This is a genomic window from Aminobacter sp. SR38 (genome assembly GCF_014843375.1).
GTDB classification, from domain to species: Bacteria; Pseudomonadota; Alphaproteobacteria; order Rhizobiales; family Rhizobiaceae; genus Aminobacter; species Aminobacter ciceronei.
On record NZ_CP062112.1, the window covers coordinates 1,075,282 to 1,128,121 of the forward strand.

The window sequence follows — 52,840 nt, forward strand, 5'->3', positions numbered from 1 at the left end:
CTTGCGGCGATCTCCATGATGCGGCCGAGATAGAGCACGATGACGCGGTCGCAGATATATTCGACCACGGCGAGGTCGTGCGAGATGAACAGCATTGTCAGGCCGAGCCGCTGCTGCAGGTCGCGCAGCAGGTTGATCACCTGCGCCTGGATCGACACGTCGAGCGCCGAGACCGGTTCGTCGGCGACGATGAATTCGGGCGCCAGCGTCAGCGCCCGGGCAATGCCGATGCGCTGGCGCTGGCCGCCCGAGAATTCGTGGGCATAGCGATGGATGGCGTCTGCCGGCAGCTCGACCTGTTCGAGCGCCTTCTTCGCCCGCTCCAGCCGCTCCGCCCTGGTGCCGATGCCCTGGATTTTCAGGCCCTCGGTCAGGATCTCGCCGATGGTCATGCGCGGCGACAAGGAGGCATAAGGATCCTGGAAGATGTACTGCATGCGCGGCCGCCGGCGTCGCATCTCGCCATTGGACAGCCTGGTGATGTCGGTGCCGTCGAAGCGCACCTCGCCCGCCGTCGGCTCGATCAGCCGGAGCACCGAGCGGCCGATGGTGGTCTTGCCGCTGCCGGATTCGCCGACCAGCCCGACAACCTCGCCCCGGGCGACGTCGAAGGAGATGTCTTCGAGGATCTTCAGGGTCGCGCCGCGCGTCTGGTAATGCTTGGCGAGGCCGCGGACCGAAAGAAGCGGGGTCATCGGGCGATCTCCTGCCAGCGGATGCAGCGGCTGCCATGGCCGGCAGCGACGCTTTCGAGTGCGGGAATGTTCTGGCGGCATGCCTCGATGGCAAAACCGCAGCGTGGCGCAAAGGCACAGCCTGCGGGCATGTCGGCGAGGCTTGGCACCATGCCGGGAATGGCGTTCAGCTTCTCGCCGGCGCGTTTCATGGCGGTGGCGGCGCCCAGCCGCGGCATCGAGTTCAGCAGGCCGAGCGTATAGGGGTGGCGCGGGTTGCGGAACACCTCGGCCACCGGGCCGCATTCGACGATGCGGCCGGCATACATGACAGCCACCCGGTCGGCGATCTCGGCGACGACGCCGAGATTGTGGGTGACGAACAGAACGCCCATGCCGCGCTCGCGCTGCAGGCCCTGCAGCAGCTCGAGGATCTGCGCCTGGATGGTGACGTCGAGCGCCGTCGTCGGCTCGTCGGCAATCAGCAATGTCGGATCGCAGGCCAGCGCCATGGCGATGGTGGCGCGCTGGCGCATGCCGCCCGACAGCTCATGCGGATATTGCCCGGCCCGGCGGCGGGCATCGGGAATGCCGACCTTGTCGAGCAGGGCGACGGCCACCTCCAGCGCTGTGCTGCGGCCGGTGCCGCGATGCACCCTGAGCGATTCCGAGATCTGGTCGCCGATGCTGTAGACCGGGTTGAGGCTGGTCATCGGCTCCTGGAACACCATGCCGATGTCGTTGCCGCGGATCCGCCGCATCTCTTCTTCGCCGAGCCTGGCCAGGTCGCGGACCGTGCCGTCCTTGCCGCGGAACAGCATCTCGCCGGCGTCGATCGCGCCGATGCCGCGGGCCAAAAGCCGCATCACCGACAGGCTGGTGACCGATTTGCCCGAACCCGATTCCCCGACAAGCGCCACCGTTTCGCCGGCATGCACGACAAGGTCGATGCCGTTGACGGCGGCGATCTCGCGGCCGCGCACCCGGAAGACGGTTCTGAGGCCCTTGATCTCGAGGATGGGTTCGGTGCGCATCGGAAGCCTCAGTTGAGCAGGCCGACCGAGCGCAGGATCTCGTCGATCCTGCCGGTCTCGGCGTCGTTGAGCGCGGCGCGCGGACGCGCCATGGCATTGGTCGAAATGATACCAAGGCTGCGCATCGCGGTCTTGAAGCCGCCGACGCCGGTGGCGCCACCGCTGACGCGGCCGGCGGCGACCCAGACGATCTCGAACAGGCGGCAGAGGCGTTCCTGCTCCTTGCGCGCGGCCTCCCAGTCGCCCTTCCGGGCGTGGTTCCAGAGCCTGACATAACCGGCCGGATCGACATTGGCGAGGCCGGGCACGACGCCATGCGCGCCCATCTGCAAGGCATTGTCGACGACGATCTCGGAGCCGGTCATCAAAAACACGTCCTTGGTGTCGGCAAGGTCGCTCAGCGCATAGCGGAAATTGCCGTCGTCACCGGAGGAATCCTTGAGGCCGACGATGGTGCCTTCCCTGGCCAGCGTCACCACCGTCTGGCGGGCGAGCTTGCTGTGGACGCAGACCGGAATGTCATAGGCAATCAGCGGAATGTCGACGGCGTCGCGGATCATGCGGAAGTGGTCGAGCGTCTCGGCCTGGCTGGTGATGGTGTAGAAAGGTGCGGTGACGACGACGGCGTCGGCGCCGACATCCCGGGCGGTCTGCGCGTGGCGAATGACGCGGTCGGTGGTCGGGTCGATGACACCGGCAATGACCGGCACCCGGCCATTGGCGACCTTGACCGTGTGTTCGAGGATCTTGCGGCGCTCGGCATCGTCATAAAACACCACCTCGCTGGTCGATCCCAGCGGAAACAGGCCGTGGCAGCCATTGTCGATGAGATAGTCGAGGACACGTGTGTAGGACGCGTAGTCGACGCTGAAATCATCGTTGAGGGGGGTGACGACGGGCGGAACGACACCGAAGAATTTGGACATTTTTCTGCTTCTCTTCCAGAGGGTTAGTTGAGGTCGGCGCGGGGGTCGAAGGCGTCTCTCAGGCCGTCGCCGATGAAGTTGATGGCAAGCACGACAAGGACAAGCGCTGCGCCGGGGAACAGCCATTGCCAGGGGAATTGTTCGAGCACCGCCGTCGAGCGCGCGGCATTCAGCATGTTGCCCCAACTGGCCGCCGGCGGCGGCACGCCGAGGCCGAGGAAGGACAGGCCGGCTTCGAGCAGGATGGCGTTGGCGACCTGCAGCGTGGCGTAGACGACGAGGATGTCGATCGAGTTGGGCAGGCCGTGGCGGAACAAGAGATGGCCGAGGCCCGCCCCCATGCCACGCGAGGCCATGACGAATTCGCGTTCGCGCAGTTCGAGCAGCCGGGCGCGGATCATGCGCGACAGCACCGGCCAGGACAGAAGGGCGATGACGACGACAGTCGACCAGATGCCCGAGCCGACGATGGAGGCGAGCACGAGCAGGAAGATGACCGGCGGCAGCGTCATGGCAAGGTCGACGGAGCGCATGGCCAGTGCATCGGCCCAGCGGCCGCCAAAGGCTGAGATCGCGCCGACGAGGAAGCCGATACCAGTCGACAGCACCACCGAGGAGACCGCCACCAGAAGCGAGATGCGGCCGCCCTCCAGCGTGCGGGCCAGCACGTCGCGGCCGACGCCGTCGCTGCCGAACCAGTGTTTCAAGGACGGGGCGCCGTTCATCGCCAGAAGGTCGATGTCGTTGGGCTTGTAGGGCAGCCACAAAGGATAGGTGAGCACGGCAACGAGCATCGGCAGAAGCAGCGCCGCGCCGAACAGGGCTGCCCGGTTCTGGGTGAAGCGGTTATAGGCACGGGCCATGGGGCCGGTCGAGGACAGGGTCAGAACGCTCATGTCAGGCCACCTGGATGCGCGGGTCGATGACCGCATAGGCAAGGTCGGTCAGAATGTTGACAACGATGACGCAGGCGCCGATGACCAGCGTGGCGCCCATGATGACGGGATAGTCGCGGGTTTCGACCGCGCTGATCAGAAGCAGGCCCATGCCAGGCCAGTTGAACACGCTCTCGATGAAGATGGCGCCGCCGACGGCGAGGCCGATCGTCGAGCCGATCAGCGTGACGACGGGCAGAAGCGCGTTGCGCAAGGCATGTTTGGTCACCACCCAGAACTCCTTGACGCCCTTGGCGCGGGCCGTCCTGACATAGTCCTGGTTCAGCACTTCGAGCATCGAGGCGCGCATGTAGCGCATGATCAGCGCGGCATGGCCGATGGACAGAACGCAGGCCGGCAGGATCAGGTGGTGCAACAGGTCGGCGATCGAGAAATCGCTGGCCGGCGTCAACATGCCGCCGGACGGCGCCCATTTCAGCCTGACCGAAAACAGGTACAGGCCAAGGAAGGCGGTCAGGAAGGCGGGGCTCGAAATGCCGAGCAGCGCCAGCACCGACAAGGAATAGTCGGGCAAAGAGTTGCGGCGCACGGCACTGACGATGCCCGAGGCGATGCCGACAACGATGGCGATCGCCAAGCCGGCGCCCATCAGAAGCAGCGTCGGGCCGATGCGCGAGACGATCAGGCCTGACACCGTCTCGTTGAAACGCTGCAGCGAGTGGCCGAGATTGCCCTGCACGGCCTGCGACAGCCAGGCGAGATATTGCACCGGCAGCGGCCGGTCGAGGCCGAGCTGCGCACGAAGCGCGTCCATCGCCTCCTTCGACATGGCGACGTTGGGGTCGATATAGGCGTCGATCGGATCGCCCGGCGTCAGCTGCAGCAGCACGAAGATCAGCACTGTCAGTGCGAGCAGCATGCCGAGCCCGATCAACAGGCGATTGAGGCAATAGCGGAGCATTGGGGCTCTCTGTCTAGGGATAGCCAGGCCAGCGGCGACAAGCATCCAGCAAGAAACGGGCATCCAGCAAGAAACCGGCATCCAGCAAGAAACGGGCTCCAGCAAGAAACGGGCTCCAGCAAGAAGCTGGCGTCCAGGGGGAACAAGCGTCCGGGAGCAAAAAGCGTCCGGAAAAAATGGGGGGACGGCCACTGGGATGGCCGCCCCCCGAGGGAGGGAGTTGGCCTATTCGGCGATCGACCACTTTTCCGGGTGGGCCTGGTAGGGACCACCGGCAGGCGCCGGGGTCCAGACGAAGTCCTTCAGCTTGCTCGACGCCACGCCGTAGCGGTTGGCGACCCACATCGTGCCCCAGGGCAGGTTGGCGTTGGTCGCCTTGCAGACGTCCTGGTAGCGGGCGTCGCGCTTGGCGGCATCCGTCTCGGCAAGTGCTGCATCGAGCGCGTTGGTCACCTCGGGCATGCGGATGCGCATCAGATTGGCGCCGGCCGGCGGGATCTGCTTTTCGTTGAGGCCGATATTGATGTTGGAGGCATCAGGGCCGTTCTGCAGGCCGGCATAGATCAGCGGGAAGTCGCCGGCATTGCCCGACTGCTGGTAGACGACCGAATTGTAGGTCGGCGTGTCGACGGCGCGCGGCACGATGTTGATGCCGACCTGGGCCAGCATCGCCTGCATGGCGGCCAGCACGTTGGTGGCGAGCGGCGAGGTGTAATAGGTCAGGATGGTGATCGGCTTGTCGCCGTTGATCTTGTCCCAGCCGGCTTCCGCCAGCAGCTGCTTGGCCTTCTCGGGGTCATAGGCGTATTGGTCGATGCCCTGGGGCACCAGCCGGTCGGCGACATAGACGCAGTTGGCCGGCTTGGCGGCGCCGCCATAGAGGCTCTGGATGATGGCGTCGCGGTTGATGGCATGCATGAAGGCCTGGCGGACCTTGAGGTCCTTCCACAAAGGCACTTCCTGGTTGAAGCCGACATAGTTGACGACATAGGAATCGCCCTCGATGACGGTGAAGGCGTTGTCGCCCTTGAAGGTCGAGACGTCATTGGAATCGACATAGGTGAACTGGATCTCGCCGGCGCGGAGCGCTGCGATGGCCGCTGCCGGATTGGCGAAATAGCGGTTGATCAGTTTTTCCGCCGCCGGCTTGCCGCCGTGAAAATCGGGGTTGGCGGCGAGCTCGACATACTGGTCGGCGACATATTTGGTGAATTTGAACGGTCCGGTGCCGACGGGCGATGTCGACCACCAGGCATTCTTGGCGATCTGTTCCACAGGGATGGCGGCGAGCGCATGCTCGGGCAGCATCATCAGCTTGGTCAGCGTGTCGAGCATGCTCGGCGTGGCGGTGCTCAGCTTGACGATCACGGTGCGGTCGTCGGGGGTCTCGACGGTTTCAATCGCGCCGAGGCGGGCGGCAAACACCGAGCCTGCCTTGTCGTTCTTGGCGAGCTCGATGGTGAACTTCACGTCTTTTGCGGTAAACGGCTTGCCGTCGTGCCACTTGGTGTCGGCGAGCTTGAAGGTGTAGGCCTTCTGGTCGGCGCTGACCTCGTAGCTGTCGGCGAGCGCGCCGATGATTTTGGCGAGCTTGTCGTCATAGATCACCAGCGGCTCGAAATAGGTGACCAGCCAGGTGAAGCCGCCGGTGGCGGCCAGCGGGTTGAAATTGCCCTGGAAGCCGCCGGGGCCGACATCGAAGCCGCCCGAGATCGTTGCCCCCTGGGCATTGGCCGGCGCGGCCGTGGTGGCGGCACCTGCAAAGAGCGCCGCCGACAAGGCAAGCGCCGAGATCATCGTCCTGTAGTTCATGTACTCCTCCCGTTTGATTGATGTGTCTTGTTGTCGGCGATCACTTTGGTGATGCCGGCATAATGGTTGGCGAGCCGGTCCTTGGCGGCGGCGAGATCGCCTGCCTCGACCGCGTCGACGATTGCCGCGTGGTCGCGCCAGGTCTGGACAGGGTCGGCATTGTCGAGGTTGACGAAGTCGGAGGCCTTGTAGAAGGCGAGCCAGAACACCTCGATCAGGCGCGACAGCACCTCGTTGTCCTGGCAGCGGAACAACAGATAGTGGAAGTGCCGATCCTCGTCGGGAAAGCTCTCGCCGCGTTCGGCCAGCGCCTTCATCTTGTCGAGCGTCTGGCGCAGCTCGGCGATGTCGTCCTTGCCGATCAGCTCCAGCGTCCTGTCGATGAGGCCGACCTCGAGCGTGCGCCGGATGGTGATGACCTCCTCGATCTGCTTCAGCGCATCGCCCAGGCCATAAGCGAGGTTTTCGAGCAGCGGCTCGAAGGAGAACGCCTTGACGAAGACGCCGATGCCGCGCCTGGACTCGACCACGCCGAGCGACTCCAGCGCCTTGATGCCCTCGCGCACCGAGTTGCGGCTGACGCCGAGCTGGGTGGCAAGCTCGCCTTCCGGCGGCAGCGGCGCTCCGGCGGCAAGGCCGTTGTCGTCGATATAGGCGCGCAGGCTTTCCTGCACGGACACATGCAGAAGCGGCGCGCGCTTCAGTGGCTTGATCGTTTTCAGGCTCATCTCGGTCTCCGGTTGCCTGTGGGCGTTCCGAAAAACAGCACCCGGTGAGTTGATTACCCACTTGTAGGATATCTGTCAACAGGATATTGGAATGCCCACTTGTTGCTCATTTCCACCTGAGGGATAGCGCAGATGCCTGGACGACCGAAGCGCATTCACTGCTGCCTGCCGGCCACAGGCGCGCCGTCCACAGTTCACCCGATCAGCCGCTGTCTCACCGCTCGACCGCGACCGCCGGAAGCCGACTGCCGGACCCCCGACCAGCCGGCGACGCTGCGCCGCTTCAGCCGAAGCCGCAGGCCAAGACAGCGCCCTGCCCGCCGGCGCACCGCCGCGCCATGCCCGCACCACCAAGGAGAGCAGTGCCCACATGCCCGGAAATTCGCCCTTGCCCCGCAGATCGCCCCTGCCCCGCAAATCCCTGTTGAGAGCCCTCATGACCGCCACCGCAATGTCCCTCGCCTCGCCCCTTTCCACGGCCATGGCCGCCGATGCCTGGCCGGACCTGCCCATCGGCATCAAGAGCGGCATCGCTGCGCGTGTCGGCGACACGCTTTATGTCGGGCTCGGCTCGGCGGGCAGCGACTTCTACGCGCTCGATCTCGCTGATCCCGCTGCCGGCTGGGTCAAGCGCGCCGCCTTTTCAGGCCCCGCCACCAATGGCGCGGCGGCGGCGGTGTCGGGCGGCCAAATCTTCGTCTTCTCCGGCAACGGCAAGGAAAGCGCCGAGGCAAAATCCGCCATCATCTTCGACACGGTCCATGCCTATGACCCTGATACCGACGGCTGGGCCAGGATCGACACCACAACGCCTGTCGGCCTGTCGGGCGCCAAGGCGCTTGCGCTGCAGGACGGCCGCATCGCCCTTGTCGGCGGCTACAACAAGGAGCTGTTCGACGATTACCTCGCCAAGGTCACAGCCACCGACAAGGAGAAGAACCCGGACGGCTTCAGGAAGCTGGTCGACGCCTATATGGGCATGGCTCCCGCCGACTATCGCTGGAATGCCGAGCTGCTGTCCTACGATCCCCGGGCCAACAGCTGGAGCAGTCTCGGCGACAGCCCGTTCCTGCCCAATTGCGACGCGGCGGTGGCCGCGCTTGGCGACGATGCCTTCACCCTCATCAGCGGCGAGATCAAGCCGGGCCTGCGCACGCCAGAGGTCAAAAAGGTCAGCATCTCAGGTTCCTCCGCCGCCTGGCAGAAGCTGGCCGACCTGCCCAGCCCTGAAGCAAACGACCGCCAGGAAGGTGTTGCCGGGGCCTTTGCCGGCGACGTCGGTGGTGCCGTCCTCGTTGCCGGCGGCGCCAATTTCGTCGGCGCCCAGGCCAATGCCGCCGATGGCAAGTGGTTCGCCCATGACGGGCTGAAGAAGGGCTGGCGCGACGAGGTCTACGTCTATGACAAGGCCGCCGACGGCCAGACTTCTGGCAACAAGGCATCTGACGGCAAGATCTGGCGGGAGGTCGGAAAACTGCCGACCGGGCTCGCTTACGGCGCCTCGTTCCCTGTATCCGGAGGCCTGCTCATCGTCGGCGGCGAGGACGGCGAGGCCACACCGCGCCGCGAGGTCTTCCTCATGAAATGGGACGGCAAGGCGCTGTCGATCGAACACTGAACAAGGCAGGCCCGTCGTCGCCCTCACCCGAAGCCCCGGCGGGAGAGGCGACGGCGGCCGGTCAGCCGGCGCGGCATGGGACCGCCTGCCTGCGGCCGCCCCGGAAACCGCCGCTCGCGATCACCGGATCGACCCGACATCAGGCAAACGCGGCCGGCGTGTTTTGGTCGTTGCCGCGCCGTCATGCGCCCGTCCGGAAGCATCTCGTCACAGCGGCGCTAGTCCCTGGATCCGACCATGTGCAATGGCTGTGCTTCGCCCGCCAACACAGCGGACAGCTCTGTCGCCTCCAGCGGTGGTGACAGCAGAAAGCCCTGGAATTCATGGCAGCGCATGGCGATCAGGCGGTCCTTCTGCGCCTCCGTTTCGACCCCCTCGGCGGTAACGCGGATGTCGAGCGCCAGCGCCAGGTCGACAAGGGCCTTGGCGATTGCCGCGGCACCGGCGTCGCTGCCGATCGTCTGGATGAAGGAGCGGTCGATCTTCAGCTTGTCGATGCGATGATGCCTGAGATAGCTGATCGCCGAATATCCGGTGCCGAAATCGTCGAGGGCGACAAGTATGCCTGTCGCGCGCAACTCTGCCAGCACGGCGCGTGTCGTGTCGTTGTTGGCCAGAAGCACGCTTTCGGTGATCTCGAGCTGCAGGCGCGACGGCGTCAGCCCGCATTCTTCGAGCAGCCGCGCCAGGCGTTCGGGAAACGCTTTGTCGCGCAGCTGCAGCGGCGAGACATTGACCGCCACCCAGGGCAAGGTGCTGGTGGCGGCAAAACATGCGGCTTGCCGCAGCACATAGTCGCCAAGCAGCCCGATCATGCCGCGCTCTTCGGCAATCGCCACAAGATTGCCCGGCGGCAGTGCTGCGTGGATCGGGTGCGTCCAGCGCAGCAGCGCCTCGGCGCCGAGGATGGTCTGGCAGTCGCCGGCATAGATCGGCTGGTAGGTCAGCCTGATCTGGTCACCTGAGGTCAGCGCCTCGCGCAACTCGCTTTCGATGCGGCGCTTGCGCAGCAGGATCTCGTCCATGTCGCCGGCAAACACCTGGTAGCGGCCGCGGCCATTCTTCTTGGCCTCGTAAAGGGCAATGTCGGCCTTGCGCAACAGGTCGTCGGGATCGGCCCCGACATCGGGGGCAAGGGCTATGCCGATGCTGGTGCTGACAAAGACCTGGTCGTCGGCCAGCTGGAACGGGATGGAAAACTGCGCCAGCACGATGTCGCAGAAGTCTTCGGCATTGCGCGCGTCCTTGACGCCGCTCAGGATGATGGCAAATTCGTCGCCGCCCAGCCGTGCCACTGTATCGATCTCGCGCACCGACTGCACCAGCCGCACCGCGGTCTGGCGCACAAGCTCGTCGCCGGCGGGATGGCCGAGCGTGTCGTTGATATGCTTGAACCGGTCGAGATCGACATAGAGCAGCGCCACCCGCCCTTTCTCCCTGTCGGCATTGACCAAAGCGCGCCGCAGCCGGTCCTCGAACAGCGCGCGGTTGGGCAGCCCCGTCAACGTATCGTGGAAGGCGAGATAACGCGCCTTGTCCTGGCTGATCTGCAGCTGGCCGGAGGCGCGGCGCAGCCGGCGCAACAGATAGATCAGGATCGCCGCCGAAATCGCCATGGCGCCAAACAGCGCCGGCGCGGCTTCGCGGACAAGACCGGTGCCCGGGCGCGCCTGCTGCCATCCGACATAACCCAGGATCACGCCATGGCTGCCGATCAGCGGCACTGTCGCGTCGGTGATTGTCTGGGTCAGGCGGGGCAGGACATGGAGGTTTTTCAGCTGGTATCGCCCGGCAATCCTGTCTGTCAGGGCATCGTCGATGAACTGCACGGCGACGTGGACGAATTCGCTGCCGGGCGACTGGGCGACCCGATCCGAACTGGGGACCAGCGGCATGACGCTGAGCATCGCCGGCCTGTCGCCGATGGTGACGAGGTCTTCGGCGGCAGCTTTACCGGCTGTGTCGCTTGATCCGGCGGCCAGCACTTGCCGCACGCGGCCGACGACGGGCAGGATCGCATTGCGGTCCTCGGAAAAGACGTCCGACGCCACTGTCTGGCCATCGCGCATGGCATGAACCGGCTGGTCGTGATCGTCGAGCACATAGACGCGGTCATGCCCGTAATAGGAATGCATCCAGGCGCCGAGGTTCTCGGCCATCCATTGCTGGTCGCCTGATTTGGCGTAAGTGACGGCATCGTCCCAGACGGCTATGCTTTCCTGTTCGCGTCTGAGTGCCTCGGCTTCTTCCTTCAGGCCGTTGACGAGGAAGGTGCGCTCAGTGTCGAGGGCCGCGCGATCGACCTGCAGGGTGGCAAGCAATCCGAAGCCTGTCGCCAGGCCCAGGCCCAGAACGGCAAGCGCCAACACCGTCAGCGTCACTTGAAAGGTCAGCGGTCGGGGGTGGCTCTGTACGACCATGGCGTCCGCAGGCTATTGATCCGCCTGCCTATATCAGCACCGGCTTAACATAACGTTAGGTCGCCGATCTGAGCGCCAAAGCCCCCCTGTTCGGTCGCGGAGGCACGCGCAGCCTGGCACGGAGCTGCGCTCCTGCTCCGCCCTGGGATGACGAAGCGGACAGGCCGCTCGCGGCAACCGGCCCTAAGCCCGCGACGACGCCCCCGCCCTTCGTCATCCTAGGGCAGGAGCGAAGCTCCGTCGCGGCGACCCTGGGATCCATGCCGTGAAGGTGAGGAATGCGGAGAGGGCAGAAGAAAGATCACCTGTTTGCTCCGCTTGAACACAGTTGCCATGCCGTGAGGAGCGTGATGCGGGTGGAAGAAAGAGCAGGCCTGAACCGCCTGTGCGCTGCCGCAAGGTCACGGCATGGATCCCAGGGTCTCCGCGTCGCTGCGCTCCTGCTCCGCCCTGGGATGACGAAGCGGAGAGGCCGCTCGCGGCAACCGGCCCTAAGCCCGCGACGACGCCCCCGCCCTTCGTCATCCTAGGGCGGAGCAGGAGCGAAGCTCCGTCGCGGAGACCCTGGGATCCATGCCGTGAAGGTGAGGAATACGGAGAGGGCAGAAGAAAGATCACCTGTTTGCTCGCCTGAACACAGTTGCCATGCCGTGACCTCGCGGCAGCGTACAGACGGCTCAGAACGCCTGCTCATTCTTCCACGTGCCCCACATTCCTCACCCTCACGGCATCAATCCTCGGGTCGAGCCTCTGGGATGACGAAGTGAAAGGCTGTTCTCGGCGACGAAGCGGATAGCACGCGCTCGGCAATCATCACCAAGTCTGTGACCCACCCCTTCGACATCCTAAGATTCCGCTTGTTCTTTGAATCGCAAAACCTCTCCATCTCCTTGTTTTGACGCAATTCCTGCGAAAGGCGCTGCGTCCTGCCGCTAGCCGAGCAGGTTGTCGGCGACGCGGGCAAAGACACGCGCCCCGATCGGGATCAAATCGTCGGGAAAGTCGTAGTCGGGATTGTGCAGCGACGGGTGGGTGGTGCCGGCGCCGAGGAAAAACATCGCCGAACTGGCCGAGCGGCCAAACAGCCCGAAATCTTCCGATGCCCGCATCGGCAGCGCCTCTTCGCTGTGGCTTATGCCCTCCTCGTCCAGCGCCTGCCTGAGATGTTCGACCGCGTCCTCGGCATTGACGCTGGCGACGAAGATCTCGTGGTAGCTGACGGCGTGGTCGAGGCCATGCGCCGCTGCCGTCGTCGCCACAAGCTGTTCGGCAGCCTGGCACAGGCTCGCCATGGCGTCGTCCTGCCGGGTCCGCAGGCACGCCCAGACCTCGGCATATCCCGGCGCGATGCCGAACACCGCCTCGCCCATCGTCGCATGCGTGACGGTGACCATGCGAAAGCCGTCGTCGGCAAATGTCTCGCTGCCCAGGCCGGGAAATGCCGTGATCAGCTCCGCCACGGCGAGACGCGGCGAGGTGCCGGTCTCGGGCATCGAGGAATGCGCGGTCTTGCCCGTCAGCCGCACCCGCATGCCGCGCGAGGCGCAATTGACGGTGCCGGCCTTGAGCCTGACGTCGCCGAGCGGCACGCCGGGCAGGTTGTGCAGCGAAAAGGCAAAGTCGGGCGCGATCTCCTGATAACGCGGGTCAGTGACGACGGCGGCCGCCCCGTCGCCGGTTTCTTCGGCCGGCTGGAACATCAGCACGACACGGCCGCGTGCCGGGCGTTGCCGCCCGAAGCGCCGGCCGAGCCCGGCAACGATCGCCATATGCCCGTCATGGCCGCACATATGCGACTTGCCAGGCACACGCGAGGCATGCGCCACCTCAGACAGCTCCTCGATCGGCAGCGCATCGAGCTCGCAGCGAAACAGCACCGTCGGCCCCGGTGCTGCACCGTCATAGACCAAAGCGACGCCATGTCCGCCGATCCCGGTCAGCACCTTGTCGGGCCCGCTGTCGCTGAGGAACGCCACCACCGCTGCTGCGGTGTTTTTTTCCTCGTTGGAGATCTCGGGCTGCTGATGCAACAACCTGCGCCAGGCCGTCAGTTCCACCACATCGTGATTGCTCAGGGTCAATTCGAACTTCTCCCGCTGATATGCTGGTCGTGACGGCCGGCCATGATGGCCGCTCGAACGGCTCCGGAGGCTGCGACCGCCCTGCTCCCCGCCACGACCATAACCGCTTCGGTTCGATCCTGCATGGTGGCGCAGCGGTTGCAACGCCTGTGCCAGCGCGAGGATGGCCGCGCTTGGCTCAAGCCGATTGGTGAGATGGGCCTTGTCGGCTTGAGCCAAGCGGCACGTTCCGAACGACGGCCCACATCGCGTATCGGCAAATCATGACGCCGGCCTGAACAAGCGAAAGGAAGGCTGCGGACAACGGACGAACACTCTGCTTGCCTGCGTCCCCGTGTGGTCGCAACGCGCCGCCCGCTATCCGCCTGCAGCTAGCTCCATCGGTCACCTGTCAGGCGTCAAGGATGTGGCGTAGCATCCGACCTGGTCACCCGAGGGATTGGGGGGCAAGATGGGCGTTGACGGGTTTCGACCGGCGGGTGTCGTTGCGGTTCCAGTTGCGGCCGCGAACGCCCTGGGCCGGTCACTGGCGATACTCGCAGGCATGATGCTGCCTCCGCCGGCACATGCCACCCATGTGGACACCGCGATCGTGTTCGCAGTCGATGTTTCGGCATCCATCGATCCGACCACGGCCGCCCTGCAGCGCGACGGCCATGCCGCAGCGATCTCCTCGCCCGAGGTTCTCGCGACCATTGCCCGCAGCCGTAGCGGCTGCATCGCCATCACCTATGTCGAATGGTCGAGCCAGGGACAAATGCGCCTGGTGGTGCCGTGGACAAGCGTCTGCGGCGGCGCGGACGCGCAAGCTGTCGCATCCGGCATCCGCAACGAGGGCGACAAGGGTTATGGATGTCATACCTACTGTGCGACATCCATTTCGTTCGCCATCGATCTGGGCGTTCTGCTGCTTGAGAGCTACCCTGGGCATGCTGCCCGCAAGATCATCGACATCTCGGCCAACGGCACCAACAATGATGGCGTGCCGGTTGAAGAAAGCCGGCTGCGGGCGATCGCCAATGGCTGCACGATCAACGCAATCGCTCTGCCGGAAGTGATACGCGGCATTCCGCGCGATCTCACCCGGTATTTCGCCGACAGCGTGATTGGCGGTCCAAACGCCTTCGTCATGCCGCTGTCCAGCCCGCGCGACTATGCGCTGGCGCTCAGGTGGAAGATGGTGAGAGAAATAAGCCAGTCGCCCAGCTCGCCCGGCAACACAATGCTCGCCCACCGCTAGTTGCCCGGAGCAATACCAGGACCAGCGCTATTCCAGGACCGGCGCAATTCCAAGGACCCGCGCAATTCCAGGACCAGAGCAATTCCACGAAAAGCGCGTCGCGGTTTTCCCCAGTTATTGCGCAAAAACAAGAAGATGGAGAGTTTCCGCGATACGAGGAAGAGCGCTCCAGCAGCACAGCCAGGGTCGGCCCAGCCATTGCCCGGCCGATCCCTTGCTTCGCATCACGGTCCGTAGCTGGCGCCTGTCACGGCCGACATGGCCGGCTGCGTCGACCGACCTTTTGGTGACGTCGAACCTGGCTCACGCCGCTCCGCAGAGGCGGGCCAGGCATTCCAGACGGCTTGGTCAGGCAGGCGGATCCTGCGTGGGCACGGCAGGTGTGTCTGGCTTGGCGTTTTCGCGCAGCGTCCTGGCCAGGGCCTTGCCTTTGTCGAACTCGGCGCGACGGCGCGCAATCTCCTCGGCGGAGATACGGTCGACATTCTGGTAGTCGAGCTTCCAGTCGGGGCTTGCACCCCACACCAGCGGCGATTGCACGGTCGTACGGGCAGCGGGCGCGCGCTCGAGCACGTCAAGGGCAAGCTGCAGCGTTGCGGCTTGAGAAGCCGGATCATTGGGCCGCCCCGCGGCATTGCCAAGCGGAAAATCCGAAAACACAAACCGCGGCACGCCGACGAACTCGACGATATCCTTGGCGCAGCCCATCACGACGGTGGCGATGCCGCTGGTTTCCAGCGCGCGGGCGGCAAGGCTGACGCTCTGGTGGCAAACGGGGCAATTGGCGACCAGGATGGCCGCGTCGACGGCATCGCTGCGGCAGCGCGTTACGATTTCCGCACAGTCGACTTCAAGTGTCGTGCGATGGCTGCGATTGGTTGGAAGCCCGTGAAAACGCGGCGCCACTGGCCCGGTACGGCAGCGCTCCGCCGCGCGACGCATTTCCGGCAGCGGAAAGTAGGTGCCGGAATCCTCCGCCGTGGTGTGCTTCCGGTCAATGGCGACGTGCGAAATGCGCAGATCGTGGTCCTGGGAGCTATCGCCGGAATAGACGGTGTAGAACTTCGCCGCAGCGTTGTAGGCTGCGCCGGGTCCCTGGTCTCCCTTGCCGGGCTGATAGGGCGCTGCCGTCGTGACGATGGTCAGGCGACAGTGCTTCAGCGGCTTTTGCAGCGGCTGAAACGGCACGGTGGCGTAATGTGCCCACCTGTATGGCTCGCCATAGCCAAGCGCCAGATAATAATCGCGGATTCGTTGCATGTAAGGGATCGGCGCATCATCGGCAGACGCAAAACCGAACCTGTCGTCATGCGCGCTCGTCATCGCTGCAAGATCGCTCCGTCAAACGACTATGCCCTATTGATATCAGGAGCGGACGTTGGCGCTAATGAAATCTGCAAGCCGCACCCCAATCGCGCCGGTCCGGTCGTTCGGGCGCGGCCGCCGAACGGCCTGCAATGGGCCGGGTCCCGCCGAGGCTGCCATGGTGCCCCAAGCCGCGTTGCCGATTGTCCGGGATGGCAAGGCAGCCGGTCGCACCCGCCCCCGGCTGGCGCGCGCCCCGCATCGCCGCACCATCTGCATCCCCCACATCGCGGCGTTGTCGGCGCGCTCGGCCGCGCCCCGCGGCCGGCCCACCGGGCCGCCCGCAGCGTCGCGATTTCAGCCACGAAACCCGGCACCTCAGGCCGGCCGGCGCACCGCCGGCGTGCCCCCGTCAAGGAACCATCCGCCCGAAAGCCGGTTGACCAACATGTCATGTCGACTTTTCAGGAGGTTCCAATGGACCGTCGATCGTTCTTGACCGGCATGCTCGCCGTGGCCGGCGTCGCCGCCGCAACCAGCTTCGCCCAGCCGATCCAGGCCTTGCCGCTGCGCTCCACGCCGCGCGGCGGTATCCTTGACGAGCTCGATGCTCAGCCCGAGCTCGAGGAAAACCGTGAGCAAGCGACACCCGTCAACCACCGCCGCTGGCACCGCCGGCCGCGCCGCCGCCGCGTCTGGCGCCGCTTCTGCCGCCGCCACTGGTACCGCGGCCGCCGCGTGACGCGCTGCTACAGGCGGCGTGTCTGGGTCTGGTATCGCCACTGGTAGCTGACGGCGTCGGGCCCGCCCCTGTCCAGGGGGCGGGCCGCGCCTTGCAACCATCCTGAATGGAAAGATCGCGACCGGCGAGCCGAGCGCCGGTCGCTGAGGCCGGCGGCGCGCTGAGCGACGGCAACAGCCGGCGCGCGCGGCCGACCGGATCCGGCGCGCCTTTCCGGACCGGCCGGACGGCGGCTGCGCCGCCTGCGGAACGGTCACGTTCCAGCCATCCGACTTCCGGCCATCCGCAACCTCCTCAGCCGGCACCGGCGTTGTCGCCGGCAGGCCGTTGGCCTAAGATGCGCCCGTCATGGAACTCCTCAGCTCAGAGGATGCGATGATCAAGCTGGCACGCATGTGGATGATAGGGGCTTCGGCGGCCCTCTGGCTTGTTGCGCTGCCGGCCCAGGCGAACGAGCTGGGCGATCTTGTCAGGAGCGGCGACGTCGCGGCGGTGACCTCGGCCCTGGACAAGGGTGCGGCCATCGACGAAATCGACGGTGTGACGGCGCTCTACATCGCCTGCGAAACCGGAAATGCCGCGCTGGCCGAGCTGCTGATCACGCGTGGCGCCGACGTCAATCTCCCCGTCAGCTGGCAAAGAACGCCGCTCTACGCCGCCACCAAGGCCGGCTTTGCCGACATCGTCAAGCTGCTGCTCGGCCATGGCGCCGATCCCAACCAGCTGGCGAAAGCGCAGACCCCGCTGCATGTCGCGGCCGAGGCCGGCTGCCTTGCCTGCGTGACGTACCTTGTGGAGGCGGGAGCCGAGGTCAATGCCCTGACGTCGAATGGCAGCCCGCCCATCCATCTCGCCAAGCTCGCCGGTCACGACGACGTCGTCGCCTATCTCAACAGCCACGGCGCCCAAGGACCGACAATCCAGCCGATTTCGCCACGCCTTGCCTCGGCGGACGCGCAAGCGGGCAAGGAGATTTTCGGCAAGAGCTGCGCGGCCTGTCATCTCTCGGCGCCCGGGCTCAAGGTTCCGAAACGCGCCAATCTCTGGGGCATCGTCGGGCGGCCGAAGGGATCGGAGAGCGACGTCGCGTATTCGGCGAGCCTGAAGCAGGCCGGAGGCGTCTGGGGCTTCGAGGAGCTCAATTCCTTCATCGCCAACCCCGCCCTCACCTTGCCTGGAACCGACATGACCTTCCCCGGCCTGGCCGACGAAACCCAGCGCGCCGACCTCATCGCCTATCTCAGGACCCTGAGCGAGACACCGGTTCAGCTGCCTGACAAGTGATTGGCTCTGAAACTGCAACGGATGCGGATGCACTGGACTTGCCGAACGCTGTCACCGGCATTGACGGGCGAAACGGCAGCGACATGCAAATCTGTGAGCCGGCAGCCGGCCAGCGGACCTCAGGTTCATGGCCAGCGGTCACGACTTCGGTTTGGGCTTCGTGGGCGCCGGCTTCTTGCGGATGCGCATGCCCCGCCCTTCCGGATGTTCGATCTCGAAGGCATTTGTTCCGCGGACGAGATCGCTGAGCTTGCGGAAGCCGAAATTGCGCGGATCGAAGTCGGAGGACAGGTTCGACAATTGCTTGCCGACCGCGGACAGCGATGCCCAGCCATCTTCCGTCTCGACCTGATCGAGAACGCGGCGGATGATCGGCGCGGCCGCGCTCGGCGGCTGCAGCGGCTTGGCCTTGCTTCCTGCCGCCTCCGTATTGGCCGGCGCATCCGGCAGCAGGTTCTCGGTGTAGGTGAAGCGTCGACAGGCCTGGCGGAAACTTTCCGGTGTCTTCTGCTCGCCGAAGCCGAAGACATCGACGCCCTGCTCGCGGATACGCGCCGCCAGCCGGGTAAAATCACTGTCGGACGAGACCAGGCAGAAGCCGTCGAAACGGCCGCTATGCAACAGGTCCATCGCATCGATCACCAGGGTGATGTCGGAGGCGTTCTTGCCGGTTGTGTAGGCGAATTGTTGCTGCGGGATGATGGCGTGCCGTGCCAGGACATCGATCCACGCTTTCGATCTCGGGCTGGCGAAATCGCCATAGATGCGCCGAACGCTGGCCTCGCCAATCTTTGCGATCTCATCGAAAAGACCATCGACGATCTTCGCCGACGCATTGTCTGCGTCGATCAGGACAGCGAGGCGCGGGGAGCGATTGTCGTTGGCCATTGCTGGAAGACCTTTCAGCCGGGTTGCCTGCCCATCACGTGTTCGTTGAGAAGCTGATCCAAAGTCGGTTCACAGTTCAAGGGCGTTGGGGAGAATCGCGATTCAAGTCCGCTTGTGGCGCTACGTCATCTTGTTCGGCGGGCTCACTGCGGCCGCGCCATTTCTGGCGTCGATGCTTGTCCAGGCCATTCCCGCTTTATGCCAAGACCATCCAGGACATCTCCGGCATCCCGATCGCCTTCGCCATCACCCAGTCGACCGCCTACCACTTCTTCTTCCGCACCAAACGCCTGCCGACCACAAGCGAATACTGGTGGCTGGTCGGCGCCTGCACCGCCGTCGGCACCAGCCTGGCGCTTGCCTCGATCCTGCTGACCGACGCCTTCGCCGGCATGTCGACGGGCATGATCGCCGTCGCCACAGGCACGATGATCGCCATCCAGGCCGTCGTGCTTGCCATTGCCTTCTCGAGCTTCATGGGCCACAGTTTCCTGAAGCATGTGGAGAAGGCGGGGAACACGTCGGAGCGGTAGAATCAACGGAGCCTCGCCTCAAGCAGCTGGAACCCTGAGCCCACACAATCACGACGGCCACGAAGGCGCTTAAACGGCCGTCGAGCCGAGGGAGGCAGGTCCCGGTCGCATCTTGTGCAACCAGCTCAGTTCAGTCTTGATTGATGCGCTTGACGACAAGTTTGCTCGCGGTACCCCATCAAGGTGGCCGCCGGGCCTGCCCGACTATATCAGCTTTCGGCGAAGCACAGCCATCACCAGCATCGTTTCATTGACGTCACGATCGCTAAGAGCCTTCAATACTGGACACCTACAGCCAGTCCCAAAGATCAGAAAATGGGTACTTCTTTGAGCGCTCTTCTCCAAGAAGAACGGTTTTCTGCTCGGAGGGATTGAGCGCGAGCTGGTTCAGTGCCTCGTCATTGGGAAACACCCTATACAGCTTCGACAAACCAAGAAGAATTCGCTTGTTTAGATCCCAATATCCTGCCGAGTTGAAACTTGGGAGATCTTTGCTCAGGATTGTATCCGCAGATCTCGGCAACCCTCCTTCAAGTATCTTACTCCGAAGCTCTGGCAGAACCAGTGAGATAAGACGCCAGCTTTGTGCGGATTCTTCGTTAATCGCAATCCTCAGCAACGTAGCCTGCATGTTCGTACGTTCATCGCCTTGCGCGTCGTCACGCAGTTCTGACAGGCGCTGTGCAATTTCGGCAGAATTCTTCGCAAGGTCTTGAGGGTAACGAAGGATTGCGAGAGCCGCCGCAAATTCTGTTGTCGATTGGAGATTTGAAAGCCAAGACCCCGCGAGAATTTCTCCAGCATGGTGGGGAAGCCATCCGAGCCAAGATTGGTCAATCTGATTCTGACAGTACGCTTCGACGGCTAATTGAAAGACAAGGGCAGGATTGGAGGAAATTACGGCGCCTTTCATTTCCCCCATGTCGCGACGAAGCATTTCGTTGATCACGGCGCGGCTGACGCGTGCAGGAGCATCGTCTTTAAGAAGGCGCGGAAGGACCCCACTGGCAACTAGCGGAAGCGTATCGCCGTCTACTAGGTCGTCACGTGCCAACAGAACGTCCGCGATCATGTTGGTCGGATATTCTGAAGTGACGGACGACTTGTCCGCGAGAGCGATGATGGCGCTGTAAATTGGTTCCCTCCATGGTGATAGCGCCTCCTTGTTGGTTTCGTAATGACGAGCGACCTTTCCGATCTCACGCGAGCTCAACTCTTCCAACCTTCGCTTGACCTGTGGCGCTGATGGCATCTCCGGCAGCAACTGGGACGTCAGAAGCTGCAAGAAATCTGCTGCCGGTATGGCGGCAATCAACCGAGGTGAACTCGGGCCTATGCCCAAGATGTCTCGCTTGAGCACCGCCCCTTCAGCTGGCGCCGGCAAAGAATTGAACACGGTCAAAGCCGTGTCTTCCGAAATCTCATCTGCGCCCTCCAGCCGCTCAAACAGGTCGACGAGCATTCTGTATTGGCGACGCGAGGCGGAAAGATCGCGGCCGTAGCGCCACAGAAAGCGCCTGAGCGGCGTGACCCGGTTCTCAGCCGCATCCATCGCTCCGAACGATACCCAACTCGGTAACTTAGACGAAGAAGCCTCGCCTGAGGTGGCGACCTGGATGTCGTATTCACCGCGCTCAGAACGTCGACGCTCTGTCAAATCTGCGGTGCAGAAAGAAAAGACTGTCCTCAATCGCGGCCATTGTTGGGACCAAACGGCGAGTATCGAACGTTCGATTTCGTCAGGTCTATTCTTACTGGAGGACAGGGTCACCACCCTCCCCGAGTAGTACCCGTCGATGACGGTCGAAATCAAATCGACAGGCGCCGACCCAACTTGTGGCGAGGTGACCAGACTCAAAGGATTTCCATAATTTGACGTGTCTCGTCCGACAGGGCGACGGAACAATTTCAGGAATTCGGAAAAGGACGCAATCGAAGACATAGTCTTGGAATCCAACAGCAGCGTGTGGCTCCACACGCAGCCCGGACGCGGCATCTCCGGAGCAGCCCACGTACGAAGGAGCGCATACCTTTTTGATTCCGGCAGAGGCAATCCCGTCAGATAGCTTTCATCATCACCAAGGCGTGCGCCGCTGGCCAAGTCACTCGCCGAGCTGAGCAGAAAGAGATCCTTTGGAGGCAGTCGGAACGATGCCGCAATCTGACGATGACCGTCCGCGTAGCCGAATAGGGCCTGATCTACCGAATCTGGCGAAACGACGTTCAATTCACAATCTCCAGGCCTGCCAACCACAGCAAAGGGGCGGTGAGATCATGTTCAGATGCCATAGGGCCGATAATGCTGACGCGCTTGCTCGGCGGAGTGATCTCCAAGAGGCGTTGACGATCGGGGCCCGGCCCGTCTCTCCTTTTTGACAGCTTACCGCCCTGTGCTGACACGCCATACACCCTTACATCGGTCACGCTCTTGGAGTTGTGGAGGTACTGTGAGAGCAGCGGATAGCGATCTTCCAGCCACTTGCCCGCATCAGCAACCTCTGGCGGTGCTAAATCCCACGCCGACACGACAACCGCGATCTTCAACGGCGGCTTTTCGAATGGTGGACGCTGAAGACACTGCAGTAGGTCCACCAGCTGTACCTGGAGCGGTGCTTTTGCAGGGTTCCAAGCGGACGCCTCGGCATCCGGCTGGGCTTCGTCCTCTTCGGCATCGAACGCATCGAGAATCGTCACGCTATCGTTCGTTCTCGACGCGCTGATAAACAGAAGAATTCCCTGCGCGTTTCGAACAAGCTCGACAAACTTCTCGGGACAAAATCTCGTCGAGAAAGCATTCTCAAATGTCTCGCCCGAAAGGTCATCGAACTCAAGCTCCATCTCGCTGCCCGAAGAGGCATGCACCAGATTTATGCATATGTTTTCCACCTGCGCGGACGCAGTGCGCTCGACCTCAAACCCATCGGCCCAGGATTGGGACATTTCCTCAAGGTAGCTAAAGTCGCCAGAGTGCTTGCCCTTCTTAAGCGCGGTCGGGATTTCCTCGCTGTCTACAAGATGCCAAAGCGCCGCAGCAAACGTCGTTTTGCCTGCGTGCTGAACACCAAAGACCATAAATCGTGCATCCACGTCCAAACATCCTCAAGCCTTGGCTAGCAGCCGGTCGAACTGACGCGTAGCGTCGCGAAGCGGTTGGGGCGCCACCATGGGTGGCGGCGTTGGCGCAGTCCACCGTCGAACCATTTCGTCAAGTCCCACGAACCCAACTCCACGATCCGCCTTTGGCAGGGCGCAAATGTGATGGGAGGAAATGGCGAGCCCCTTTCTTTGGAAGTCAGATACGAGGCGCGCCTGGTATTCATCGAGGAATTCGATGTTTTTGTCTTCTAGATTGGCGGTGCTGGTGATGTCGAACTTGGTAGACAAAATCTCGACATCCTGCGCGGTGGCAAGTGCGCCGTTGTCATTTAGGGCATTGATCATCTGCCTGAAATGTCTGGTGTATGCTGTCCGGCTGTCCATGGACGCGAGTCTTGCGCCGTCCAGAAGGAAGCAGACTCGATCGGCATGACGCAGTTCTGCAAGGGTCGAAATTAGATCAGTAGATGTGCGCGCCGCAGTGTAAGTCTCGCCAGAGCGATCAGCAATCGCGAGATCCAGGACCTCTCCACCCCCACGGGCAAGTGCAAGATGAAAGAAACTGAGCGGGTCCCGTCGGCTGGTGCGCGGAACGGTCGGCGACCCTCGCCCCGAGCTCACCAGCGCGAACGACTGCAGCCGGGCAAATGCCAGCAAAGTTTCGCTGCCGACGAATGTCAGACCCGCGAACGGGCCCTTGCAGTATGCACCGTAAATCGAGGCTAGCAGGGTCGTCTTGCCGACCTTTTGCTCGCCAACGAGCGCGATAGTTCGAACCTGTCGCTGCCTTTTCAGGGCGACGAGGTTTTCCAGTAACAAAGCCTCGCTCGACCATATTGGCACGGGCTGTGCAATCGGAGGTTCCTGTTCTTGAGCAGGCTCTTCAATGTCATCCATTTCGATGGCATAGTGAGGGCAGCCTTCGACGGGATCGTTTCCCAGCCGACACACCCCGTCGACTTGAACCCGACATGCCGTATCGCTGCAGATTGGTGCGGCAATATTCATCAGACCAGACTTCCCTGATCGATCAAGATACGCTCGCGGTAGGCCTGCAAGCCGAGTTCGTAGAATGAGACCTCCATATCCGCGACGTCGGAAACCGCGTCGCCGGCGTCCGTCTCCCACGCCGTCCCAGTGCGGGCGAGAGATTGAAGCGCAGCATGCACGGGAACAAGCGGCGCCGAGGAGGGCGAGATACTCCTTGCCAGCTTACCTGCGTCGACTGGCGAAACCGCAGTCATCGCTGCGCGAAGGCTAGTGCTTGCTTCCGCATCAGATTCCGCAATCCTGCGCAGAAGCCCATACGCTCCATACGGACCAGGGAGTTGCCGGACCAACGTACCCAGTTCGATTCCTGACGCGAGAATTTTCGTTTCGCGATTGGCATCTGACCTCGGCCTCTCCAGCAATTCATGCCAATCGCCGATATGCCACCACAGCATGTCAACTTCTTCGGCAACCCTGACGATGTCCGCACGCGCAGACGCCTGTGACGCTTCAGCCGCCTCGGCCAGCGATTTGGTTGCGGCCTCGGTTGAATCCACCACTGCCTCAATGGCCTGCTTGACCGCTTCTCCTAGTGCCGGACTTTGCGCCGCCACATTTGCGATCTCTGTCATGGCCGACTTGAACTTCGGAACCACTATCTGCTTTCCACCTTGCAAAGTGCGATGAAGGCGAGCCCCATTGGAAAGCGCCATATTCGCCTCCGTGGTCAAGACATCTGCATCGGCTGAACGCCGCCTGCCGCAAAACGACGTGGTGAGCACAGCGATATTGCTGACGCCGGTCGTCCAGGTGAGCCGCTCGCGCAGAAGCAAAGCCGCAAGTTTTCCGGCCTCTACCTTGTCCTTCTTGAGCACGAAATGGGGATCAAGATCCCGGATCGGCTTTTCGAACCACTCCGCCTCGGACGGCGCACCCAGCAGAAACGCGATCTTACACAGGTCGTAGACGCGAGGCATCGTCTTGACGGTGCTTTGGATCTTGTCGTGGCTCTTCTGGCGCGCGTCAACGATATCGCGCGAAGCATCCGCATCTAGATCCCTGTAGGACTGGATGAAATCGAACTTGCCGGCCATCAATGCTTTCCTTCTTTCAACGCCTCGTCGATAAGCTGATCGAGATAGGGAAGGGTTCCTCGTTCTTGGCTTCTCTTAACTGCGGCTATAACGAGTTCGTAATCCTTCAATTCACTGTCCCCCGACTTATCGAGTTTCATCTGCGAGATCAGACGTCGCTGCTCGTGCTCCAGGAGTTTAAAGAACTTAATGGTGACGCTTCTGACAGACGGCGGCGAGGATGGGGGCGCGGACATCGGCATGGTCTCTGACTCCAGCACTGGCAAGATCTTTTCCCCAATCTTGGTCCCGACTTGCGCACTATCCAGTGCGTTCCACTCAGGTAGGTCGAAGCTGTTCACCCACACGGTCTCGCCCTCTTGGTCCGGTACGGTGAGAAAATTGTCGGTTTCGTATTGCCTCACCCAGACCTTAACGGCGAGCTTGCGTTTTCCATCGACCCGATCAACAGCAATATCGATCCAATTATAGCCCGGCTTCCAATCCGACTCATCCCGCTCAGGGTGCATGGCGCCCGCTCTGATCCTAAGATACCGCTTTCCTTCGTCGATGCGCCGAGTGTGTTCGTGGCCGAACAGTTGGATCTTCGCAACTAAGTTGCAGCGGTCTTCGAAGTCCTTCCCATTCTTCAACCAGTTGAAGGGGTGGTGGGCCATTACCATGTGACACACGCCATCCTCTTCTTCGATCTGTGCCGCGGCGGGATCGATCAGCATGCGGCGTTCGTCGTCTTTGTCATCAGACACTAACACCGTATTGAAACCCCACATGCGAAGCGTCGAGCCGTCATTCAATGGCACATCTCGGCAGGCGAACGGCCGCGCTGGATGGTCACCTGTCCCATCGTCATCAATGTACGGCCGCAAAGGGCAAAGAAACTTGGCCGCGAAACGGTTATAATTCTGGATAGGTCCGAAAATCACAGTGGAGGCGATCTTGCCCCGCATCCATTTTCGGAGCTCACCGTTCACCTCGTTTGCACGTTTGCCTCGAAGGGCCTCCCGAGCCATTAGCTGAGCAGGATCGGTCTCGACGTTCCTATCCACGTCATGATTGCCTGGGATGACAAACACATCCTCGATTCTGCAGCCGGCAGCCGGGCAGAGCTTCTCCTCCAACCATTGATAAGCGAAATCGTATTCCGCCGGATGGCCTGCAAAAGCAATATCACCAGTCAACAGGATGCCGTCGCTTGGCTTGCCAATCTTCTCTCGCATCCGTTTGACATCCTTGATGATGTCGCTACGCAGTGCAAGATTCGGATCATCTGGTTCCCCAATTTCAGTCTTCTTGAAGTGAATGTCCGATAAGTGTAGCAGCAGCATTTTCCCACCCTTGTATTGTGCAGATAATTGATCAGGACTTGGCATTTTTGTCGAGCCAGCCGTCTCCTGCCGCCACGTCTAGAAGCTCCGGAACCGACTCCCCCTCACCCACCCACCCGCCTCCGCGCCGTCTGGATCCCCCACATCGCCGCCAGGTCATCCAGGTCGGCGCGCAGATTGTCCGCCATGGTCAGGCGTTCGCGTTTGTGGGGGGTGATTTCGGCCAGCGCCCGGCCCTCGGCGCAGACCAGTTGCAGCACCTGGTAGCCGCGGTGGCCGACGAGCTGGCGGCAGCGGTCGAGCTCGTGGGCGGCGACGATGCGGGCGGCGAGCGGGTCGCCGCGGCCGCCATCGACGCGGTCGAGCGCATGGTCGAGGCTGCGCACCGTGCCGCCGGCCTTTTCCCAACACGCGCGGAAGCGGTCGGCGGCCTGCTTTTGCGAGCGCGCCAGGAAGCCGCGGGCAAACAAGGTCTCGACGGCACTTTCCCTGGTGTTTTTCTGGGCTGAGATGATGCGCGGAAACGCCTTTTCGCCGTCACGCGCCGGGCGCCAGTCGGGGTTTTCGACCTCGACGGTGACCAGCGGGCTCGGCGGCTTCGGCTGTTTTTTCGCCCTGCCCGTGGCCGACTTGCCCATCGCCGACTTGCTCATGCCCGACTTGCCTTTCTCTCTCGCCCTGCTCATGCGCGTTCCACCACGACAGGCTTTTTGCCGCGCCGGAACAGCCGCTCGGCTTCGGCCCCCGCAGCCAGGACCCTGCTGCCGAAGCCGCACAGCGTGACCGGCCTGGCCACGCCCACCTCGCTTTTGCCCGCAGTGCCTGTGTCGCACGCCCGGCCCATACCCGCCTTGCTCACGCGCTCGACCACCACAGGCTTCTTGCCGGGCCGGAACAGTCGCTCGGCCTCGGCCCGGGCAGCGGAGACCTTGCCGCCGAAGCCGCGGATGGTGCCGTTGAGGTGTTTTTCCTGGGCCTGGTAGGCGGCGATCAGCGCCTTGTCGCGCGAGGCGTAGCCCGCCGGCGTTTCGCCCGACATGACCGGCCAGTAGTCGGCCTTGTGGCTGTAGCGGACCAGCGCGCGCCAGGCGCCGTCGATCCATTCCGCCTTGGCGTGGAAATGGTTCATCGCCTGCCTCCTGCCATATTGCCTCGGGGGATGTCGTCTCGGGGCATCTTGTCTCCTGGGGTCTTCTCTCCGCAGACCTTGTCGCCGAGGAACGACAGGCGCGGCAGGGTGATGTTGTTGCTTGCGGCCGGCCGCAGTGCTGCCTTGGCGGCGGCGGAACGGGCAAAGACCGGGTCGCCGAGCACACGGGCGGTGAGGTCGCGGTCGTCATCCGGCAGCTCGGCCAGGCGCGCGGCAAATTCGGCCCGGGTCACCCTGTCGTCCTGGCGGCGGAAGCCGGGAGCCACCGGTTGACAGCGCGCAAGCTTGGCGTCGGCGCGCTTGCGCCGGTAATCCGGGTCGAGCCGGCAATGCACCGTGTCGGGCGACAGGCCGAAGACCACGGCGATCTGGTTGAACTTCATGCCGGATCCACGCATCCGGCCGGCGAGATCGAGGTCCCAGGTCATGGGTCGGGATGTCATGGGTCGGGATGCCAGGGGTTCGGCTTGCTGTTGTTTCATTGTGCCCTCTTCAGCTGCATCAGGATTGTTTCCGACACCGGCACGCGCCAGCTCCGGGCCAGCGCCACCAGCTGCTCGAGCCCGTTGCGCTCGGCCTCGGCCAGCAGGTCGGCGCGGCCGTTGCGGATGGCGGCCTGCAGCAAGGGCAGCTTGAGGCACATGCGGGCGCGTTCGTCCGGCCGGGGTTCACGCCGCAGCGCCCTTGACGGCACAGGCAGGGCCTTGCGGCCGCGATGCGGCAGGATGCCGGCGATGCGGCGCGCCTCCTGGACGAATTCGGCCACCGAGGGCGCAAACGTCCGGTTCTGGCCGTCGACGGCGCCCGTGGTGAAACGTTGGGCCGCCTCGACCACCGCCTGCGGCGCGACATCGGCAAGCACCGCCTCATAGGTCTGCATCGTCAGGTCGGCATTGCCCGCCGTCTGGGGGAAAGAATTCAACATTGCGGTGAGTGCCAAATAGGCTCTCTGGTCCATGGGAAGCTCCTAGTCGGTCCATTGCCACGTCGACGAAGTTGCGTTTGCGCTGGGGTGGTGGGCGCGGGCGGCGCTCGGCGGCATTGCGGCACCAGTTGCGCCAGGTCGCCGGCCAGTCGAGCTTGACGCCCCTCTGCCCGGCCTGCGAAATCCAGTAGTCGCGGAATTTCTCCGCCTCGCGTGCCGCCTCATCAGGCGAAAGCCCTGCCTTGGCCGCGTCGTCGAAATCAGGGATGAAGCCCTGGGGCAGCCGGCTGCCGCGCTTTTTGCAGGAAGCTTCCGTTTCTCTGGGTCTGGCCTCTGGCTTCTGGCTGGCAGTGCCAACGCTGTGCGGCGGCACAGCATCGGCATCCGAGGCCCCTTGATTTTGCTCGGCTTTGCGCCAGCGCGCCCGGGCCGCCTGTTTGCCAGCCAGCGACTTTTCCGAACGGATGGCGCATTCCCGGGCGACACGCCCGTTCCACAGCCCGCCGTCGATGCGGCGGATCTTGCCGTCACTGACCAGGCTTTCGAGTGCTGCCTTGAAGGCAGCGCTCGAGGCGCCGCACAATCTGGCGAGGCGGAGATGGTCTTCCGGCACGGGCGCGCCGCGCTCATACATCGAGGCCACCAGCGTGATGTAGATGCCGGTTTCAGCAGCACTCATGCCGCGTGTGCCGGCCAGCCAGTCCGAGGCGAAAAAACGAACCCAGGGCATGTCGCTCATGCGGCCACCTCCGGCTGGATCAGCACGACGCAGCGCGGGCCGTCCTCGGCCCGTTTGTCGTCTGCAACCCACTCGACCGTCAGCCGGCGAACCAGGCCGTCGATCAGGCCATGCGCCGTGAGCGTGTCGAGGATGCACCGGCCAAAATCGGCGGCGTCGCCGCAGCCGGCCTCGGCGCGGGCGCCTGATGCCGCGTGGCGGACATAGACGGCGACCGGCCCCTTGAGCCGGCGCGGCCGCCGGCTTGACAGGGCGGCCTCGAGGTCAGCGCGCCGGTCGCACGCCGAAGGCACGCGGCCCCTGCCCCTGGTGATGTCCAGCTCGAGCCGGATCATCTGAACGTCCCCGCCTGTGGTGCGGTGCCGCCCGGCGTGTCGAGCTCGAAGCCGCCCGCGGAGCGGACAGCGTGCCCAGGGCGGCACAGGCGGCGCGACGGCGCTGCCCGGTCGGCCGATTTCAGCGCCGCGTGGCGCCGGTTTTTGCTGGATGTGAACATGAGCGAATGATTTCCATAACGGAAATCATTCGTCAAGCAATTATTTCCATTTTGGAAATTTTGCGCTTTCCGTTCTGGAAAGCTACATTCTGGCCATGAAAGAGTTAGCCATGACAGATTTCGAGGCGCCGCGGCTCTATATCGAAGAATGGATGGCGACCATTCCTGGCCTGGACAGGAAGCGGCTGGCCGAGCGCATGAAGGTCGCCGGCGGCACCATCAGCAAGAAGCTCGCCAGGCCTGAAAACATCGACGGCGTCTGGCTGGCGCAGTTTGCGGCAGCGCTCGAGCTTGCGAGCCCTATCGAGCTTTACCGCGATCCGACGGCTGCTGCTGCCGTGACCTCGCCGGAGAGCAAGCTGCGCGCTGCCCTTCTGGCCTTCGGTGTCGACAAGGACGACCTCGGCAAGGCGATTGCCGTGGTCAAGGGTTTCCTCGATGACGACGGCGAACGATCAGCACAAGCCCTTCCCGGTGATCGATCTGCACCCGCCAGTCGCCGCCGTGCAAAAGAGCCATCGCGGTAGAGATCTCGGCTGCCTTGCGTTTGACCACCATCATCGGATCAAGCGGGGCTGCGGCGTGCGCCGCATCGCGCAGCCCGGCGACGATCTCGTCATTGCGGGATCGGTAGCGCGCCTTGATCTGATGTCTGATCGCCATCCCGGCTCCCTTTTTCTGCGACGTATAGGAACATTTTCCTCGAAGCAGAGTCAAGAACATCAGAGGAAAATATTCCTCCATCCCCCGATTGTGACTTCAGGCGAAAGGTGTTTGGATCGGGCTGGTCGATTTGGGGGGCTGAGCTGTCAATGTCCTGGTGGAAGACCGTCACCGTTGCTGTTGCTGCTTTGGGATCCTTGCTTCTGGTCGAGGTCCTGTCGGGCGGGTTCGACGCTGTATCGGGCGAATATTTCCTGAAACAACCGGCTGGCCGCCCCTCCGCGGAAGATGTGTTCTCCGACCTTCGAAGCCAGGGCTACCGCATGTACGACACGATCAAGCAGGAGCTGCCGGATGCGTATGTCGCGCTGAAAAGCGAGATGGAGGCGATCGCAGCGAGGAGCGCGACAGCCGCCGAGGCCAGAGACGAAACCCTGCAGGCGGTCGTGGCCGTTCGCCGCAAGCACGCGCAATCGATCTATCAGGCGCCTGATGACAGCCTCTATCCTGCCATCAAGTCGCAGCTCGACCTGCTCGAACTTGTCGATGCCAGGGAGACTGCGGCGACCTGCGCCAGCTTCGTCGTCAGTGGCGGCGCAGCCCTGGGCAGACCGGACCAGCATTATCTCCTGGCTTTCGATGCCATTGCCGCCGATGTGTTCCAGGCGATCGGTGCGGCGCGAGAAAACCCGCAGCCGACCGAAGCGTCGACGGACGCCGATTGGGAAGAGCTTTACAAGACCATGACCGCCCAGGGCGCAACGACGGATGATATCAGGTCGCTCACCGCCCTCGCCCCCCGGGACGAAAATTTGTGCAAGGTGATGAAACTGTTCCTACGCGGTATACTGGCGGTTGAAGCGCCGGGCGGGCGGCGGCTGCGCGCCGAGATTGCCTATGGCATTGCGGTCAGCTAGCCAGGCGCCCCTGCCCTGGCCTTTCCATCAGCCGATTCGCGGCATCCGCCGCTGGTGATCTCACGTTGATTTCCATTTTGGAAATTGGCGATTGACAAGACTATTTCCATAATGGAAACTTCCTCCATCGTCTTTGGGATGGAGCGACCGATGAACGTCAGCAGGGCCTTTGCCGAGCAATGCGGTTATGCCGGCCACAGCCCGGCCATGCTCGCCGCGTTCGAAACCATCCGCCGCTCCGGCATCGCCGAGGCGCGGGCGGCGCATTTCGTCCGCAAGAAGCTCACCGACGCCCTCGCCCGGGATCCCGCGCTGTGTCAGGCGATGATCCATCCGGCCGAGACGGTCGACGAGGCGCTCGAAGACATCAAAGCCTGCATCCTCCGCATCCGCGCCATGCCGACATGGCGCCGGCACAACCACGCAGCAGCGCTCCGCAAGGCCAAGGCGATGCGCCTCCATCTCCGCTTCTTCCGCCGCTTCGCCGACCGGATCCTGGCGCGCCAGGCGGCCTGATGCATTTCGGCTTGATCCCCGACGCATGCGACGGCGTCCGCCTCGGCCTTTCGGCCGTCGTCATTGGCCCGGCCAAAAGGCCATGAGCTGCGACGAGGACCGCTACCTGACCAACGCGGCCATGGCGCTCGGCGACGAGTTCGCCGCCCGCAAGTGCCGCGAAGCGCCGACACCGGCGCAGACGTTTGCTCCCCGCCGCGCGTTGCGCCGCGCCCGCCTGGCCCTCACCTCTCCCCATGCTGCGGCGCCAGTGCAGCGGGACGCAAAGCTCGATTGGCAATGAGGATGTTACATGCAACAAGACATAAGAACATCCGGGGGGATTCATGAAGAAGCTAGTACTGGTCGCGCTTGCGGCCTTCGCAGGCTGCGCAACGCCGCCATCCAATATCAAGGCCGGGCCGTCAGACGGCAAGCAATGCACCCAGGCTGATAAGGATCGCCTCGCCGATATCACATCGCGACAGCAGCGCGTGGCCAATCAGGACGCGCTTGGGGTCTTCATGATCGGTGTCCCGCTCGGCGGCTCGGAGACACACGAGCCCGAAATCGCCCGGCTGAAAGGCCGCTGCGGCGCCAAGTAAGCCTGTTCGGGTCAATCGGCGGCCGGCGCGATCCCTTGACCCGCCGGTCCCATCTTCATGACTGCGCGTCCCGACCTGCCCTGGCAAGGGTGACGCCAGCCATCTCGCCATGCAAGAGCCAGTGGGACTGCGCTGGTGCTGCGGCCGCATGACCAAGGGGATAGCAAGGAAACGGCACTTCTCGCCAAAAAGCCCCGCGTGTCAGTCGCAAGATGAGGTTCGATGCGGGCGAAACTGCTCTTGTGTAAGCCGGAAATGGTCCCGCTTCATCACGCCTCCCTTTGGGAAGTCGTGAATCACAAACCCGAAGCGAGCATCGAAATATGCATCGCGTTCGCCGAACCCGTGTTCATCGAACCTGTCTCGCACGCAGTCGAAGGACGGAACGAACCGATCAACAAAGTGTTGACGTACATACGTTGTCAATACGTTGTAATCTATGTTAGGGCATTTCACATTCAACCTGCCATCGAGCCATGGGGCTTGGGCGGTCTATGTGTACGAGTATGGAGGCTGCCATGGCTGCCACAGCTAAGAGAGACAACAACATCAACATGCGTATAGCGCCTGAGCAGCTTGATCTGATCAAGCGCGCGGCGGACACGTGTGGTAAGAGTCTGTCGAGCTTTGTCATCGAAGCAGCTACCTACAGCGCCCAAAAAACGCTTATGGATCAACGCTTCATGAACCTCGATGCGGACCTCTTCGATTCCGTTGCCGAGACCATTTCCAAGCCGGCACAGGTGCATCCTGAACTTGCCGCTCTTCTTAAGAACGGCAGCGTATGGGCGACTTCCGATCGCTAGGGCTTTTCGCCCCAGCCCCTCTTTCGCGTGATCACGACTATTCAGGATTCTGCAGCGGAAAGCAGCTCCTGGATAGTTGGCTGCATGACATGGCCATATACAATCAAATGTCCAATTACACGCGGACGTTTGTGGTTTGTGATGCGCAGAACCGCGTGAAGGCGTATTATGCGCTATGTGCTGGCATGATCCTCCGGAAGGAAGCCGGTAAGAAGCTTGCCCCGCAGGGCACGCCAAACGAAATCCCCATTGCTCTTTTGGCGCGCCTCGCCGTCCAGCAGGAATTGCAGGGCAAAGGCATAGGAAAAGCCCTTCTCGCGAACGCGCTGCGCAATGCAGCATCAGCGTCACAAACTGTGGCTTTTCGTGCTGTCGTTGTCGATGCCGTGGATGAACAGGCTGCCAGATTCTACCTTTCGGTTGGCTTCAAACCGACGAAAATCAGCCCGCTCAAGCTGCTTTTGCCGACGCAGGACATCTTGGCTTCGATGAACGGCTTTTAGACTGCGCTCCGCTCAGCCACTTCGGCTTGTCGCTGGGCAAGGGCTGACAAAATGCGCTTGTCGATGCGGCGAAGAATTGCCACCTCCTCCCGCCGGACAACGGCGCCTTTGAGCGCTGACCAGTTGGCAAGCTCGGTCGACATTCCCGGACCCGGGACAATGGAAACCAAGCCTGGTCTTTACGGCGCCTTGGCTGCCACAGGAAGCATCACGCCTGAGGTTTCGACGACCTCAAGACTTTCGTCAGATATGTCCATGACTATTCCCCTCTCCCAGGATTCCTTGGGATCCCGCAGGAAGAGAAATTCAAGCGCTCTTGCCTGGCCATTCGGTCATCGCCCAGAGCAAGTCTGGCGCTTGCCGTGAAGGCGCGCCGAAACCGGTTGCACCGAGGCGTGGCCAAATCGCGTCTGCCGCTCCGGTGATCCGGAAGCTACCGCAGCTGTTTCATTGCTGCTGGCTGCAGGTGGCCTCCTGAGCGCTCGCCCATCCCGGCGCCAGGCCATCGCCGGCCTCTCATTTGTCACGATGGCGGGCGGACGAGATCAAGCCCCATCGGCCCTGGCCTTCAGACGTTTGGCACTGAGATACATCATGGCCGCCGCCGCTTTGGTGCGGTCCCAGCCGGCGGCCTCGGCATGGTTCAGAAGCTTGTCGACATGTTCTGCCAAGGCGCCTTGGCATTCGGCATCGTAAGCCAGGGCAGTCGGGTGATTTTCGGGCGATTTCATCATAGGTGGCTTTGTCATTCGTCATGTCCGCATAGACTGGAGAGGGCGCCAGCCAGCTGCCGCCCTCTCCGATCGATCCCTCTCCGATCAATCAGGCGTGGGCCGCTCGGGACCCCGCAGTTTCCGGCGGCATCTCGCCGTCCTCGACCAGGATGTCTTTCTTGCGCGCAAAGGCGGCGAAGACACCCCTGGCCGTCTCAGCGTCGACGTCTCCAGCCAGTGCAGCTTTGCACGCCCTGATTGCCGCTCGCTGCTCGGGGCTGTTTCCGCACCACTCCATCGCAAACTGAAAGGCATCGACGACGGTGTTGAGTTGGCGCGGGAAGCCAAGTCCGACCCAGACACGGATGGGCTTTTCGAAAGATTGTGCAAGCATCGCGCGATCCTCCGCCTAGGCACCGAGACCGCTTGCGCCAGCCTTTCCCCCTGTCATCCATGGCAGCGGGCCGGCCGAATGCGGGCGCGTTGCTCAAGCCTGCCAGTGAGGGCGATGCCGGTGAGAGCGATGCCGGCGAGCTATGTGCCTAGCCATCGCGACGCGGCACCAGGCCGAGATCCCGACTGCGGTAATCGAGGCTTCGGCCGGTAATTCTCTCCAGAACGGCGTCCAGACCGGCGACGTGGTGATGCAGCAGCGAATAGGTCTCGTTGAATGGCTTCAGGCTGATGAAGCACTTCTGGATCGCCATACGCAAAGGGATCGCCGCCAGGACGATCGCCTCGATCTCGCTCTCGGTCAATCTGTCGTTTCTGTGGTGCCTGCGCGACATGTTTGCTCCTGTCTGACCGGACTGCGACGCGGCCGCGATGCGACCAGGCCGCCGCCCTCACCATCGCCTGGCGCGCGCCCCTGATCGCCGAGGCGATACGGGAGCCCATCCACGACGCTCATCGGTCCGGCGCGCGATGCGACGTCGACATCCCCAGCAGCCGCACCAGTTCCTCATATTTGGCGCCGCAGCGGTCATAGATGTTGAACGTGTTGGTCCGCGTGCAGCCGATGCGCGCGACAATCGCGTCCAGCAGAAGCGCCAGCGTGCGGTCGCCGCCTGCCCGCACCATCGCGTCGCGGTCGTATTGCTTGCGCATCCCGCATTTGTCGCAGGAGACGATGATCTTGTCGGAGGGAAATTCGGATAACATCGGCATGAGAACAAAATAGGAACAAATACCTCCTGGCGTCAATTCACAAAATGCCAACGCAAGGGCAATGGCGCGCGCCGCAGGCTTCGCCCCGCCGGTGCAGGCCGTTGCGAACGAAACGGAAACGATGCTTCATGCCGGCATGAACATCGCCATCCGTGATTCGGCAGCAGTTTCCGGTTATCTCGCCCGCCTGAACCCGGGCCAGCGTGCTGCCGTCTTGCATGGCGACGGCGCGGTGTCAGGCCCCTTGCTGATCATTGCCGGCGCCGGCTCGGGCAAGACCAACACGCTCGCCCACCGGGTTGCCCATCTCATCGTACGTGGCGCCGACCCCAGTCGCATCCTCTTGATGACATTTTCGCGCCGTGCCGCGGCCGAGATGAGCAGGCGCGTCGAGCGCATCGCCGCCGACGTTTTGCAGGAGCGCGCGGCGAGCCTGATGGAAGGGCTGAGCTGGGCCGGCACCTTCCATTCCGTCGGCGCGAGGTTGCTGCGCGACTATGCGCCCGACATCGGGCTCGAGCCGGCCTTCACCATCCATGACCGGGAGGATTCGGCCGACCTGATGAACCTGGTTCGCCACCAGCTCGGTTTTTCCGAGACGGAGAAGCGCTTTCCCACCAAGGCGACCTGCCTTGCCATCTATTCCCGCGTCGTCAATTCCCAGGACAGGCTCGAGGCGGTGCTCGGCCACGCCTTTCCCTGGTGCGTCGGCTGGAGCGACGAGCTGAAGGCGCTGTTCGGGGCCTATGTCGAGGCCAAGCAGGCGCAGAACATCCTCGATTACGACGACCTCCTGCTCTACTGGGCGCAGATGGCCGCCGAGCCTGACATCGCCGCCCATCTTTCCCAGCGTTTCGACCATATCCTCGTCGACGAATACCAGGACACCAACCGGCTGCAGGCGGCGATCCTGACGGCGATCAAGCCCGACGGCCGCGGCCTGACGGTGGTCGGCGACGACGCCCAGTCGATCTATTCGTTCCGCGCCGCCGAAGTGCGCAACATCCTCGACTTCCCCGGCCTGTTTGCCGAACCTGCCCAGGTGGTGACGCTCGACCAGAACTATCGCTCGACCGACGCCATATTGAACGCCGCCAATGCCGTCATCGGCGAGGCCGAGGAGCGTTTCACCAAGAACCTGTGGACCGAACGCCGGTCGCTGGAAAAGCCCCGCATCGTGACGGTTGCAGACGAGGCCGAACAGGCCGGCTATGTCTGCGACGAGGTCTTGAAGGAGCGCGAGGCCGGCACGCTTTTGAAGGAGCAGGCGGTGCTGTTTCGGGCAGCGCATCATTCGGGGCCGCTCGAGGTCGAGCTCACCAGGCGCAACATCCCCTTCGTCAAGTTCGGCGGGCTGAAGTTTCTCGATGCCGCCCATGTCAAGGACGTGCTGGCTGTCCTGCGCTTTGCCCAGAACCCGCGCGACCGCATCGCCGGCTTCCGGGTGATGCAGCTGATGCCGGGCGTCGGCCCGTCGGCGGCGTCGAACGCCATCGACAGCATGGAGCAGTCGCTCGACCTCGAAATGGGGCTGGCGCGCTTCTCCCCGCCGGCCCGGGCGGCAAGCGACTGGCCCGGTTTTGTCGCGCTGTTTTCGGACCTCCGGCGCGGCCCCGGCTGGCCGGCCGAGATGGAGCGGGCGCGGCTCTGGTACGAGCCGCATCTCGAGCGCAAGCACGAGGATGCGACGACACGGCGGGCCGACCTGCTGCAGCTCGAACAGATCGCCTCCGGTTATCCCAGCCGCGAGCGTTTCCTCACCGAGCTGACACTCGACCCGCCCTCGGCAACCAGCGACGAGGCCGGACCGCCGCATCTCGACGAGGATTATCTCATCCTGTCGACGATCCATTCGGCCAAGGGCCAGGAGTGGACCAAGGTGTTCGTCTTGAACGCGGTCGACGGCTGCATGCCGATCGACCTCAGCGCCGGCGAGCGCAAGGAGCTCGAGGAAGAACGCCGGCTGCTTTATGTCGCCATGACCCGGGCCAAGGATTCGCTGCACCTGATCACGCCGCAGCGTTTCTTCACCTCCGGCCAGGCGGCGCGCGGCGACAGGCATGTCTATGCCTCGCGCAGCCGCTTCATTGCGCAGCATCTGCTTACCCATTTCGAGGCGACCGCCTGGACCAGCCAGTCGTTCCAGAAAGACAAGGCGACGCGGCCGCGCACCTCGGTCGACATCAAGGGCAAGATGCGCTCGATGTGGACGTGAGGGGCGAGACCGGCGGGTCGGCAACGTTGCTATCGAACGACGACATTGTTTTCAGATCGGATAGAGGCGTCGTCACTTCCGCAAGATCGACCTCCGCAGGACAAGTGCCTGCGCCCTCGCCTTCAAAGCGTCAGTCGTCGAGTATGGCGTCGACCACCTGTTCGACATCCATGGCGGATGAATCGATCCACCGGCCGAGGTGCTGCGTCTCGCGGGCCAGGGCCTCGGCGAGAACAGCGGGCGGAAAATGGTCGGAATAGCCTGATTTCGCCCGGTCCCTGTCGCGCTGCGCCAGCACCTCGGCCGAAGGCGCCAGCACCACGACGCGCGGATCAAGGTCGGCCAGGCGCTCGACGGCGGCGACAAGATCCTGCCCGATGAGAATGTCCTGATAGACAACGGTGAAGCCGGCGTCGTGGTAACGGCGCACGGCATCGGTGGCGATCACCTGGCGCAGCGTCAGTTGCGCGCGCGCTTCGGCGTCGAGCGTCGGCCCCATGACTGCCGCACCGTTGACGATCATGCGACGGAAGACATCGCCGCCGACGACGGCCGAGCGGGGGAAACGTTGCGCCAGCGCCTTGGCGACGGTGGTCTTGCCGGCGGCCATCGCACCGGTGATGACAAAGAGGCTCATGCGGAAATCCTGCTTGTTGCTCGCCCCGTGCGCATGGCAGCTGGGCAGATCTTGGCGGCTGGGCAGATCAAGCCAGCGGGGTAGATCCGGGCACCTCGACGGATCAGGTCACCGCGACAGAAACGCCTCCGCGGCGCCGCCGCGGCAGGCTTCGAACATGCGGACGAACACGGCACCGCGGGCCGACAGCCCGGCCCGGCCCCACAGCGCCTTGCCTGAGGTCCTGTCCGCCGGCATCGCGCGCAAAGGCTCGCCAAGAGTGGCGTTCATGCAGCTGAGCACATAGGCACGAACGACCGAGATGCCGCAAATCGCGCCATCGGCGTTGAGGGCGCTCGATGGGATCTGCTCGATCCGCCGGTCGGCACCAGCCAGCAGGAAGGTCCGCTCGCTCCCCGCCTGGATGCAAGCAGCTGTTGCAGCTTGCCGCGTTCGGACGCCCGGCTGACGGGAGGGCAAGCGCCCGCGGCATGCGCCGCGCTGGAGGCGAGAACGGCCAGCGCAAATCCAAGGCTCAAGGCGAATCTGAAACGAGATAGCATGCGGCAAAGCTTAGCCGCACTCAACACTGTCGACAACTTGCAGCAATCGAGATTTCGTGCGGTATTATACGGGAGATCGCGGGTCGAAAGACAATGAACCACGCTGCCGGCGCCGTTGGAATACTGATTTTCTTACTGCTGGTCGTGACCGGACATGTTCTTTGGGGGCAAGGCGGCGCTGCTGCCCTGGGCGCGCTCGGGGCGATACTCGGCTTTTTCGTTGCCGTTTTTCTCGATGAAATCCTGCCCGGCAAATATGGCGACTATGTCGATGCGGCTTTGGGCGCTGCGCTGGTTTTGACCATGGGATGGATGATCGTGGATTTTGCCATCACGAACTGGAACGTTCGCTAGACGCGTCGATGTCATCAACCTGAGAAGAGGGGGAATAACCATGGCCAACGAAGGAAAGATCGTCGGTGCAGCCGAAGCGCACCAGAAGGCGATGGAACAGGTCAAGGAGATGGACAAGCAGTTCCGGCCGGAGCCTGTCGAAAAGACGCTGTTCGAGAAGACCCACGAAAAGCTCGAAAAGGCGCAAAAAGAGGGCAAGGTCTGAGCTCAGCCGCACAGAGGCAACCGCCCTAGCCGCAGCATGGCTGGCCATCGCCTTTGGCGGGGCCGCAGCAGCTGGCCTTCGCCTGCTCGACAAGCCAGCGGTCGCGCGGCTTGCAGCTCGACGCCCGGGCGGAGAGCTGGACATGGACCTCGCCGCCGTGGACAAGCGGCATGGATGCCTTGTGGAGCTGTATCGCGGCGATGCCGTCGCTGACCTCGAAGGTCAGCCTGGCGCCTGGATCAAGAGCCACGTGCGCGCCGACCTTGCCGATGATGGCCGCGAATTTTCCCGCGGTCATATGGGTCCGTCCGTCTTCGTCGACATCCCAGAGCTGGATGAAGAGCTCGGTCCAGGCCTCGGGGTTTGCGCCGCAATCAAGTGCTGCAAAGGCTCCCGCCTTGACCTCGGTGACATGATAGCCCGGCTTCACCGTGCGGCCGCCATAGCTGAACAGCAACGGCTTGTCCTTGTGCCCGGCGAGGACGGACACCAGCGCGCCGATCGAAATGCCGTCGCCCGGGAAACCGGTCGAGCCAGCAAATTCGCGGTTGTCAGGGGTCGGCATCTCGGTTATTCCTCATTTTGACATTTCTAGGATTGTTGAAATATGGATGAACGTCAAGCGCTGATCGCCTTCGGGGCGATGTCCCAGGAAACGCGGCTGAAGATCGTCCGGCTGCTGGTCAAGGCCGGGCCGGACGGCATGGCCGCTGGCAGCATTGCCGAGGCCGCAGGGGTTACGGCATCGAACGTCTCGTTCCACCTCAAGGAGCTGGAGCGTGGCGGGCTGGTCACCGCCCGCCGCGACGCGCGTTCCATCGTCTACTCGGCCGACTATCAGGCGCTGAGCGGCCTGATCCGGTTTCTGATGGAGGACTGCTGCGCCGGCAACCCGGCCATCTGCCAGCCGGCCCTTGCGCCCGCCTGCTGTTAAGGGACGGCCAGAAATCATGTCGACATTCGAACGTTATCTGACCCTCTGGGTCGCGCTGTGCATCGTCGTGGGCATCGCGCTTGGCCATCTGCTGCCAGCTGTCTTCCAGGCGATCGGCGGCGCCGAGATCGCCAGGGTGAACATTGCGGTCGCCGTGCTGATCTGGCTGATGATCATCCCGATGCTGCTGAAGATCGATTTCGCCGCCATGGGCGAGGTCGGCAGGCATTGGCGCGGCATCGGCGTCACGCTGTTCATCAACTGGGCGGTGAAGCCGTTCTCGATGGCGCTGCTCGGCTGGCTGTTCATCGGCTGGCTCTTCCGCCCGCTTCTGCCCGCCGACCAGATCGATTCCTACATTGCGGGTCTGATCATCCTGGCAGCCGCCCCCTGCACGGCCATGGTTTTCGTCTGGTCGAACCTGACCAGGGGTGAACCGCATTTCACCCTGTCGCAGGTGGCGCTCAACGATGCCATCATGGTGGTTGCCTTTGCGCCGATCGTCGGCCTGCTGCTCGGCCTGTCCGCGATCACCGTTCCCTGGGGCACGCTGGTCCTGTCGGTGGTGCTCTACATCGTCATTCCCGTCGTCATCGCCCAGCTGATCAGACGCCGGCTGCTCGCCGCAGGCGGCCAGGCCGCGCTCGACCGACTGCTGCACTCGCTGCAGCCGCTTTCGCTGGTGGCTCTGCTGGCGACGCTGGTGCTTCTGTTCGGCTTCCAGGGCGAGCAGATCATCGCCCAGCCGGCGATCATCGCGCTTCTGGCGGTGCCGATCCTGATCCAGGTCTATCTGAACTCGGGCCTGGCCTATCTGCTCAACCGCGTCTCGGGCGAGCAGCATTGCGTCGCCGGTCCGTCGGCGCTGATCGGCGCTTCCAATTTCTTCGAGCTGGCGGTCGCCGCCGCCATCAGCCTGTTCGGCTTCAGCTCGGGTGCGGCACTTGCAACCGTCGTCGGCGTGCTTGTCGAGGTTCCGGTGATGCTGTCGGTCGTCTGGATCGTGAACCGCAGCAAGGGCTGGTACGAGCGCGGCGTGGCCGTCAAATCCTCCAACGAAGCTGAAAGGTCCGCCTGATGGACGTCACCATCTACCACAACCCCGCCTGCGGCACGTCGCGCAACACGCTTGCGCTCATCCGCAATGCCGGGGTCGAGCCCACTGTGATCGACTATCTGAAAACGCCGCCCGCGCGCGCCGTGCTGCAGGACATGATCGCCAAGGCCGGCCTCAGCGTGCGCGAGGCCATCAGGCAGAAGGGCACGCCCTATGCGGAACTGGGCCTGGACGATCCGAAGCTGACCGACGACCAGTTGCTGGACGCCATGCTGGCGCATCCGATCCTCATCAACCGGCCATTCGTCGTCACGCCCTGGGGCGTGCGGCTCAGCCGCCCTTCCGAGGTCGTGCTCGACATCCTGCCGCTTCCGCAAAAAGGGCCGTTTCACAAGGAAGACGGCGAGGTGCTGATCGATGCCTGGGGAAACCGCGTTGCCTGACCTGCCCAACATCGCCAGCAACGCGCTGGAACTGCCTGACCGCACCAAGCTGTCCGTCGAATTGTCGCCCCACAGGCCGCGGATCCTGCTTCTCTACGGATCGCTTCGTGGACGCTCATACAGTCGCTTCCTGACCCAGGAAGCTGCGCGCCTGCTGGAGCACTTCGGCGCCGAGACCCGCATCTTCGATCCGGCCGGCCTTCCGCTGCCGGACGGCGCGCCAACCGATCATCCGAAGGTCAAGGAACTGCGCGAGCTGTCGCTTTGGTCGGAAGGCCAGGTCTGGACCAGCCCGGAACGGCACGGGGCGATGAGCGGGGTGATGAAATCGCAGATCGACTGGATCCCGCTGGCCACAGGTTCGATCCGGCCGACGCAAGGGCGCACATTGGCGGTGATGCAGGTCTCGGGCGGCTCGCAGTCGTTCAACGCGGTCAGCCAGATGCGCATCCTCGGCCGCTGGATGCGGATGATCACCATCCCGAACCAGTCTTCCGTGGCCAAGGCCTACCAGGAGTTCGATGAGGCTGGCCGCATGAAGCCGTCATCCTACTACGACCGCGTCGTCGACGTGATGGAAGAGCTGGTCAAGTTCACCCTGCTCACCCGCGATGTCTCGGACTACCTGACCAGCCGCTACAGCGAGCGCAAGGAAGATGCCGAAAAGCTCGAGGCGCGCATGAAGCTCAAGGCGATCTAGAGCATCTGGTCCCGCCGTTGGGGTCGTCGGCAAGGTCGTCGTCCTAACGGCATATTTCTATCATTCTCGAAATACCCATTGACGTTGCCACTCCATGGGCGCTAGCTATTTCCATGAAGCTCGAAACAGCAGCTACCCAGCTCGAAGCGCTCGGCAACCCGACGCGACTACGGATTTACCGAGCCCTCGTTCGCGCCGGCGAACAGGGGCTCGCCGTCGGCCATCTGCAGGAGAGGATCGGCATCGCCGCATCGACCCTCTCCCATCATCTGCATCGACTGATCGCCACTGGTCTCGTTGGGCAGGAGCGCCAGGCAACAACACTGATCTGCCGTGCCAATTACGCCGCAATGAACGGCCTTCTCGGTTTCCTCTCCGACGAATGCTGCGCCGACGTTCGCTCCCCTCAGACGAAAGACAACGCGGCATAGTTTTTTGACAGCTATTTCGATAATCCCGGAAAGATGGAAAATGGCACCGCCCGTTTCAACTGAACAGCGCCGCAGCACCGTCATCTGGGGCCTCGGCCTGACCCAGATCATCGGCTACGGCACGCTCTATTACAGCTTCAGCATCCTCGCGCCCGGGATGGCCAGGGATTTCGGCTGGACCCAGGAATGGGTGTTCGCAGTCTTTTCCGCCGCCTTGCTGATCGGCGGTCTCGCCGCGCCTTCCATCGGCCGCCGCATCGATCGCCATGGCGCGGGTGCGATGATGGCCCTGGGCTCGCTGGTCGCGGCCTTGTCGCTGGTCCTGTGCGGGCTCGCGCCCGATCGCCTGACCTTCGTCGCCGGCATGATCGTCATGGAGATCGCCTCGGCCTTCGTCCTCTACAACGCAGCCTTTGCCGCCTTGGTGCAGATCACGCCGCAAAGCGGCCAGAAGAGCATCACCCATCTGACATTGATTGCCGGATTTGCCTCGACCCTGTTCTGGCCGATCACCACCGAACTGCACGCGCATCTGACATGGCGGCATGTCTATCTCGCCTTCGCCGTCCTGCATCTGGTGGCGTGCCTGCCGTTTCACTGCTGGCTGGCACGCGCGATGAACGCCGATCGCCGCGGCGCCAAGGACAGTGCCAGAGCCGTGGCAGCGATCGCAGGAAGCGTCGCCTCCTGGGATCGGCGCCGGGCGTTCACCCTGATGGGCCTGGGATTCGCGCTCGAAGGCTTCGTCCTGTCTGCCCTGCTCGTCCACATGGTTCCGCTGCTCAGCGCCGTCGGGCTTGGGGCGAGTGCTGTGCTGGTGGGCACGCTGTTCGGCCCTGCCCAGGTGTTCAGCCGCTTCATCAACATGCTGGCCGGCCGCGGGCTGTCGCAGCTGGTGCTGGCGGTGATCTCCGCCGCTTTCCTCGTCGCCGGCTTGTCGACCTTGCTGGTGTCGGCTCCCTGGATCTGGGGTGCGGCGGCTTTCGCCATCCTTTTCGGCCTCGGGTCGGGGTTGACCAGCATCGTCCAGGGGTCCCTCCCCCTGGCCCTGTTCGGCTCCGAGGGATATGGCGCGTTGCTGGGCAAGATATCGTCGATCCGGTTGATCGTATCGGCACTGGCTCCGTTTGTCTTTTCAGTGCTGATGGCGCGTTTCGGCACCTGGCCTGCGCTCGCCATCGCCATCGTGCTGGGCATCGCCGCGGCCATCGCCTTTGCCAGCATCGGCTGGCGCCGCCGTGAAACTGAAATGGTGCCGGAGACATGAGCCGCCTGGCGGCGCCCCAGGGGGCAACGACCGTTGTTTCGCCTTCGGCCGTTCGACGGCGGATCGTGGAGAACATCGGCCTGGTCTTTGCCGATGCCGGAGCAATCGGACTTGTGTCAGAGCTGTCGGCGCGCACGGCTGCGAGGCCGGGCGTCGGCCAAGGTCTGAGGCTGCGCCTTGGCCCCAGGTGCTTGTCACCAACGCCTTGGGATGACCGATGCATAAAGTCAGGGACGCGCTCGTCGAGGTCCTGATGTCGAACACGCAAGATCGCCTTGCCTGGGACCCGGCATCGCCGGCGCAGGCGGCACAACATCTCGGCCTGACCCAAGCGCCCATCCAGCGGGCGGTCGACCGGCTCTGGCAGCGCATCGTGCAGGACAGGTCTTCTGGCGACTTCCACCTGTGGACGTGGCCAGCGCGGGCGGAAGGTGGCGCAGGCGCCGACAACACCAGACCCTGCGAAACCGCCACGCCGCCTGGCCGCTGCCACCAGCGGCCAGACCCACAAGGTCTTCGGATTCCGGATCGTGCGGGGCGCGCCGGGGAGACAGAGGTCGCGAACAGCCCTGCCCGCCACCCAGATCAGCACCAGCCAGCCTGCCCGGCCAAGGCCTGTTGAGGCGGCGGCCTCAGCAGGCCTTTGTCGCGCCTGCGCGGCTGGAAACTGCGCCGCGCGATTTATTGTGCAGTGCAGCAACGATAGGCGCTCATCGGCGTTGTGGAGGGCGCGCGGTCCGGTCAGGGCTGCGGAAACAGGACACCGCCATGAGAAACCTCTCTGATACGATCTCGCGCCTGGCAGCACGCCGTGCGCAAACGGTCGCGCCGGAGCGGCATGACGACCCGCTCAGGGATCTGGTGAACTTCGGCTCGAACCCCGGTGCCCTGCGAGCCAGAAGCTATACTCCGGAGAACCTGCCTGGGTCAGCGCCGCTGGTCGTCGTGCTTCATGGCTGCACCCAGACCGCGTCGGGCTACGACCATGGCGCCGGCTGGTCCGCCCTTGCCGACAGCCAGGGCTTCGCGCTGCTGTATCCGGAGCAGCAGCGGCCCAACAACGCCAATCTCTGCTTCAACTGGTTCGAGCCGGGCGACATGATGCGCAACGGCGGCGAAGCGCTGTCGATCCGCCAGATGGTCGAGGCGATGGTCCTGGCGCATCGGCTTGATCGCAGCCGGATCTTCATCACCGGGCTTTCGGCCGGCGGCGCGATGACGTCGGTGATGCTGGCGACCTATCCGGAGGTGTTTGCAGGCGGCGCCATCATCGCCGGCTTGCCCTTCGGCACCGCCAATTCGATCCCGACGGCCTTCGACCGCATGCGCGGCCATGGCAGCCCCTCGCAGGCGCGGCTTCAGCAGCTGCTGCGCGCCGCCTCGCCCCACACGGGCGCATGGCCGACGCTCTCCGTCTGGCACGGCTCGGCCGACCAGATCGTCGCGGGATCAAACGCCGATGACATCATCGGCCAATGGCGGACCATTCACGGCATCGACGATGAAGCGCCGCCGTCGACGACCATGGTCGACGGCCACAGCCGTCGCGTCTGGAAAGACGGCTCGGGACGGGAGGTGATCGAACAGTATCGCATCACAGGCATGGGGCACGGCACGCCGCTGGCCGCAGACGGCATCGGGACCCCCGGCCCGTTCATGATCGACGCCGGCATCTCGTCGACGCAGCGCATCGCGCAATTCTGGCAAATCGCAGATCCGCAGGTCGAGATCCTGCTGCCGCAAAAACGGGAAAGAGCAGCGGCTCCCGCCAGGCCGGCCCGCGCCGAGGGGATCACGAAAACCATCGAAGATGCGCTGAGATCGGCCGGGCTTCTGCGCTAGGCAGATACGCGCCGGCTCCGGCCAAGGCGAGCGGGCCACCGGACCCCCTCGCCTGCGTCTGACATGCGTCAGCGCGCTTCTCGCTTCCACACCCGCAATCTGCCCAGCGCCTCGACGAAAGCCGGCATGTCCTGCGGCGTGGCAAGGCGGATGACGCCCTCATCTTCCAGTGCGCCGTTGCCGCAAACCTTCTCGACCAGCCCCTTGGCAGCCGTGACATGGCCGATGAACTTGCAGTGCGCGAAAGCATCGGACACAAAGTCGCGAACATCGGGATTGTCCGACAAGGCTGGCATCGTCTTCTCGTCCGGCAGCAGCGCGACCGCATCATAGAGCACCGAGGGCGCCCCGGCGATCATCTGGTCCGCCGGCACCAGGCTGCCGTCGCTCAACTTGGCCCCGCCGACCTTCGGCGCAATGATCTCGCAGCTCGCCCCGGCCTTGGCGAGCGCGTCCTTGAGCGCCGAAAGCAGGGCGGCATCGGTGCCGTCGGTGACGAGAATGCCGAGTTTTCGTCCTTCGAACCGCTCGGGTCCCTTGGCGAGAATGCTGAGCGAGGCTGCCGGCTCGAGATCCTGGCGCGTTGGCATTGCAGCGTCGGCCGCCTTGGGCATGGACTGCAAGCCCAGATTGGCGGCGACGCCATTGGCCAGGCCGCGATCGACATTGACCAGATGCGACACCATGCGCTCACGGATGACCGGCGTCTTGACCTTGGCGAGTTCGAAGGTCAGCGCCGCTGCGATATGGGCCTGCTCCGGCGGGGTCTGGCTCAGGTAGAATTGTCTGGCCTGGCTGTAGTGATCGGCGAAGCTTTCGGCACGCAGCCGCTGCTTGGGCCCACTCTCGACGTCGGCAAAGGAGCGGAACCCGGCTTGCGGGGATTCGCGCGGCCCCTCGCCCCAGGAATTCGGCTGGTAGTTGGCGCGGCCGACCGGGTTGCGCATGGCCATGTGACCGTCCTGCTGGAAGTGGTGGAACGGGCATTTGGGCGCGTTGATCGGAATATGGGTGAAGTTGGTGCTGCCCAGCCTTTTGATCTGGGTGTCGAGATAGGAAAAGTTGCGCCCCTGCAGCAGCGGGTCGTTGGAGAAGTCGATGCCGGGCGGCACATTCTGCGTCATGAACGCCACCTGCTCGGTCTCGGCAAAGAAGTTGTCGGGCATGCGATCGAGCACCAGGCGGCCGACCGGGACAGGCGGCAGCAGCTCTTCGGGAATGAGCTTGGTGGCGTCGAGCACGTCGAAGTCGAAGCTGTCGGCGAACTCCTGGTCGAACAGCTGGACCTGCAGTTCCCACTCCGGAAAATTGCCGGCCTTGATCGCGTCCCAGAGGTCGCGGCGATGGAAATCGGGATCGGCGCCGTTGATCTTGACCGCCTCGTTCCAGACCACGGACTGGAGGCCGAGCTTCGGCTTCCAGTGGAACTTGACGAAGGTCGATTCATCCCTGGCGTTGACCATCCGGAAGGTATGGACACCGAAACCCTCCATGAACCTGAACGAACGCGGGATCGCCCGGTCGGACATCACCCACATGATCATGTGCATGCTCTCGGGCGTCAGCGAAATGAAGTCCCAGAAATTGTCGTGGGCCGATTGCGCCTGTGGAAAGCCGCTGTCGGGCTCGGGTTTCACCGCATGGATGATGTCGGGAAACTTGATCGCATCCTGGATGAAGAACACCGGGATGTTGTTGCCGACGATGTCCCAGTTGCCCTCCTGGGTGTAGAGCTTGACCGCGAAGCCGCGGACGTCGCGCGCCAGGTCGACCGAGCCCTTGCTGCCGGCAACGGTGGAGAAGCGGACAAAGGCCGGCGTCTTTTCGCCTGCGCGCTGGAAGATGTCGGCGCGGGTGTATTTTGCCAGCGACTTGTAGGTCTCGAAATAGCCATGCGCGCCATAGCCGCGGGCATGCACCACGCGCTCGGGAATGCGCTCATGGTCGAAATGGAAGATCTTCTCGCGCAGGTGGAAGTCTTCCAGCGCCGTCGGTCCGCGTGCACCGATCTTCAGCGAGTTCTGGTCATCTGAGACCGGGCCGCCCTGGGCGGTGGTGAGCACAGGGGTTGCGCCTTCGGCCAGCTGGTGCAGCTCGCCGCCTTCGCCGCGCCGGAGTTTCTGGTCATGGATCGTGGCGAGCTTACCCGACGTGCGGTTGGTTGACTTGGCCATTGTTCATTCCTTGGAGAGGGGGTGCGGTGCGCACATGATCCTCAATGCCGCGACGCCGGTGCGGTTCCCTGGGCCGCGAAATGAAGTGGGGGACGCGACATGAAGGGGGCCGCAACTGGCACTACCGCTCGCCGGGGAACCGCCGGCAGAGCCGGCATTTGCGACATCCCGGTCGCCCTGCTGATGCGTCCGATCGGCCATGGATGCCAGGCGGCGGCCTGGGCCGGCGGGCCGAAATTGTGCCGGCACTTTTTGGGAACCAATCGTCCCGCCAACGGTTCTATTGTCGCAAGTCAGGAGAAAACAATGAAAAATCTTATACTTAGCGCGGCCATTCTGGCTGCCACGGCTTTCCATGCCCAGGCGCAGACCCAGCCCTCGACCGACCCTCAGACGCCGGCCATTGCCACGCCTGACAGTGTCAATCCGACGGCTCCGGTGGCCGGCGCCAACAGCTTCACCGAAGCCCAGGCCAAGGCCAAGATCGAAGAGGCCGGCTTCCAGAACGTGACGGCGCTGGTCAAGGCCGACAGCGGCATCTGGCAGGGCAAGGCGACCAAGGACGGCAAGGAAATGGCCGTTTCGCTCGACTACCAGGGCAATGTCGTCGCCCAATAATCGGGCCCGATGACGTCATCGCGCCCTCCTCCCATCATTTCAAATCGTAAAAGGAAGATCACAATGGTCAGTGTGACAGGGTTGTTCGACAATTATTCCGACGCACAGGCAGCGGTCGAAGAGCTGCACCGCGCCGGCATTTCGCATGACGACATCAGTGTCGTGGCGAGCAATGCAGACGGCTCCTATGACGCCCGCTCGTCGGATACGGCAGACGCTGCCGGCACCGGCGCGGGCATCGGCGCCCTGGTTGGCGGCACAGGCGGCTTGCTCACCGGCCTCGGCGTCATGGCAATCCCCGGGGTTGGCCCGGTGGTGGCGGCCGGCTGGCTGGCGGCGACCGCCGCAGGTGCTGCGGCCGGTGCATTGGCGGGCGGTGCGACGGGCGGCCTCATCGGGGCACTGACCGATTCCGGCGTCCCCGCCGATGACGCCCATGTCTACGCCGAAGGCGTCCGGCGGGGTGGCACGCTGGTGACCGCGCGCGTCACCGAAGGCGCTGAAGAAGACACCGCAAGGTCCATCCTGCACAACGCCAATCCAGTCGATGTCGGCGAGCGTCGGGCAGCCTATGCCGAGGGTGGCTGGACGGCCTTCGACGAAAACGCCGACCCGTTCTCGCCCAGGGAAATCGAAGAAGAGCGCCGGCGCTACGCCGCACGCATTCCTCCGGTGGTCTGACCCCACTGATCCGACACCCGTAGTCTGAACCGGTGTCAACCGCCGCCGTCGGTTGTTCGACGCGGGCGTCTGACCCCTGGCAATGCTGACGGCCCGATCCGGCATTCCGATCGGGCCGCCTGGCTATGGCGGCCCATGCCGCCAGCGGACGGATCGAATAGCTCGCATGCGCGTTTTACCACTTGCTAATATAGGAGGTCGACATGCCGGACGATCCAAAGAAAACCGCTGAGGACCGAAAGCTGGTTTCGGGCCACGACTATGAGGGCCAGGACTATGAGATCGAGGAGTTCGCGCGCAAATATGACCTGATGCGTGGCGAAGCCGCGGCGATGATCAGGCGATACGGCCCGTCCCGCCGCAAGCTTGACGCCATCATCACGCAGCGCCCGCGCGGGCAGATGACCCGGACAGATGCCTGAACCGAGCCAGCCCACCGCCTTCAGCGTCGACCAGACGGTCAGTCTCAGGTCCCGTGCCGGCGTGCCCCTGGGCACGCCCAACAGCTTCATCGTCAAGACGATATTGCCGAGCGAGAACGGCCACCGTCACTATCGCATCCGCAGCACGGAAGAGGCATTCGACCGCATGGTGCCCGAGGCCAATCTGGTCGCCGCGGACCAGTGCCAGACGATCCATGATGATGAAGCCCGACGGAATTTCCGCATGCGCTTTGCGCCGAAGCGGCGGCGATAGCGGTGCTTTCCATGCGCGCAAGTTGTGTGAAACAATCTCCAGAATGCCGTCAAAAGATGGTCGCTGCAGCAAAAGCCGCCCAATTGCCTGATATTGCATAGCAGTGGCTGTTCGCCTCATGAAGGCGTATAGTCGCCAGATCGACGATAACTGGAACGGGCATCGCCGGCTGCGAGCGCATATCAAGCTTCCGCCCCAATTACGGGAGGGAAGCCGTGAACAGCTCCTCGAACGTCTCAGCACTGGATTTCGAAATTGTCCTCGGCGCCTTGCGCCGCATGATCCCTTTGCCGACCGACCCATCCGACCTTCATGCGCTGGCACGATGCTTGATCGCCGAATTATGTCCCGAAAAGACCTATCCCGACGCGCTCATGGATGCGTTGGTTCAAGCCGTGGCCCAACCTCAAACTATCGGCCAACCTATCCGCCGGCATGACGCAGGGTAGCCAGGTGCTGGTCGACCTGCGCTTCCGCCACCGACAGCAGGACATCGACGTCATCGAAGAGGGCGCGATCGTCGAGGCCGGCGATGCGTTTCCTGAGCAGCCTGAGGTCGTGACGGATGGCTTCAGCGTCAGGTGATTGCCGGAGGATGTTCATTGAATTCTGCCTGTCGGGGATCGCGACCCAGTTGGCTGGCGAAGAAAGCAGGCGCCTCCTCGGTGGCAGCCTGCACAACGGACAATCGCCCGCTCATAGGCTCAATCGCCGAGATCATGACAGGTTCCATGAAAAAGGCCTGCCGGATGGGGCACATCCGGCAGGCCTGGTGTGAGCATGACCGGAGGGGGGAGGCCATGCTCGCCACTACAACTCTTGTCGTCCCGATAAGTTCCCTGAGCGAAGGCCTGCCGGAGGGTTGTCTGGGACTTCGCGGGAAAGACGCTCAGGCACGGATCCGCCTTGCCACGATCTCCGCTGGTCGACGCCCGACGGTTCGGGTCGTCGCAGCCAGATCAAGCCCGGTCGTCAGATCAAGCCCGGTCGTCAGATCAGGCCCGGTCGCCAGATCAAGCCCGGTCGCCAGATCAAGCCCGGTCGCCAGATCAGGCCCGGTCGAATGTGAACGATGTCAGCAAGGTGGTCACGAAATTGCTCGCCTTTTCCTTGACCAGCATGGTCGTCCAGTCGTCCGTGCCGCGCAGCCTCAGGTCGGTGTAGATGCTGTCGACCGCCGCCTCTTCGATGCGCTTGATATGCGCCATGAAGGCGACCTCCCCGTCCGAGCGATACATGTCGCGGATGACCATGCGCAGGACCTCCTGGATCGCTATTTGCCAGGCGGTGTTGATCGCGTGAATTTCATTGGTGTCTTCTGACATGGCTATTCCTTTGGGTGGCTCGGCCCTGGACAATGTTCACGCGGGGCCTGGTTCACGCGGGGCCTGGTTCACGCGGGGCCGGGTTCACGCGGGGCCCTGGTTCACGCGGGGCTTGAGCAGCCGCCTGACAAGGCGCGGATGACAGGGCGCCGCATCAGACCTGTTTCGCGACAGCTGCGGTCCGTTGGTCTCGGCTTGCCTGGCCAGGAGCGATCGCGGTCGCCCCTGCACGATCATGCTGTTCCTTTGCGAGGCGCGCCTGACGAAGCCGGAGCGTCTTTTCCTCGCGCGAGCGAACGAGGACGTCCACCACATCGAGGGGGGTGTTGCGTGCGAAAAATTGCGATTGCGCACGGCTGAAGGCAATCTCCGCCTGTTGGCGGGATTTGCTGTGTGTCTGAAACAATGGTTTTTCCGATTGGGAGGCCGCATAGGTGCGCGGCAATAAAAAAGGTCAGGCGGGCTGCCTGACCTTGATCGGTATCATGCTCTCACAGTGCCAGTACATCCGTGGTCAACGGAGAGACAGATACTGTATGGCTCAGGCGGCCTGCAGATTGCAGGCAGACATCTTGCCGGACTTGCTGTCGCGCTCCATATCGAAGCCGATCTTCTGGCCCTCGACGAGTTCGCGCATTCCGGCGCGCTCGACGGCAGAGATGTGAACGAACGCATCCGCGCCGCCATTGTCGGGCTGGATGAAGCCGAAGCCTTTGGTGGAATTAAACCATTTAACGGTGCCAGTGGTCATGATGAACCCTTTCATAGCAAAAGTGGGACCACAACGCCGAAGCGCTGCGGATGGTGATAGCGATTTTTGAAAGAAAAGGTTCGTTCAGGGCGCGGTGCCAAACGCGCGGTAACCAAAGCTCAGCAAGCAAATATCGATGATGCAGATGTAGGGCAGCCCCGTCCTGTTGTCAACTCCAGCTTTTGTCATGCGGCGGATTCGACATAGAGTTGTACCGCGCGGGCCGGCAAGCAGGCGGCCAGTCCGAGTCATGTACCCGTGTGAGGTGGATTTCGGCGGGCCCATGATTATTGGCCGTCAGCGTGAAGACCACGGGAATGTCGCCCTTGGTCCAAATGCGCCGCCACTGGTTAGACAGAGCCCCGGCCCTGACGACTTTTCCCGGTGCATGATGGCAAAAAGCCCCGCCACCTCAAGACAGCGGGGCTCAATCTGGAGAACCGGATTACATCGGCGGCGACAGCGTCACCTGCGTGACCTTGGTCATGTCGTCGCCGTCCATGGTGATCACTACCTTCTTGCCGACCGCGAGCTCAGCGGGAACAGCAATGTCGGCTCCGACGGTGAAGCTCTTGCCGTCCTCCAGCAGGATGACCTTGGTCTCCTTGTTGTATTCCTTGATCACGCCTTCAGCAGTTCCTGCGAAAGCCGTGCCGGCAAGGAACAGCGTGGCGCTGAGCGCCAGGATGAGCTTTTTCATGTTTTGATTTCTCCTGACCTTTCAGGCGTGTTTGCCTATCGGTCACTCACCCAACCTTCTCGCGCCGCTTTGGTTGCCATTGCATACCGAGATAACTCGGCGAGCATGCCGTTCCCACAGCGGAAAGGCGACGACATTTGCATCTCCACCCTCCGGAACCGTAAGAGCCGCCGGTCGTTCTGGCCCCGAGGGATCTCAACCACAGGAGCCAACCATGCCGACCAAAGAAAAGGGCCTTGAAGACCTCTTCCACGACACCCTTCGCGATATCTATTACGCGGAGCGCAAGATCCTGAAGGCGTTGCCGAAGATGGCCCGCGGCGCCAGTTCCATGGAATTGAAAGCGGCGTTCGAGAAACACCGGGACCAGACCGAAGGCCATGTCGAGCGCCTGCAGCAGGTCTTCGCGCTGATGGACAAGCCGGCCAAGGGCAAGACGTGC

Annotated in this window: 66 protein-coding genes (2 of these 66 running past the window's edge); 30 read left to right on the top strand and 36 right to left on the bottom strand. The window is 63.3% G+C overall.

Features of this window, described 5'->3' with window-relative positions; translation table 11 throughout:
• The 7 genes from IG197_RS05245 to IG197_RS05275 form a co-directional block, all read right to left on the bottom strand.
• A protein-coding gene (locus IG197_RS05245) for an ABC transporter ATP-binding protein (protein WP_192317441.1) crosses the window boundary here: on the bottom strand, nt 1–695 show its 5' portion. 253 nt of this gene lie to the left of the window's left edge; the window shows 695 of its 948 coding nt (coding positions 1–695); it begins with the start codon at nt 693–695; its stop codon lies beyond the left edge, outside the window.
• A complete protein-coding gene (locus IG197_RS05250) occupies nt 692–1,708 on the bottom strand; it encodes an ABC transporter ATP-binding protein (RefSeq protein ID WP_192317443.1) in 1,017 nt (338 codons plus the stop codon). Before IG197_RS05250 ends, IG197_RS05245 begins: the two co-directional genes overlap by 4 nt.
• Before the next feature lie 8 nt (nt 1,709–1,716).
• Nucleotides 1,717–2,634, bottom strand: a complete 918-nt coding sequence (locus tag IG197_RS05255; RefSeq protein ID WP_192317444.1) for a dihydrodipicolinate synthase family protein — start codon at nt 2,632–2,634, stop codon at nt 1,717–1,719.
• Nucleotides 2,635–2,657: 23 nt separating this feature from the next.
• Nucleotides 2,658–3,566 (bottom strand): ABC transporter permease, encoded by a 909-nt coding sequence (locus IG197_RS05260; protein ID WP_192317446.1) that lies wholly within the window; start codon nt 3,564–3,566, stop codon nt 2,658–2,660.
• On the bottom strand, nt 3,532–4,491 hold the full coding sequence (locus IG197_RS05265) for an ABC transporter permease (RefSeq protein ID WP_192317448.1): 960 nt from the start codon (nt 4,489–4,491) through the stop codon (nt 3,532–3,534). The genes IG197_RS05260 and IG197_RS05265 overlap by 35 nt, the downstream gene beginning before the upstream one ends.
• A 225-nt stretch (nt 4,492–4,716) precedes the next feature.
• Nucleotides 4,717–6,303 carry an ABC transporter substrate-binding protein gene (locus tag IG197_RS05270; RefSeq protein WP_192317450.1) on the bottom strand — a complete coding sequence of 529 codons (1,587 nt, stop codon included), beginning with the start codon at nt 6,301–6,303 and terminating at the stop codon, nt 4,717–4,719.
• Nucleotides 6,300–7,031, bottom strand: coding sequence for a FadR/GntR family transcriptional regulator (locus tag IG197_RS05275; protein ID WP_192317452.1), 732 nt, complete (start codon nt 7,029–7,031; stop codon nt 6,300–6,302). The genes IG197_RS05270 and IG197_RS05275 overlap by 4 nt, the downstream gene beginning before the upstream one ends.
• Before the next feature lie 436 nt (nt 7,032–7,467).
• On the opposite strand from IG197_RS05275, the gene IG197_RS05280 reads away from it, so the two are divergent.
• A complete protein-coding gene (locus tag IG197_RS05280; protein ID WP_192317454.1) occupies nt 7,468–8,649 on the top strand; it encodes an N-acetylneuraminate epimerase in 1,182 nt (393 codons plus the stop codon).
• A gap of 218 nt (nt 8,650–8,867) precedes the next feature.
• Here IG197_RS05280 and IG197_RS05285 read toward each other — a convergent pair whose 3' ends face one another.
• Together IG197_RS05285 and IG197_RS05290 are read right to left on the bottom strand one after the other, a co-directional pair.
• Nucleotides 8,868–11,069, bottom strand: a complete 2,202-nt coding sequence (locus IG197_RS05285) for a bifunctional diguanylate cyclase/phosphodiesterase (RefSeq protein ID WP_192317457.1) — start codon at nt 11,067–11,069, stop codon at nt 8,868–8,870.
• 932 nt (nt 11,070–12,001) lie between these two features.
• Nucleotides 12,002–13,150: an amidohydrolase gene (locus tag IG197_RS05290; protein WP_192317459.1), complete on the bottom strand. Its 1,149-nt coding sequence runs from the start codon at nt 13,148–13,150 to the stop codon at nt 12,002–12,004.
• 544 nt (nt 13,151–13,694) lie between these two features.
• Between IG197_RS05290 and IG197_RS05295 the strand changes: the two genes are divergently transcribed.
• Nucleotides 13,695–14,390, top strand: coding sequence for a DUF1194 domain-containing protein (locus IG197_RS05295; RefSeq protein WP_246765313.1), 696 nt, complete (start codon nt 13,695–13,697; stop codon nt 14,388–14,390).
• A 348-nt stretch (nt 14,391–14,738) separates the two neighbouring features.
• Here the strand turns inward: IG197_RS05295 and IG197_RS05300 are convergent, their stop codons facing one another.
• Complete coding sequence (locus tag IG197_RS05300; protein ID WP_192317463.1) at nt 14,739–15,713, bottom strand: glycine reductase; 975 nt, start codon at nt 15,711–15,713, stop codon at nt 14,739–14,741.
• Nucleotides 15,714–16,172: 459 nt separating this feature from the next.
• Between IG197_RS05300 and IG197_RS05305 the strand changes: the two genes are divergently transcribed.
• Nucleotides 16,173–16,484: a twin-arginine translocation signal domain-containing protein gene (locus IG197_RS05305; RefSeq protein WP_192317465.1), complete on the top strand. Its 312-nt coding sequence runs from the start codon at nt 16,173–16,175 to the stop codon at nt 16,482–16,484.
• Between the two features lie 301 nt (nt 16,485–16,785).
• Nucleotides 16,786–17,721, top strand: coding sequence for an ankyrin repeat domain-containing protein (locus tag IG197_RS05310; protein WP_192317467.1), 936 nt, complete (start codon nt 16,786–16,788; stop codon nt 17,719–17,721).
• Between the two features lie 138 nt (nt 17,722–17,859).
• Here the strand turns inward: IG197_RS05310 and IG197_RS05315 are convergent, their stop codons facing one another.
• Entirely contained in the window at nt 17,860–18,609 is a 750-nt protein-coding gene (locus tag IG197_RS05315; protein ID WP_192317469.1) for an NYN domain-containing protein, read from the bottom strand.
• A gap of 176 nt (nt 18,610–18,785) precedes the next feature.
• Here IG197_RS05315 and IG197_RS05320 point away from each other — a divergent pair, with 176 nt between their 5' ends.
• A complete protein-coding gene (locus IG197_RS05320; protein WP_192317471.1) occupies nt 18,786–19,142 on the top strand; it encodes an ABZJ_00895 family protein in 357 nt (118 codons plus the stop codon).
• 289 nt (nt 19,143–19,431) lie between these two features.
• On the opposite strand, the gene IG197_RS05325 is transcribed toward IG197_RS05320, so the two are convergent.
• From IG197_RS05325 to IG197_RS05380, 12 genes are all read right to left on the bottom strand, one after another.
• Nucleotides 19,432–21,369, bottom strand: a complete 1,938-nt coding sequence (locus tag IG197_RS05325; protein WP_192317472.1) for a hypothetical protein — start codon at nt 21,367–21,369, stop codon at nt 19,432–19,434.
• Nucleotides 21,366–22,229 carry a hypothetical protein gene (locus IG197_RS05330; RefSeq protein ID WP_192317474.1) on the bottom strand — a complete coding sequence of 288 codons (864 nt, stop codon included), beginning with the start codon at nt 22,227–22,229 and terminating at the stop codon, nt 21,366–21,368. The genes IG197_RS05325 and IG197_RS05330 overlap by 4 nt, the downstream gene beginning before the upstream one ends.
• 12 nt (nt 22,230–22,241) lie before the next feature.
• The gene (locus IG197_RS05335) at nt 22,242–23,246 is read right to left on the bottom strand and encodes a hypothetical protein (protein WP_192317476.1); all 1,005 of its coding nucleotides are present in this window, start codon (nt 23,244–23,246) and stop codon (nt 22,242–22,244) included.
• Entirely contained in the window at nt 23,246–24,322 is a 1,077-nt protein-coding gene (locus tag IG197_RS05340; protein ID WP_192317478.1) for a GTPase-associated system all-helical protein GASH, read from the bottom strand. Before IG197_RS05340 ends, IG197_RS05335 begins: the two co-directional genes overlap by 1 nt.
• Nucleotides 24,322–25,647 carry a metallophosphoesterase gene (locus IG197_RS05345; protein WP_192317480.1) on the bottom strand — a complete coding sequence of 442 codons (1,326 nt, stop codon included), beginning with the start codon at nt 25,645–25,647 and terminating at the stop codon, nt 24,322–24,324. The genes IG197_RS05340 and IG197_RS05345 overlap by 1 nt, the downstream gene beginning before the upstream one ends.
• 104 nt (nt 25,648–25,751) lie before the next feature.
• Complete coding sequence (locus IG197_RS05350; RefSeq protein WP_192317482.1) at nt 25,752–26,333, bottom strand: hypothetical protein; 582 nt, start codon at nt 26,331–26,333, stop codon at nt 25,752–25,754.
• Complete coding sequence (locus tag IG197_RS05355) at nt 26,330–26,776, bottom strand: hypothetical protein (protein WP_192317484.1); 447 nt, start codon at nt 26,774–26,776, stop codon at nt 26,330–26,332. The genes IG197_RS05350 and IG197_RS05355 overlap by 4 nt, the downstream gene beginning before the upstream one ends.
• Nucleotides 26,773–27,225 carry a hypothetical protein gene (locus IG197_RS05360; RefSeq protein WP_192317485.1) on the bottom strand — a complete coding sequence of 151 codons (453 nt, stop codon included), beginning with the start codon at nt 27,223–27,225 and terminating at the stop codon, nt 26,773–26,775. Before IG197_RS05360 ends, IG197_RS05355 begins: the two co-directional genes overlap by 4 nt.
• A gap of 50 nt (nt 27,226–27,275) precedes the next feature.
• Nucleotides 27,276–27,722 carry a hypothetical protein gene (locus IG197_RS05365; RefSeq protein WP_192317487.1) on the bottom strand — a complete coding sequence of 149 codons (447 nt, stop codon included), beginning with the start codon at nt 27,720–27,722 and terminating at the stop codon, nt 27,276–27,278.
• Nucleotides 27,664–28,461: a YdaU family protein gene (locus IG197_RS05370; RefSeq protein ID WP_192317488.1), complete on the bottom strand. Its 798-nt coding sequence runs from the start codon at nt 28,459–28,461 to the stop codon at nt 27,664–27,666. The genes IG197_RS05365 and IG197_RS05370 overlap by 59 nt, the downstream gene beginning before the upstream one ends.
• Nucleotides 28,458–28,796: a hypothetical protein gene (locus IG197_RS05375; protein WP_192317490.1), complete on the bottom strand. Its 339-nt coding sequence runs from the start codon at nt 28,794–28,796 to the stop codon at nt 28,458–28,460. The genes IG197_RS05370 and IG197_RS05375 overlap by 4 nt, the downstream gene beginning before the upstream one ends.
• A complete protein-coding gene (locus IG197_RS05380) occupies nt 28,793–28,993 on the bottom strand; it encodes a hypothetical protein (RefSeq protein WP_192317492.1) in 201 nt (66 codons plus the stop codon). Before IG197_RS05380 ends, IG197_RS05375 begins: the two co-directional genes overlap by 4 nt.
• Before the next feature lie 74 nt (nt 28,994–29,067).
• Here IG197_RS05380 and IG197_RS05385 point away from each other — a divergent pair, with 74 nt between their 5' ends.
• The 7 genes from IG197_RS05385 (at nt 29,068) to IG197_RS05415 (ending at nt 32,946) form a co-directional block, all read left to right on the top strand.
• A complete protein-coding gene (locus IG197_RS05385; RefSeq protein ID WP_192317493.1) occupies nt 29,068–29,484 on the top strand; it encodes a hypothetical protein in 417 nt (138 codons plus the stop codon).
• A gap of 285 nt (nt 29,485–29,769) precedes the next feature.
• Nucleotides 29,770–30,537 (top strand): hypothetical protein, encoded by a 768-nt coding sequence (locus IG197_RS05390; protein WP_192317495.1) that lies wholly within the window; start codon nt 29,770–29,772, stop codon nt 30,535–30,537.
• A 150-nt stretch (nt 30,538–30,687) separates the two neighbouring features.
• Nucleotides 30,688–31,053 carry a hypothetical protein gene (locus tag IG197_RS05395; RefSeq protein WP_192317497.1) on the top strand — a complete coding sequence of 122 codons (366 nt, stop codon included), beginning with the start codon at nt 30,688–30,690 and terminating at the stop codon, nt 31,051–31,053.
• Between the two features lie 82 nt (nt 31,054–31,135).
• Nucleotides 31,136–31,336: a hypothetical protein gene (locus IG197_RS05400; protein ID WP_192317499.1), complete on the top strand. Its 201-nt coding sequence runs from the start codon at nt 31,136–31,138 to the stop codon at nt 31,334–31,336.
• A 43-nt stretch (nt 31,337–31,379) separates the two neighbouring features.
• Nucleotides 31,380–31,637, top strand: a complete 258-nt coding sequence (locus IG197_RS05405; protein ID WP_192317501.1) for a hypothetical protein — start codon at nt 31,380–31,382, stop codon at nt 31,635–31,637.
• A gap of 518 nt (nt 31,638–32,155) precedes the next feature.
• Nucleotides 32,156–32,443: a DUF1778 domain-containing protein gene (locus IG197_RS05410; RefSeq protein ID WP_165915777.1), complete on the top strand. Its 288-nt coding sequence runs from the start codon at nt 32,156–32,158 to the stop codon at nt 32,441–32,443.
• Nucleotides 32,444–32,532: 89 nt separating this feature from the next.
• Complete coding sequence (locus IG197_RS05415; RefSeq protein ID WP_245432050.1) at nt 32,533–32,946, top strand: GNAT family N-acetyltransferase; 414 nt, start codon at nt 32,533–32,535, stop codon at nt 32,944–32,946.
• Nucleotides 32,947–33,491: 545 nt separating this feature from the next.
• On the opposite strand, the gene IG197_RS05420 is transcribed toward IG197_RS05415, so the two are convergent.
• The 4 genes from IG197_RS05420 to IG197_RS05435 all read right to left on the bottom strand — a co-directional run bounded on the left by IG197_RS05420 (nt 33,492) and on the right by IG197_RS05435 (nt 34,820).
• Nucleotides 33,492–33,695, bottom strand: a complete 204-nt coding sequence (locus IG197_RS05420; protein WP_192317502.1) for a hypothetical protein — start codon at nt 33,693–33,695, stop codon at nt 33,492–33,494.
• A gap of 73 nt (nt 33,696–33,768) precedes the next feature.
• On the bottom strand, nt 33,769–34,053 hold the full coding sequence (locus tag IG197_RS05425; RefSeq protein ID WP_115732713.1) for a DUF982 domain-containing protein: 285 nt from the start codon (nt 34,051–34,053) through the stop codon (nt 33,769–33,771).
• Between the two features lie 148 nt (nt 34,054–34,201).
• Nucleotides 34,202–34,447, bottom strand: a complete 246-nt coding sequence (locus IG197_RS05430) for a hypothetical protein (protein WP_067963833.1) — start codon at nt 34,445–34,447, stop codon at nt 34,202–34,204.
• Nucleotides 34,448–34,565: 118 nt separating this feature from the next.
• Complete coding sequence (locus tag IG197_RS05435) at nt 34,566–34,820, bottom strand: hypothetical protein (RefSeq protein WP_154385179.1); 255 nt, start codon at nt 34,818–34,820, stop codon at nt 34,566–34,568.
• A gap of 142 nt (nt 34,821–34,962) precedes the next feature.
• Here IG197_RS05435 and IG197_RS05440 point away from each other — a divergent pair, with 142 nt between their 5' ends.
• Nucleotides 34,963–37,041 (top strand): ATP-dependent helicase, encoded by a 2,079-nt coding sequence (locus tag IG197_RS05440; protein WP_192319587.1) that lies wholly within the window; start codon nt 34,963–34,965, stop codon nt 37,039–37,041.
• Nucleotides 37,042–37,171: 130 nt separating this feature from the next.
• On the opposite strand, the gene IG197_RS05445 is transcribed toward IG197_RS05440, so the two are convergent.
• Both IG197_RS05445 and IG197_RS05450 read right to left on the bottom strand, forming a co-directional pair.
• Nucleotides 37,172–37,678: an AAA family ATPase gene (locus IG197_RS05445; RefSeq protein ID WP_192317504.1), complete on the bottom strand. Its 507-nt coding sequence runs from the start codon at nt 37,676–37,678 to the stop codon at nt 37,172–37,174.
• A gap of 108 nt (nt 37,679–37,786) precedes the next feature.
• Nucleotides 37,787–38,137, bottom strand: coding sequence for a hypothetical protein (locus IG197_RS05450; protein WP_192317506.1), 351 nt, complete (start codon nt 38,135–38,137; stop codon nt 37,787–37,789).
• 176 nt (nt 38,138–38,313) lie between these two features.
• On the opposite strand from IG197_RS05450, the gene IG197_RS05455 reads away from it, so the two are divergent.
• Nucleotides 38,314–38,574, top strand: coding sequence for a hypothetical protein (locus tag IG197_RS05455; protein ID WP_067963846.1), 261 nt, complete (start codon nt 38,314–38,316; stop codon nt 38,572–38,574).
• Between the two features lie 40 nt (nt 38,575–38,614).
• On the top strand, nt 38,615–38,779 hold the full coding sequence (locus IG197_RS05460) for a hypothetical protein (protein WP_182575341.1): 165 nt from the start codon (nt 38,615–38,617) through the stop codon (nt 38,777–38,779).
• A gap of 25 nt (nt 38,780–38,804) precedes the next feature.
• Here IG197_RS05460 and IG197_RS05465 read toward each other — a convergent pair whose 3' ends face one another.
• On the bottom strand, nt 38,805–39,344 hold the full coding sequence (locus IG197_RS05465; RefSeq protein ID WP_192317507.1) for a DUF6428 family protein: 540 nt from the start codon (nt 39,342–39,344) through the stop codon (nt 38,805–38,807).
• Nucleotides 39,345–39,386: 42 nt separating this feature from the next.
• On the opposite strand from IG197_RS05465, the gene IG197_RS05470 reads away from it, so the two are divergent.
• From IG197_RS05470 to IG197_RS05505, 8 genes are all read left to right on the top strand, one after another.
• Entirely contained in the window at nt 39,387–39,713 is a 327-nt protein-coding gene (locus IG197_RS05470) for a helix-turn-helix transcriptional regulator (RefSeq protein WP_067963850.1), read from the top strand.
• A gap of 16 nt (nt 39,714–39,729) precedes the next feature.
• Nucleotides 39,730–40,791, top strand: coding sequence for an ACR3 family arsenite efflux transporter (gene arsB, locus IG197_RS05475; RefSeq protein WP_192317509.1), 1,062 nt, complete (start codon nt 39,730–39,732; stop codon nt 40,789–40,791).
• A complete protein-coding gene (arsC, locus tag IG197_RS05480) occupies nt 40,791–41,213 on the top strand; it encodes an arsenate reductase (glutaredoxin) (RefSeq protein ID WP_192317511.1) in 423 nt (140 codons plus the stop codon). The genes arsB and arsC overlap by 1 nt, the downstream gene beginning before the upstream one ends.
• A complete protein-coding gene (gene arsH / locus IG197_RS05485; protein ID WP_192317513.1) occupies nt 41,188–41,913 on the top strand; it encodes an arsenical resistance protein ArsH in 726 nt (241 codons plus the stop codon). Before arsC ends, arsH begins: the two co-directional genes overlap by 26 nt.
• 113 nt (nt 41,914–42,026) lie before the next feature.
• Nucleotides 42,027–42,344, top strand: coding sequence for a helix-turn-helix transcriptional regulator (locus tag IG197_RS05490; protein ID WP_067963858.1), 318 nt, complete (start codon nt 42,027–42,029; stop codon nt 42,342–42,344).
• A 40-nt stretch (nt 42,345–42,384) separates the two neighbouring features.
• Entirely contained in the window at nt 42,385–43,611 is a 1,227-nt protein-coding gene (arsK, locus tag IG197_RS05495) for an arsenite efflux MFS transporter ArsK (protein WP_192317516.1), read from the top strand.
• Nucleotides 43,612–43,828: 217 nt separating this feature from the next.
• Entirely contained in the window at nt 43,829–44,233 is a 405-nt protein-coding gene (locus IG197_RS05500) for a hypothetical protein (RefSeq protein ID WP_192317518.1), read from the top strand.
• A gap of 146 nt (nt 44,234–44,379) precedes the next feature.
• Nucleotides 44,380–45,453, top strand: coding sequence for a PHB depolymerase family esterase (locus IG197_RS05505; RefSeq protein ID WP_192317521.1), 1,074 nt, complete (start codon nt 44,380–44,382; stop codon nt 45,451–45,453).
• 68 nt (nt 45,454–45,521) lie between these two features.
• On the opposite strand, the gene IG197_RS05510 is transcribed toward IG197_RS05505, so the two are convergent.
• Entirely contained in the window at nt 45,522–47,627 is a 2,106-nt protein-coding gene (locus tag IG197_RS05510; protein WP_192317523.1) for a catalase, read from the bottom strand.
• A 306-nt stretch (nt 47,628–47,933) separates the two neighbouring features.
• On the opposite strand from IG197_RS05510, the gene IG197_RS05515 reads away from it, so the two are divergent.
• From IG197_RS05515 to IG197_RS36640, 6 genes are all read left to right on the top strand, one after another.
• Nucleotides 47,934–48,245: a hypothetical protein gene (locus tag IG197_RS05515; RefSeq protein WP_067963865.1), complete on the top strand. Its 312-nt coding sequence runs from the start codon at nt 47,934–47,936 to the stop codon at nt 48,243–48,245.
• Nucleotides 48,246–48,308: 63 nt separating this feature from the next.
• Nucleotides 48,309–48,926: a general stress protein gene (locus IG197_RS05520; protein WP_192317525.1), complete on the top strand. Its 618-nt coding sequence runs from the start codon at nt 48,309–48,311 to the stop codon at nt 48,924–48,926.
• Between the two features lie 203 nt (nt 48,927–49,129).
• Nucleotides 49,130–49,348: a DUF3606 domain-containing protein gene (locus tag IG197_RS05525; protein WP_192317527.1), complete on the top strand. Its 219-nt coding sequence runs from the start codon at nt 49,130–49,132 to the stop codon at nt 49,346–49,348.
• Nucleotides 49,341–49,622: a hypothetical protein gene (locus IG197_RS05530; protein WP_067963871.1), complete on the top strand. Its 282-nt coding sequence runs from the start codon at nt 49,341–49,343 to the stop codon at nt 49,620–49,622. The genes IG197_RS05525 and IG197_RS05530 overlap by 8 nt, the downstream gene beginning before the upstream one ends.
• A 215-nt stretch (nt 49,623–49,837) precedes the next feature.
• Nucleotides 49,838–50,071, top strand: coding sequence for a hypothetical protein (locus IG197_RS05535; RefSeq protein WP_192317529.1), 234 nt, complete (start codon nt 49,838–49,840; stop codon nt 50,069–50,071).
• Between the two features lie 4 nt (nt 50,072–50,075).
• Nucleotides 50,076–50,207 (top strand): hypothetical protein, encoded by a 132-nt coding sequence (locus IG197_RS36640; protein ID WP_256441235.1) that lies wholly within the window; start codon nt 50,076–50,078, stop codon nt 50,205–50,207.
• Here IG197_RS36640 and IG197_RS36060 read toward each other — a convergent pair.
• The 5 genes from IG197_RS36060 to IG197_RS05555 form a co-directional block, all read right to left on the bottom strand.
• Nucleotides 50,200–50,355: a hypothetical protein gene (locus IG197_RS36060; protein ID WP_210346896.1), complete on the bottom strand. Its 156-nt coding sequence runs from the start codon at nt 50,353–50,355 to the stop codon at nt 50,200–50,202. The two genes, IG197_RS36640 and IG197_RS36060, sit on opposite strands and share 8 nt — an antisense overlap.
• Before the next feature lie 316 nt (nt 50,356–50,671).
• Complete coding sequence (locus IG197_RS05540) at nt 50,672–50,947, bottom strand: hypothetical protein (RefSeq protein ID WP_067963875.1); 276 nt, start codon at nt 50,945–50,947, stop codon at nt 50,672–50,674.
• A gap of 154 nt (nt 50,948–51,101) precedes the next feature.
• On the bottom strand, nt 51,102–51,353 hold the full coding sequence (locus tag IG197_RS05545) for a hypothetical protein (protein ID WP_192317531.1): 252 nt from the start codon (nt 51,351–51,353) through the stop codon (nt 51,102–51,104).
• 135 nt (nt 51,354–51,488) lie between these two features.
• On the bottom strand, nt 51,489–51,698 hold the full coding sequence (locus IG197_RS05550) for a cold-shock protein (protein ID WP_192317533.1): 210 nt from the start codon (nt 51,696–51,698) through the stop codon (nt 51,489–51,491).
• A gap of 445 nt (nt 51,699–52,143) precedes the next feature.
• Complete coding sequence (locus IG197_RS05555; protein WP_192317535.1) at nt 52,144–52,398, bottom strand: DUF1344 domain-containing protein; 255 nt, start codon at nt 52,396–52,398, stop codon at nt 52,144–52,146.
• A gap of 214 nt (nt 52,399–52,612) precedes the next feature.
• On the opposite strand from IG197_RS05555, the gene IG197_RS05560 reads away from it, so the two are divergent.
• On the top strand, nt 52,613–52,840 hold the 5' portion of the coding sequence (locus IG197_RS05560; protein WP_115732757.1) for a ferritin-like domain-containing protein. 273 nt of this gene lie beyond the right edge of the window; only the first 228 of its 501 coding nucleotides appear in the window; its start codon is at nt 52,613–52,615; the stop codon falls past the right edge of the window.

Bases quoted from the DNA above. Each gene is read 5' to 3' on its own strand.
- IG197_RS05530 (WP_067963871.1), top strand. From the start codon at position 49,341: ATGCCTGAACCGAGCCAGCCCACCGCCTTCAGCGTCGACCAGACGGTC.
- IG197_RS05410 (WP_165915777.1), top strand. From the start codon at position 32,156: ATGGCTGCCACAGCTAAGAGAGACAACAACATCAACATGCGTATAGCG.
- IG197_RS05460 (WP_182575341.1), top strand. From the start codon at position 38,615: ATGGCCAACGAAGGAAAGATCGTCGGTGCAGCCGAAGCGCACCAGAAG.
- IG197_RS05370 (WP_192317488.1), bottom strand. From the start codon at position 28,461: ATGAGCGACATGCCCTGGGTTCGTTTTTTCGCCTCGGACTGGCTGGCC.
- IG197_RS05360 (WP_192317485.1), bottom strand. From the start codon at position 27,225: ATGACCTGGGACCTCGATCTCGCCGGCCGGATGCGTGGATCCGGCATG.
- IG197_RS05445 (WP_192317504.1), bottom strand. From the start codon at position 37,678: ATGAGCCTCTTTGTCATCACCGGTGCGATGGCCGCCGGCAAGACCACC.
- IG197_RS05455 (WP_067963846.1), top strand. From the start codon at position 38,314: ATGAACCACGCTGCCGGCGCCGTTGGAATACTGATTTTCTTACTGCTG.
- IG197_RS05390 (WP_192317495.1), top strand. From the start codon at position 29,770: ATGTCCTGGTGGAAGACCGTCACCGTTGCTGTTGCTGCTTTGGGATCC.
- IG197_RS05310 (WP_192317467.1), top strand. From the start codon at position 16,786: ATGGAACTCCTCAGCTCAGAGGATGCGATGATCAAGCTGGCACGCATG.
- IG197_RS05515 (WP_067963865.1), top strand. From the start codon at position 47,934: ATGAAAAATCTTATACTTAGCGCGGCCATTCTGGCTGCCACGGCTTTC.
- arsH (WP_192317513.1), top strand. From the start codon at position 41,188: ATGCCTGGGGAAACCGCGTTGCCTGACCTGCCCAACATCGCCAGCAAC.
- IG197_RS05315 (WP_192317469.1), bottom strand. From the start codon at position 18,609: ATGGCCAACGACAATCGCTCCCCGCGCCTCGCTGTCCTGATCGACGCA.
- IG197_RS05490 (WP_067963858.1), top strand. From the start codon at position 42,027: ATGAAGCTCGAAACAGCAGCTACCCAGCTCGAAGCGCTCGGCAACCCG.
- IG197_RS05280 (WP_192317454.1), top strand. From the start codon at position 7,468: ATGACCGCCACCGCAATGTCCCTCGCCTCGCCCCTTTCCACGGCCATG.
- IG197_RS05300 (WP_192317463.1), bottom strand. From the start codon at position 15,713: ATGACGAGCGCGCATGACGACAGGTTCGGTTTTGCGTCTGCCGATGAT.
- IG197_RS05265 (WP_192317448.1), bottom strand. From the start codon at position 4,491: ATGCTCCGCTATTGCCTCAATCGCCTGTTGATCGGGCTCGGCATGCTG.
- IG197_RS05355 (WP_192317484.1), bottom strand. From the start codon at position 26,776: ATGAACCATTTCCACGCCAAGGCGGAATGGATCGACGGCGCCTGGCGC.
- arsC (WP_192317511.1), top strand. From the start codon at position 40,791: ATGGACGTCACCATCTACCACAACCCCGCCTGCGGCACGTCGCGCAAC.
- IG197_RS05510 (WP_192317523.1), bottom strand. From the start codon at position 47,627: ATGGCCAAGTCAACCAACCGCACGTCGGGTAAGCTCGCCACGATCCAT.
- IG197_RS05440 (WP_192319587.1), top strand. From the start codon at position 34,963: ATGAACATCGCCATCCGTGATTCGGCAGCAGTTTCCGGTTATCTCGCC.
- IG197_RS05350 (WP_192317482.1), bottom strand. From the start codon at position 26,333: ATGAGCAGGGCGAGAGAGAAAGGCAAGTCGGGCATGAGCAAGTCGGCG.
- IG197_RS05405 (WP_192317501.1), top strand. From the start codon at position 31,380: ATGAAGAAGCTAGTACTGGTCGCGCTTGCGGCCTTCGCAGGCTGCGCA.
- IG197_RS05275 (WP_192317452.1), bottom strand. From the start codon at position 7,031: ATGAGCCTGAAAACGATCAAGCCACTGAAGCGCGCGCCGCTTCTGCAT.
- IG197_RS05385 (WP_192317493.1), top strand. From the start codon at position 29,068: ATGACAGATTTCGAGGCGCCGCGGCTCTATATCGAAGAATGGATGGCG.
- IG197_RS05295 (WP_246765313.1), top strand. From the start codon at position 13,695: ATGATGCTGCCTCCGCCGGCACATGCCACCCATGTGGACACCGCGATC.
- IG197_RS05285 (WP_192317457.1), bottom strand. From the start codon at position 11,069: ATGGTCGTACAGAGCCACCCCCGACCGCTGACCTTTCAAGTGACGCTG.
- arsK (WP_192317516.1), top strand. From the start codon at position 42,385: ATGGCACCGCCCGTTTCAACTGAACAGCGCCGCAGCACCGTCATCTGG.
- IG197_RS05270 (WP_192317450.1), bottom strand. From the start codon at position 6,303: ATGAACTACAGGACGATGATCTCGGCGCTTGCCTTGTCGGCGGCGCTC.
- IG197_RS05470 (WP_067963850.1), top strand. From the start codon at position 39,387: ATGGATGAACGTCAAGCGCTGATCGCCTTCGGGGCGATGTCCCAGGAA.
- IG197_RS05540 (WP_067963875.1), bottom strand. From the start codon at position 50,947: ATGTCAGAAGACACCAATGAAATTCACGCGATCAACACCGCCTGGCAA.
- IG197_RS36060 (WP_210346896.1), bottom strand. From the start codon at position 50,355: ATGGAACCTGTCATGATCTCGGCGATTGAGCCTATGAGCGGGCGATTG.
- IG197_RS05340 (WP_192317478.1), bottom strand. From the start codon at position 24,322: ATGGCCGGCAAGTTCGATTTCATCCAGTCCTACAGGGATCTAGATGCG.
- IG197_RS05365 (WP_192317487.1), bottom strand. From the start codon at position 27,722: ATGTTGAATTCTTTCCCCCAGACGGCGGGCAATGCCGACCTGACGATG.
- IG197_RS05260 (WP_192317446.1), bottom strand. From the start codon at position 3,566: ATGCGGTCATCGACCCGCGCATCCAGGTGGCCTGACATGAGCGTTCTG.
- IG197_RS05395 (WP_192317497.1), top strand. From the start codon at position 30,688: ATGAACGTCAGCAGGGCCTTTGCCGAGCAATGCGGTTATGCCGGCCAC.
- IG197_RS05425 (WP_115732713.1), bottom strand. From the start codon at position 34,053: ATGCTTGCACAATCTTTCGAAAAGCCCATCCGTGTCTGGGTCGGACTT.
- IG197_RS05255 (WP_192317444.1), bottom strand. From the start codon at position 2,634: ATGTCCAAATTCTTCGGTGTCGTTCCGCCCGTCGTCACCCCCCTCAAC.
- IG197_RS05465 (WP_192317507.1), bottom strand. From the start codon at position 39,344: ATGCCGACCCCTGACAACCGCGAATTTGCTGGCTCGACCGGTTTCCCG.
- IG197_RS05505 (WP_192317521.1), top strand. From the start codon at position 44,380: ATGAGAAACCTCTCTGATACGATCTCGCGCCTGGCAGCACGCCGTGCG.
- IG197_RS05525 (WP_192317527.1), top strand. From the start codon at position 49,130: ATGCCGGACGATCCAAAGAAAACCGCTGAGGACCGAAAGCTGGTTTCG.
- IG197_RS05375 (WP_192317490.1), bottom strand. From the start codon at position 28,796: ATGATCCGGCTCGAGCTGGACATCACCAGGGGCAGGGGCCGCGTGCCT.
- IG197_RS05250 (WP_192317443.1), bottom strand. From the start codon at position 1,708: ATGCGCACCGAACCCATCCTCGAGATCAAGGGCCTCAGAACCGTCTTC.
- IG197_RS05430 (WP_067963833.1), bottom strand. From the start codon at position 34,447: ATGTCGCGCAGGCACCACAGAAACGACAGATTGACCGAGAGCGAGATC.
- IG197_RS05305 (WP_192317465.1), top strand. From the start codon at position 16,173: ATGGACCGTCGATCGTTCTTGACCGGCATGCTCGCCGTGGCCGGCGTC.
- IG197_RS05345 (WP_192317480.1), bottom strand. From the start codon at position 25,647: ATGCTGCTGCTACACTTATCGGACATTCACTTCAAGAAGACTGAAATT.
- IG197_RS05500 (WP_192317518.1), top strand. From the start codon at position 43,829: ATGCATAAAGTCAGGGACGCGCTCGTCGAGGTCCTGATGTCGAACACG.
- IG197_RS05435 (WP_154385179.1), bottom strand. From the start codon at position 34,820: ATGTTATCCGAATTTCCCTCCGACAAGATCATCGTCTCCTGCGACAAA.
- IG197_RS05400 (WP_192317499.1), top strand. From the start codon at position 31,136: ATGAGCTGCGACGAGGACCGCTACCTGACCAACGCGGCCATGGCGCTC.
- IG197_RS05555 (WP_192317535.1), bottom strand. From the start codon at position 52,398: ATGAAAAAGCTCATCCTGGCGCTCAGCGCCACGCTGTTCCTTGCCGGC.
- arsB (WP_192317509.1), top strand. From the start codon at position 39,730: ATGTCGACATTCGAACGTTATCTGACCCTCTGGGTCGCGCTGTGCATC.
- IG197_RS05550 (WP_192317533.1), bottom strand. From the start codon at position 51,698: ATGACCACTGGCACCGTTAAATGGTTTAATTCCACCAAAGGCTTCGGC.
- IG197_RS05415 (WP_245432050.1), top strand. From the start codon at position 32,533: ATGGCCATATACAATCAAATGTCCAATTACACGCGGACGTTTGTGGTT.
- IG197_RS05420 (WP_192317502.1), bottom strand. From the start codon at position 33,695: ATGACAAAGCCACCTATGATGAAATCGCCCGAAAATCACCCGACTGCC.
- IG197_RS05335 (WP_192317476.1), bottom strand. From the start codon at position 23,246: ATGAATATTGCCGCACCAATCTGCAGCGATACGGCATGTCGGGTTCAA.
- IG197_RS05520 (WP_192317525.1), top strand. From the start codon at position 48,309: ATGGTCAGTGTGACAGGGTTGTTCGACAATTATTCCGACGCACAGGCA.